This is a genomic window from Nocardioides sp. 503, from assembly GCF_004522095.1.
In the GTDB taxonomy this organism is placed as follows: Bacteria; Actinomycetota; Actinomycetes; order Propionibacteriales; family Nocardioidaceae; genus Nocardioides.
Window position 1 is genome coordinate 1130647 of sequence record NZ_SPUI01000003.1, and the last position, 55643, is coordinate 1186289.

57 protein-coding genes (2 of these 57 only partly in view) are annotated in these 55643 nt (G+C 73.2%); 25 read left to right on the top strand and 32 right to left on the bottom strand.

Going from position 1 to position 55643, the window contains the following annotated elements:
• Both E4622_RS12515 and E4622_RS12520 read left to right on the top strand, forming a co-directional pair.
• Positions 1-696 carry the 3' portion of a histidine kinase gene (locus E4622_RS12515; RefSeq protein WP_134740491.1) on the top strand. Its footprint begins 477 nt before the window's first position, so the window shows 696 of its 1173 coding nt (coding positions 478-1173); its start codon lies off the left edge, out of view; it ends in the stop codon at positions 694-696.
• On the top strand, positions 693-1298 hold the full coding sequence (locus tag E4622_RS12520) for a response regulator transcription factor (protein ID WP_134740492.1): 606 nt from the start codon (positions 693-695) through the stop codon (positions 1296-1298). Before E4622_RS12515 ends, E4622_RS12520 begins: the two co-directional genes overlap by 4 nt.
• Before the next feature lie 3 nt (positions 1299-1301).
• Here E4622_RS12520 and E4622_RS12525 read toward each other — a convergent pair whose 3' ends face one another.
• The 6 genes from E4622_RS12525 to E4622_RS22800 all read right to left on the bottom strand — a co-directional run bounded on the left by E4622_RS12525 (position 1302) and on the right by E4622_RS22800 (position 8016).
• Positions 1302-1943 carry a hypothetical protein gene (locus E4622_RS12525; RefSeq protein ID WP_134740493.1) on the bottom strand — a complete coding sequence of 214 codons (642 nt, stop codon included), beginning with the start codon at positions 1941-1943 and terminating at the stop codon, positions 1302-1304.
• Positions 1940-3154, bottom strand: a complete 1215-nt coding sequence (locus E4622_RS12530; RefSeq protein ID WP_134740494.1) for an acyl-CoA dehydrogenase family protein — start codon at positions 3152-3154, stop codon at positions 1940-1942. The genes E4622_RS12525 and E4622_RS12530 overlap by 4 nt, the downstream gene beginning before the upstream one ends.
• 92 nt (positions 3155-3246) lie before the next feature.
• The gene (locus E4622_RS12535; RefSeq protein ID WP_134740495.1) at positions 3247-3981 is read right to left on the bottom strand and encodes a PadR family transcriptional regulator; all 735 of its coding nucleotides are present in this window, start codon (positions 3979-3981) and stop codon (positions 3247-3249) included.
• 198 nt (positions 3982-4179) lie between these two features.
• Positions 4180-6108 carry a M3 family metallopeptidase gene (locus tag E4622_RS12540; protein WP_134740496.1) on the bottom strand — a complete coding sequence of 643 codons (1929 nt, stop codon included), beginning with the start codon at positions 6106-6108 and terminating at the stop codon, positions 4180-4182.
• A gap of 298 nt (positions 6109-6406) precedes the next feature.
• Positions 6407-7654 (bottom strand): sigma-70 family RNA polymerase sigma factor, encoded by a 1248-nt coding sequence (locus E4622_RS12545; protein WP_134740497.1) that lies wholly within the window; start codon positions 7652-7654, stop codon positions 6407-6409.
• Positions 7651-8016, bottom strand: coding sequence for a YciI family protein (locus tag E4622_RS22800; RefSeq protein WP_167736062.1), 366 nt, complete (start codon positions 8014-8016; stop codon positions 7651-7653). Before E4622_RS22800 ends, E4622_RS12545 begins: the two co-directional genes overlap by 4 nt.
• Before the next feature lie 168 nt (positions 8017-8184).
• On the opposite strand from E4622_RS22800, the gene E4622_RS12550 reads away from it, so the two are divergent.
• Complete coding sequence (locus E4622_RS12550; RefSeq protein ID WP_167736063.1) at positions 8185-9273, top strand: glycoside hydrolase family 6 protein; 1089 nt, start codon at positions 8185-8187, stop codon at positions 9271-9273.
• Between the two features lie 9 nt (positions 9274-9282).
• On the opposite strand, the gene E4622_RS12555 is transcribed toward E4622_RS12550, so the two are convergent.
• Both E4622_RS12555 and E4622_RS12560 read right to left on the bottom strand, forming a co-directional pair.
• Positions 9283-9780 (bottom strand): DUF427 domain-containing protein, encoded by a 498-nt coding sequence (locus E4622_RS12555; RefSeq protein WP_134740499.1) that lies wholly within the window; start codon positions 9778-9780, stop codon positions 9283-9285.
• Between the two features lie 46 nt (positions 9781-9826).
• Positions 9827-10048 (bottom strand): DUF4287 domain-containing protein, encoded by a 222-nt coding sequence (locus E4622_RS12560; RefSeq protein WP_134740500.1) that lies wholly within the window; start codon positions 10046-10048, stop codon positions 9827-9829.
• A gap of 89 nt (positions 10049-10137) precedes the next feature.
• Here E4622_RS12560 and E4622_RS12565 point away from each other — a divergent pair, with 89 nt between their 5' ends.
• On the top strand, positions 10138-10707 hold the full coding sequence (locus E4622_RS12565) for a gamma carbonic anhydrase family protein (protein WP_134740501.1): 570 nt from the start codon (positions 10138-10140) through the stop codon (positions 10705-10707).
• Here the strand turns inward: E4622_RS12565 and E4622_RS22805 are convergent.
• Positions 10704-11114, bottom strand: a complete 411-nt coding sequence (locus tag E4622_RS22805) for a hypothetical protein (RefSeq protein ID WP_167736064.1) — start codon at positions 11112-11114, stop codon at positions 10704-10706. The two genes, E4622_RS12565 and E4622_RS22805, sit on opposite strands and share 4 nt — an antisense overlap.
• Positions 11115-11191: 77 nt before the next feature.
• Between E4622_RS22805 and E4622_RS12575 the strand changes: the two genes are divergently transcribed.
• Positions 11192-12469, top strand: coding sequence for an MFS transporter (locus tag E4622_RS12575; protein ID WP_134740502.1), 1278 nt, complete (start codon positions 11192-11194; stop codon positions 12467-12469).
• On the opposite strand, the gene E4622_RS12580 is transcribed toward E4622_RS12575, so the two are convergent.
• Positions 12447-12950: a DUF664 domain-containing protein gene (locus E4622_RS12580; RefSeq protein ID WP_134740503.1), complete on the bottom strand. Its 504-nt coding sequence runs from the start codon at positions 12948-12950 to the stop codon at positions 12447-12449. The genes E4622_RS12575 and E4622_RS12580 overlap by 23 nt on opposite strands.
• A gap of 42 nt (positions 12951-12992) precedes the next feature.
• Here E4622_RS12580 and E4622_RS12585 point away from each other — a divergent pair, with 42 nt between their 5' ends.
• The 3 genes from E4622_RS12585 to E4622_RS12595 all read left to right on the top strand — a co-directional run bounded on the left by E4622_RS12585 (position 12993) and on the right by E4622_RS12595 (position 15057).
• Positions 12993-13985 carry a TIGR03557 family F420-dependent LLM class oxidoreductase gene (locus E4622_RS12585; RefSeq protein WP_134740504.1) on the top strand — a complete coding sequence of 331 codons (993 nt, stop codon included), beginning with the start codon at positions 12993-12995 and terminating at the stop codon, positions 13983-13985.
• A 127-nt stretch (positions 13986-14112) separates the two neighbouring features.
• Positions 14113-14577, top strand: a complete 465-nt coding sequence (locus tag E4622_RS12590) for a group II truncated hemoglobin (RefSeq protein ID WP_134740505.1) — start codon at positions 14113-14115, stop codon at positions 14575-14577.
• A 75-nt stretch (positions 14578-14652) separates the two neighbouring features.
• The gene (locus tag E4622_RS12595) at positions 14653-15057 is read left to right on the top strand and encodes a hypothetical protein (protein ID WP_134740506.1); all 405 of its coding nucleotides are present in this window, start codon (positions 14653-14655) and stop codon (positions 15055-15057) included.
• Positions 15058-15130: 73 nt separating this feature from the next.
• Here E4622_RS12595 and E4622_RS12600 read toward each other — a convergent pair whose 3' ends face one another.
• The 5 genes from E4622_RS12600 to E4622_RS12620 all read right to left on the bottom strand — a co-directional run bounded on the left by E4622_RS12600 (position 15131) and on the right by E4622_RS12620 (position 20471).
• Positions 15131-16831: a DUF429 domain-containing protein gene (locus E4622_RS12600; RefSeq protein ID WP_134740507.1), complete on the bottom strand. Its 1701-nt coding sequence runs from the start codon at positions 16829-16831 to the stop codon at positions 15131-15133.
• 24 nt (positions 16832-16855) lie between these two features.
• Positions 16856-17770, bottom strand: coding sequence for a pseudouridine-5'-phosphate glycosidase (locus E4622_RS12605; RefSeq protein ID WP_134740508.1), 915 nt, complete (start codon positions 17768-17770; stop codon positions 16856-16858).
• Entirely contained in the window at positions 17767-18642 is an 876-nt protein-coding gene (locus tag E4622_RS12610) for a carbohydrate kinase family protein (RefSeq protein WP_134740509.1), read from the bottom strand. The genes E4622_RS12605 and E4622_RS12610 overlap by 4 nt, the downstream gene beginning before the upstream one ends.
• Positions 18643-18724: 82 nt before the next feature.
• Positions 18725-19075 (bottom strand): DUF1801 domain-containing protein, encoded by a 351-nt coding sequence (locus tag E4622_RS12615; RefSeq protein ID WP_134740510.1) that lies wholly within the window; start codon positions 19073-19075, stop codon positions 18725-18727.
• A 91-nt stretch (positions 19076-19166) separates the two neighbouring features.
• Positions 19167-20471 carry a cytochrome P450 gene (locus E4622_RS12620; RefSeq protein ID WP_134740511.1) on the bottom strand — a complete coding sequence of 435 codons (1305 nt, stop codon included), beginning with the start codon at positions 20469-20471 and terminating at the stop codon, positions 19167-19169.
• 124 nt (positions 20472-20595) lie between these two features.
• On the opposite strand from E4622_RS12620, the gene E4622_RS12625 reads away from it, so the two are divergent.
• The gene (locus E4622_RS12625) at positions 20596-20877 is read left to right on the top strand and encodes a DUF427 domain-containing protein (protein ID WP_134740512.1); all 282 of its coding nucleotides are present in this window, start codon (positions 20596-20598) and stop codon (positions 20875-20877) included.
• Here E4622_RS12625 and E4622_RS12630 read toward each other — a convergent pair.
• The 4 genes from E4622_RS12630 to E4622_RS12645 form a co-directional block, all read right to left on the bottom strand.
• Positions 20861-21361, bottom strand: a complete 501-nt coding sequence (locus E4622_RS12630; protein ID WP_134740513.1) for a hypothetical protein — start codon at positions 21359-21361, stop codon at positions 20861-20863. The genes E4622_RS12625 and E4622_RS12630 overlap by 17 nt on opposite strands.
• A gap of 564 nt (positions 21362-21925) precedes the next feature.
• Positions 21926-22348: an MmcQ/YjbR family DNA-binding protein gene (locus E4622_RS12635; RefSeq protein ID WP_134740514.1), complete on the bottom strand. Its 423-nt coding sequence runs from the start codon at positions 22346-22348 to the stop codon at positions 21926-21928.
• 66 nt (positions 22349-22414) lie between these two features.
• Positions 22415-23299 (bottom strand): aldo/keto reductase, encoded by an 885-nt coding sequence (locus E4622_RS12640; protein ID WP_209021897.1) that lies wholly within the window; start codon positions 23297-23299, stop codon positions 22415-22417.
• A gap of 10 nt (positions 23300-23309) precedes the next feature.
• On the bottom strand, positions 23310-24302 hold the full coding sequence (locus tag E4622_RS12645) for a saccharopine dehydrogenase NADP-binding domain-containing protein (RefSeq protein ID WP_134740515.1): 993 nt from the start codon (positions 24300-24302) through the stop codon (positions 23310-23312).
• 69 nt (positions 24303-24371) lie between these two features.
• Here E4622_RS12645 and E4622_RS12650 point away from each other — a divergent pair, with 69 nt between their 5' ends.
• The 3 genes from E4622_RS12650 (at position 24372) to E4622_RS12660 (ending at position 26159) form a co-directional block, all read left to right on the top strand.
• Positions 24372-25178, top strand: a complete 807-nt coding sequence (locus E4622_RS12650) for an SRPBCC domain-containing protein (protein ID WP_134740516.1) — start codon at positions 24372-24374, stop codon at positions 25176-25178.
• Positions 25175-25696 carry a TIGR03086 family metal-binding protein gene (locus E4622_RS12655; protein WP_134740517.1) on the top strand — a complete coding sequence of 174 codons (522 nt, stop codon included), beginning with the start codon at positions 25175-25177 and terminating at the stop codon, positions 25694-25696. Before E4622_RS12650 ends, E4622_RS12655 begins: the two co-directional genes overlap by 4 nt.
• A gap of 85 nt (positions 25697-25781) precedes the next feature.
• Complete coding sequence (locus E4622_RS12660; protein ID WP_134740518.1) at positions 25782-26159, top strand: hypothetical protein; 378 nt, start codon at positions 25782-25784, stop codon at positions 26157-26159.
• Between the two features lie 9 nt (positions 26160-26168).
• Here the strand turns inward: E4622_RS12660 and E4622_RS12665 are convergent, their stop codons facing one another.
• Together E4622_RS12665 and E4622_RS12670 are read right to left on the bottom strand one after the other, a co-directional pair.
• Positions 26169-26840, bottom strand: a complete 672-nt coding sequence (locus tag E4622_RS12665; RefSeq protein WP_134740813.1) for an alpha/beta hydrolase — start codon at positions 26838-26840, stop codon at positions 26169-26171.
• Positions 26841-26899: 59 nt separating this feature from the next.
• On the bottom strand, positions 26900-27622 hold the full coding sequence (locus E4622_RS12670; RefSeq protein ID WP_134740519.1) for a VOC family protein: 723 nt from the start codon (positions 27620-27622) through the stop codon (positions 26900-26902).
• 195 nt (positions 27623-27817) lie between these two features.
• Here E4622_RS12670 and E4622_RS12675 point away from each other — a divergent pair, with 195 nt between their 5' ends.
• Positions 27818-28732, top strand: coding sequence for an SDR family NAD(P)-dependent oxidoreductase (locus E4622_RS12675; RefSeq protein ID WP_134740520.1), 915 nt, complete (start codon positions 27818-27820; stop codon positions 28730-28732).
• Positions 28733-28749: 17 nt separating this feature from the next.
• Here the strand turns inward: E4622_RS12675 and E4622_RS12680 are convergent, their stop codons facing one another.
• The gene (locus E4622_RS12680) at positions 28750-29592 is read right to left on the bottom strand and encodes a helix-turn-helix transcriptional regulator (RefSeq protein ID WP_134740521.1); all 843 of its coding nucleotides are present in this window, start codon (positions 29590-29592) and stop codon (positions 28750-28752) included.
• A gap of 52 nt (positions 29593-29644) precedes the next feature.
• Complete coding sequence (gene dnaB / locus E4622_RS12685; protein ID WP_280633765.1) at positions 29645-30994, bottom strand: replicative DNA helicase; 1350 nt, start codon at positions 30992-30994, stop codon at positions 29645-29647.
• Positions 30995-31504: 510 nt separating this feature from the next.
• On the opposite strand from dnaB, the gene E4622_RS12690 reads away from it, so the two are divergent.
• From E4622_RS12690 to E4622_RS12700, 3 genes are all read left to right on the top strand, one after another.
• Positions 31505-32848: an MATE family efflux transporter gene (locus E4622_RS12690; RefSeq protein ID WP_245155998.1), complete on the top strand. Its 1344-nt coding sequence runs from the start codon at positions 31505-31507 to the stop codon at positions 32846-32848.
• Positions 32845-33399 (top strand): hypothetical protein, encoded by a 555-nt coding sequence (locus tag E4622_RS22810; RefSeq protein ID WP_167736065.1) that lies wholly within the window; start codon positions 32845-32847, stop codon positions 33397-33399. Before E4622_RS12690 ends, E4622_RS22810 begins: the two co-directional genes overlap by 4 nt.
• Positions 33400-33531: 132 nt before the next feature.
• Entirely contained in the window at positions 33532-33948 is a 417-nt protein-coding gene (locus E4622_RS12700; protein ID WP_134740524.1) for a VOC family protein, read from the top strand.
• A gap of 169 nt (positions 33949-34117) precedes the next feature.
• Here the strand turns inward: E4622_RS12700 and rplI are convergent, their stop codons facing one another.
• The 4 genes from rplI to rpsF all read right to left on the bottom strand — a co-directional run bounded on the left by rplI (position 34118) and on the right by rpsF (position 35885).
• The gene (gene rplI, locus E4622_RS12705) at positions 34118-34564 is read right to left on the bottom strand and encodes a 50S ribosomal protein L9 (protein WP_134740525.1); all 447 of its coding nucleotides are present in this window, start codon (positions 34562-34564) and stop codon (positions 34118-34120) included.
• Between the two features lie 15 nt (positions 34565-34579).
• A complete protein-coding gene (gene rpsR, locus E4622_RS12710) occupies positions 34580-34816 on the bottom strand; it encodes a 30S ribosomal protein S18 (RefSeq protein WP_011758085.1) in 237 nt (78 codons plus the stop codon).
• A gap of 97 nt (positions 34817-34913) precedes the next feature.
• Positions 34914-35471: a single-stranded DNA-binding protein gene (locus E4622_RS12715; protein WP_134740526.1), complete on the bottom strand. Its 558-nt coding sequence runs from the start codon at positions 35469-35471 to the stop codon at positions 34914-34916.
• A 114-nt stretch (positions 35472-35585) separates the two neighbouring features.
• Positions 35586-35885, bottom strand: coding sequence for a 30S ribosomal protein S6 (rpsF, locus tag E4622_RS12720; protein WP_134740527.1), 300 nt, complete (start codon positions 35883-35885; stop codon positions 35586-35588).
• 177 nt (positions 35886-36062) lie between these two features.
• Between rpsF and E4622_RS12725 the strand changes: the two genes are divergently transcribed.
• Positions 36063-36935 (top strand): serine/threonine-protein kinase, encoded by an 873-nt coding sequence (locus tag E4622_RS12725; protein ID WP_209021898.1) that lies wholly within the window; start codon positions 36063-36065, stop codon positions 36933-36935.
• 8 nt (positions 36936-36943) lie between these two features.
• On the opposite strand, the gene E4622_RS12730 is transcribed toward E4622_RS12725, so the two are convergent.
• The gene (locus E4622_RS12730; RefSeq protein WP_167736066.1) at positions 36944-39139 is read right to left on the bottom strand and encodes an FHA domain-containing protein; all 2196 of its coding nucleotides are present in this window, start codon (positions 39137-39139) and stop codon (positions 36944-36946) included.
• A gap of 137 nt (positions 39140-39276) precedes the next feature.
• Here E4622_RS12730 and E4622_RS12735 point away from each other — a divergent pair, with 137 nt between their 5' ends.
• The 3 genes from E4622_RS12735 (at position 39277) to E4622_RS12745 (ending at position 42397) form a co-directional block, all read left to right on the top strand.
• Positions 39277-40071: a deoxyribonuclease IV gene (locus E4622_RS12735; protein WP_134740529.1), complete on the top strand. Its 795-nt coding sequence runs from the start codon at positions 39277-39279 to the stop codon at positions 40069-40071.
• Positions 40072-40083: 12 nt separating this feature from the next.
• Entirely contained in the window at positions 40084-41205 is a 1122-nt protein-coding gene (locus tag E4622_RS12740) for a peptidoglycan bridge formation glycyltransferase FemA/FemB family protein (RefSeq protein WP_209021936.1), read from the top strand.
• A 124-nt stretch (positions 41206-41329) separates the two neighbouring features.
• Positions 41330-42397: an alanine racemase gene (locus E4622_RS12745; protein ID WP_134740531.1), complete on the top strand. Its 1068-nt coding sequence runs from the start codon at positions 41330-41332 to the stop codon at positions 42395-42397.
• Here E4622_RS12745 and E4622_RS12750 read toward each other — a convergent pair.
• Together E4622_RS12750 and E4622_RS12755 are read right to left on the bottom strand one after the other, a co-directional pair.
• Positions 42358-43767 carry a glycosyltransferase 87 family protein gene (locus E4622_RS12750; protein ID WP_134740532.1) on the bottom strand — a complete coding sequence of 470 codons (1410 nt, stop codon included), beginning with the start codon at positions 43765-43767 and terminating at the stop codon, positions 42358-42360. The genes E4622_RS12745 and E4622_RS12750 overlap by 40 nt on opposite strands.
• 4 nt (positions 43768-43771) lie before the next feature.
• Positions 43772-46003: a transglycosylase domain-containing protein gene (locus E4622_RS12755; RefSeq protein WP_245155999.1), complete on the bottom strand. Its 2232-nt coding sequence runs from the start codon at positions 46001-46003 to the stop codon at positions 43772-43774.
• 233 nt (positions 46004-46236) lie between these two features.
• On the opposite strand from E4622_RS12755, the gene E4622_RS12760 reads away from it, so the two are divergent.
• Both E4622_RS12760 and E4622_RS12765 read left to right on the top strand, forming a co-directional pair.
• Positions 46237-46827, top strand: a complete 591-nt coding sequence (locus E4622_RS12760; protein WP_134740534.1) for a helix-turn-helix transcriptional regulator — start codon at positions 46237-46239, stop codon at positions 46825-46827.
• A 91-nt stretch (positions 46828-46918) separates the two neighbouring features.
• Complete coding sequence (locus E4622_RS12765; protein ID WP_134740535.1) at positions 46919-48004, top strand: inositol-3-phosphate synthase; 1086 nt, start codon at positions 46919-46921, stop codon at positions 48002-48004.
• Between the two features lie 161 nt (positions 48005-48165).
• Here the strand turns inward: E4622_RS12765 and E4622_RS12770 are convergent, their stop codons facing one another.
• Both E4622_RS12770 and E4622_RS12775 read right to left on the bottom strand, forming a co-directional pair.
• Entirely contained in the window at positions 48166-49122 is a 957-nt protein-coding gene (locus tag E4622_RS12770; protein ID WP_134740536.1) for a pyridoxal-phosphate dependent enzyme, read from the bottom strand.
• Entirely contained in the window at positions 49119-50492 is a 1374-nt protein-coding gene (locus tag E4622_RS12775; RefSeq protein WP_134740814.1) for a CCA tRNA nucleotidyltransferase, read from the bottom strand. Before E4622_RS12775 ends, E4622_RS12770 begins: the two co-directional genes overlap by 4 nt.
• Before the next feature lie 152 nt (positions 50493-50644).
• Here E4622_RS12775 and E4622_RS12780 point away from each other — a divergent pair, with 152 nt between their 5' ends.
• The 3 genes from E4622_RS12780 to E4622_RS12790 form a co-directional block, all read left to right on the top strand.
• Complete coding sequence (locus tag E4622_RS12780; RefSeq protein WP_134740537.1) at positions 50645-52867, top strand: DUF6049 family protein; 2223 nt, start codon at positions 50645-50647, stop codon at positions 52865-52867.
• Positions 52864-54519, top strand: a complete 1656-nt coding sequence (gene murJ, locus E4622_RS12785) for a murein biosynthesis integral membrane protein MurJ (protein WP_245156000.1) — start codon at positions 52864-52866, stop codon at positions 54517-54519. Before E4622_RS12780 ends, murJ begins: the two co-directional genes overlap by 4 nt.
• An 83-nt stretch (positions 54520-54602) precedes the next feature.
• Positions 54603-55643, top strand: partial view of a protein kinase family protein gene (locus E4622_RS12790; RefSeq protein WP_134740538.1) — the 5' portion only. Its footprint extends 897 nt past the window's final position; 1041 of the gene's 1938 nt are visible here — the first part of the coding sequence; the start codon lies at positions 54603-54605; its stop codon lies off the right edge, out of view.

Genomic DNA, 55643 nt, shown 5'->3' on the forward strand with positions numbered 1-55643 from the left:
GGCCTCGCCTACGGCCTGGTCACGGGCGCCTTCTTCCTCTTCACGTGCCGCGTGTCCCTGTGGCTGCTGGGCGTCGTCACCGAGCTGGACGCCGCCCGCACCGCCCAGAGCGCGCTGGCCGTGGCCGAGGAGCGGCTGCGCTTCTCCCGCGACGTCCACGACGTCCTGGGCCGTCGGCTCTCCACGATCGCGGTGCAGGCCGAGCTCGCCGCCACCCTCGCCCGGCGCAACGACGAGGGCGCCGCGGCGCGCATGCTCGAGGTGCGCGGCATCGCCCACGAGGCCCTGCGCGAGGCGCGCGAGCTGGCCCGCGGCTACCGGCCCACTGACCTGACCCAGGAGCTCGAGGGGGCCCGGTCGCTGCTACGGTCGGCGGGCATCGGCGCCGAGGTCGACGTCGAGGGTCTCGACCTCTCGTGGCACGAGCCCGCCGCCTGGGTCGTGCGCGAGGCCGTCACCAACGTGCTGCGGCACTCCAGCGCCACCACCGTCGCGATCTCGTACGCCGGCGACGTGCTGGAGGTGCGCAACGACGGGGCGGACCGTCCCGCGGCCGGCGCCGACGGCATCGGGCTGTCCGGGCTCCGGGCCCGGCTCGCCCCGCGTGGGGCGACGCTCGAGGTCGAGCACGACGCGCCGTCGTTCGCCGTGCGCGTGCGGATGCCGGCTCCGGCCCTGACGGGAGCGGGCTCGTGATCCGCCTCCTGGTCGCCGACGACGAGCACCTGATCCGGACCGCGCTCGCTCAGCTGCTGGGCCTCGAGGACGACCTCGAGGTCGTCGCCGAGGCGTCGAGCGGCGGCGAGGCGCTGGCCGCGGCCGTCAAGGCGCAGGTGGACGTGGCGATCCTCGACCTCCAGATGCCCGAGCCCGACGGGATCGCGGTCGCCGAGCGGCTGGCCGCCGAGCTGCCCGGCTGCCGGGTGGTGATCGTGACCAGCCACGGGCGGCCCGGCCACCTCAAGCGGGCGCTCGCGGCCGGGGTGCGCGGCTTCCTGCCCAAGACCACCTCCGCGGCGACGCTCGCCGACGTCGTGCGCCAGGTGCACGCCGGGGGCCGGTACGTCGACCCCGAGCTCGCCGCGGAGGCCATCGCGGCCGGCGACAGCCCGCTGACCCCGCGCGAGGCCGACGTCCTGGAGCTGGCCGCGGACGGCGCGAGCGTCGAGGAGATCGCGCAGCGGGCCTCCCTGTCGCCCGGCACCGCCCGCAACTACCTCTCCAACGCGGTCGCCAAGCTGGGCGCCGCCAACCGGCACGAGGCGTTCGTCAAGGCCCGCCGCCTCGGCTGGATCTGAGCCCTAGGAGCATGCGGGCAGCTCGATCGTCGTGGTCACCGCGGTGACCGACGGCCGTCGCGGCGTCGAGGAGAAGCCGAACCGTGGGGGCGGGTCGAGCGGCGCGAGCGCGCCGAGCTCGCGACCGTCGTAGGCGCCGGTGAGCGAGACGACGGCGCGGTTGTCGGTGGCGCCGTACCACTCGCGGCGACCGCCACCGGCCGTGCCGCGAGTGCGGACGCCGCTCAGCGCCACCCGGGCGACCGGGTCGGTGAGCGCGCAGAACCACGGCGCCTGCGCCACCGCACGGGGCACGCACCGGACCAGCAGGCCGAGCCAGGTCCGGTGACCGGCGGACCAGTCGAGGGTGAGCGACGTCGAGCGCAGCCGCCAGTGGTCGCCGTCGCCCTCGACGGTGACGGTGACGTCGACCGGCTCGACCCGGACCTCGTCGAAGACGTAGGTGCCGGCCACGAAGTCCGCCACCTCCTGGCTCGGCGCCACCAGGACCCGGTGCCCCCCGGGCAGCTCGACCATGGCGTCGGCGAACGCGCCGTACGGCGACTCCGGCCATTGACCCACCACGACGCGGATGCCGCTGCTGCTGCCCAGCCCGGCGATGGACCCGCGGAAGCGCCGGCGCTCCCCCGGGCGCCGCCGGCTCATCGGATGGGCGCGCCCGAGACCGTGCGCGCGATGACGAGGCGCTGGATCTCGGAGGTGCCCTCGAAGATCGTGTAGATCTTGGCGTCGCGCGCCATGCGCTCGACGGGGTACTCGCGGGTGAAGCCGTTGCCGCCGAGGATCTGCATCGCCCGCTCGGTGACCCGCACCGCGGTCTCGCCGGCGAAGAGCTTGGACATGGAGCCCTCGGCCTTGTCGAAGCGCCTGCCCTGCCGCGCCATCCACGCCGCGCGCCACACCAGCAGCCGCGACGCCTCGATCGAGGTGGCCATGTCGGCGAGCATGAAGGCGATCGCCTGGTTCTCGATGATCGGCTTGCCGAACTGCTCGCGGGTCCTCGCGTAGTCCAGCGCGACCTCGTACGCCGCCCGCGCGATGCCGATCGCCTGCGCGCCGACCGCGGGGCGGGTGCGCTCGAAGGTCGCCATGGACGCGTTGCCCGACGAGCTCGCTCCCTCGCGCGCCTTGGCCAGGCGGGCGTCGAGCTTCTCCTTGCCGCCGAGCAGGCAGCGGCCCGGCACCCGGACGTCGTCGAGGACGACCTCGGCCGTGTGGGAGGCGCGGATGCCGTGCTTGGCGAACTTCTGGCCCTGGCTGAGCCCCTTCGTGCCCGGGGGCACCACGAAGCTGGCCTGCCCGCGCGTGCGCAGGTCGGGGTCGAGGACGGCGGTCACGACGTGCACGTCGGCCAGGCCGCCGTTGGTGGCCCAGGTCTTGGTGCCGGTGAGGACCCACTCGTCGGTGGCCTCGTCGTAGCGGGCGCGGGTGCGCATGGCGCCGACGTCGCTGCCGGCGTCGGGCTCGGAGGAGCAGAAGGCCCCCAGCTTGAGGTCGCCGGGCTCGCCGAACATCTGCGGCACCCACTCGCCGACCTGCTCGTCGGTGCCGTTGGCGCGCACCCCGGCGGCGGCGAGCGCCGTACCGCAGATGGCCAGACCGATGCCGGCGTCGCCCCAGAACAGCTCCTCCATCGCGACCGGGATGCCGAGGCCGGTCTCGTCGAAGCTCTGGGTGGCGAAGAAGTCGAGGGAGTAGATGCCGGCCGTGGCCGCCTCCTCGAGCACCGGCCAGGGGAACTCCTCCCGCTCGTCCCACTCGTGGGCGGCGGGGCGGATCACGTCGGCGGCGAAGGTGTGGAGCCAGTCGCGCAGCTCCAGGTGGTCGGGGCCGAGCTCGAAGGAGGGAGTCGTCACCCACCCGAGCGTAGCGACGTCGGCCCCGAAGATGTAACTCGGTGTTACAGGTGGTGGGCGGACCGGCGCCGTGGCGCCGGCCCACCCCCACGTCACTCGGTGGGCGCCTCGGGCTCGGAGCCGTCGGCGAGGATGCCGTAGAGCTTGCGGCGGGTGTCGACGAGGACGCCGACCGCCGCGCTGCGCTGGCTCTCGGAGCCGGAGCTGACGATCTGCCACACCGCGCCCATGACCTGCCCGATCTCGGACTTGATGTCGGCCGAGGCGGGCTCGGCGCCGTCGCTCTCCTCGCGGGTGAACGGGGCCCACACCGCGGTGAGCTCGTCGGCGTGCTCGGCGACGTACGTCGCACCTTCGGCGGTCAGCCTCAGGCTGCGGCGGCCGCGCCCGTCGTCGGCCTCGACGAGACCCTCGTCCTCGAGCTGCTGGATAGTCGGGTAGACCGACCCGGGGCTGGGTCGCCAGGCGTCGTTGCTCTTCGCGGCGATGGCCTGGATGACCTGGTAGCCGTTGACCGGCTCCTCGGCCAGGCCGGCCTCGCGCAGCACGTCGAGGATGGCGGAGCGGACGTCGCCGCGGCGTACGCGGGGGCCGCGCCGGCGCTCGTCGGGCTCGCCGAGGCCGAACAGCCCGGCCAGCCAGGGCGGGCCCTGGTGACCGGAGCGGCCACCGCCCCAGCCCCCGCCGGCCCAGCCGCCGCGGTGACCCTCGGGTCCGCCGTGGCCGCGGCCGCGGTGCTGCTCCCAGGGGCTCTGCGGGCCCTCGGCCCACTCGCCGTTGAAGCGGTCGTTGCGTCGTTCGTGTCGGTTGCGTCGTGGGTGTCCCATGTCGCAACTCCTTCCGTCGTAGGTGGATCGCGGTCTGCCGGACGTCCGTGTGACTGTCGGCGACTGTTCGCGATATATCGTTACTGTACGTCGGAAGAAGCGGGCGCGCAAGGGGACGCCGGGATAGTCCCTAACGAATGCGTGCCTAATCCGTCCCCTGGACCACGAATTTGTTAGGGACTACCCCGCGCGAGCGGGTCAGCGCGAGAGCCAGGCGGCGTACGCGTCGAAGGTGTAGGGGCGGCCGAGGAAGTCGGCGACGAGGTCGGCGGCGTCCTTGCTGCCGCCAGGCGCCAGGACGCGGTCGCGGTAGCGGCCGGCGGTCTCGGTGTCGAAGAGGTCGCGGGGGTCGAAGGCGCTGAAGAGGTCCTTGGCGATGACCAGCGACCACATGTAGGTGTAGTAGGCCGAGCTGTAGCCGCCGAGGTGGCCGAAGCTGGCGAACATGTGGGTGTCCTCGATGTAGGGGAACGGCGCGTACCTCGCCTGGAGCTCGCGGGTCTTGGCCGTGAGGTCCTCGGGGCGCTCCTGGTGGAACCAGTAGGACATCGAGGCGTAGAACATCTGCTGGCGCGCCAGGTAGCCCTTGCCGAAGTCGTCGCCGCGGCGCATCCGCTCGACCAGGTCGGCCGGGATCGGCTCGCCGGACTCGTCGGTGGCGAAGGTGCGCAGCACGTCGGCGTCCCAGGCCCACTCCTCCAGCATCTGGCTGGGCGCCTCGACGAAGTCCCACTCGGTGCTGACGCCGGCGAAGCGGGTCCACTGCCCGCGCCCGCCCAGCACGTGGTGGACCAGGTGCCCGAACTCGTGGAACAGCGTCACGACGTGGTCGTGCTCCATCAGCCCGCGCGAGAAGTTGCAGACCAGGACGCCCTCGGAGAGCTGCCGTCCGCCGACGCCCTCGGTCAGCGTGAACTGCGCGGCGTGCTTGTACTTGCCCTCGCGCGGGTGCAGGTCGAGGTAGATGCGGCCGAAGGACTCCGCGTCGTCGCCGTCAGCGACCGAGAAGACGTCGTACGCCGTCACGTCGTCGGCCCACAGCGTGGCGCCGGCGACCTCCTCGTAGCGGAGCCCGAAGAGCCGGCCGGTCACGTCGAGCAGGCCCTGGCGCACCTTCTCGAAGGCGAAGTAGGTGCGCACCTGCTGGGCGTCGACCTGCAGCTGCTCCTTGCGGACCAGCTCCTCGTAGTAGGTCGCGTCGGCGCCGGTGATCGAGGTGGCGTCGGGGTGGTCCTGGCGGAAGCGGTCGAGCAGGATCGTGAGGTCGCGGCGCATCGGCTCCTCCGCGGCGGCGGCGATCCGGTCGATGAACTCCGGGATCGCCGGACCGGTGCCGATCATCTTCACGTCGGCGTCGTAGGAGGCCCAGTCGTCGTAGCCGACGAGCGTCGCGAGCTCGTGGCGCAGCGCGAACATCTCCTTCAGCAGCGCGTCGCTGGCCGGCCAGCCGCGGTTGAGGAAGGCCATCGTCAGCTGGCGGCGTACGTCGGCGTCGTGGGCGAACATCCGCACCGGCACCACGTCGGGGTAGTCGGTCGTGACCGTGACCAGGCCCTCGTCGTCGGCCGGGTGGGCCTCGAGCCAGTCGGCCGGCAGCCCGTCGAGCCGCTCGGGCGTGACCCGGACCGTGCGGACGTCGTCACGCACGACCTTGCCGAACTCCTGGTCCAGCTCGGTGACGCGCTCGTTGATCGCGGTGATCCGGGCGCGGGTCTCGTCGTCGCGGTCGACGCCGGAGCGGCGGAAGTCGTCGAGCACCTTGGTCAGCAGCCGGGCGGCCTGGTCGTCGAGGCCGTCCGCGTCCAGCGCGGCGAAGACGTCGTAGAGCCCGCGGTCCAGGCTGAGCTCGGTCACCAGCCGCTGCACGTCCTGCTCGGCGGTCTCCGCGGCGTCGCGGACGTCCTCGAGCGGGTGCACGTTGGACAGCAGCGAGCCCATCGCGGCGACGTTGCTCAGCTGCAGGCTGACCTCGTCCCACTGGCGCAGCGCGTCGAGGGTGTCGGTCGGGGGCGTGTCGCGCAGCCGCTGCACGAGCTCGCGGGCGCGCGCCAACCCCTCCTCCGCGCGGGTCTGCACCCAGTCGTGGGCGGCGTCGGCAGCGGGCAGGTCCAGGGGGCGAAGGCTCACCCGTCCAGCCTGCCATGCAGGCCGTGCCCTACCGAAGCGCTTTCGCCGTCGTGGGTCGAGGAAGGCGCGCCACTCCTGGGGTTTCGAGACAGGACTTCGTCCTTCCTCAACCCCCGGGCCGGTCCCCACCGGAGGTTGAGGAAGGCGCGCCACTCCTGGGGTTTCGAGACAGGACTTCGTCCTTCCTCAACCCCCGGGCCGGTCCCCACCGGAGGTTGAGGAAGGCGCGCAGCGCCTGTCTCGAAACCCGATGAGCCGCACGCCCGCCTGGGGTTTCGAGACAGGACTTCGTCCTTCCTCAACCCCCGGAGAGCTGGTCGCGGCGGCGGGTGAGGTAGGCGCGCTCGGCGGGGTTGGCGGTGGCGGCCAGCGCGGCGTCGTACGCCGCTCGCGCGTCGGCGGAGCGGCCCAGGCGGCGCAGGAGGTCGGCGCGCGTCGCGTGGAAGGCGTGGTACGTCGCCAGGGCGGCCTGCCGCGCGGGGAGCCGGTCGACCTCGGCGAGGGCCACCTCGGGGCCGTCGAGCTCGGCGAGGACGACCGCGCGGTTGAGGGCGACCAGCGGGCTGGGGTCGAGGGCGTAGAGCTGGTCGTAGAGGCGGGCGATCTGGCCCCAGTCGGTGTCGGCCGCGGTGGGGGCGTCGGTGTGGACGGCGTTGACCGCCGCCAGCAGCTGGTAGCGCCCCGGCCGCCCGATCGCCAGGCACTCGCGCACCAGCGCGTGGCCCTCGGCGACGAGCGCGCGGTCCCAGCCGCCACGGTCCTGCTCGGGCAGCGGCACCAGCTCGCCACCGGCCAGCCGCGAGGGCCGGCGCGCCTCGATGAGCAGCATCAGCGCCAGGAGGCCGGTGACCTCCGGCAGCGACGGCAGCAGCCCGTGCAGCAGCCGGCCGAGCCGGATCGCCTCGCCGGTGAGCTCGTCGCGGATCGGGGTCTCGGCCGAACCGGAGAGGTAGCCCTCGTTGAAGACGAGGTAGACCACGGCCATGACCGCGGAGACCCGCTCCGGCAGGTCGTCGGCCGCCGGCACCCGGAAGGGGATCCCGGCGTCCCTGATCTTGGCCTTGGCGCGGGTGATGCGCTGCGCCATGGTCGTCTCGGGCACCAGGAACGCCTGGGCGATCTCGGCGACGGTGAGCCCGCCGAGCAGGCGCAGCGTGAGGGCCACCCGGGCCTCGGGGGCGAGGGCGGGGTGGCAGCAGGTGAACACCAGCCTCAGCCGGTCGTCCTCCACGACGCCCGTGGGCTCGTGGGGGGTGTCGTCCTGGACCATGAGGGCCGCCTGGTGCTTGGCGTCGCGGCGCTGCTCCCGACGGATCCGGTCGATGCCCTTGCGGGCGGCGGTCGTGGTCAGCCACGCGCCCGGGTTGGGCGGCGTGCCGTCGACCGGCCACCGCTCGAGCGCGACCACGAGCGCCTCGCCCGCAGCCTCCTCGGCGGCGTCGATGCCGCCGAGGCGACGTACGAGAGAAGCCACCACGCGGCCGTACTCCTCGCGGAAGATCCGTTCGATCGCGGCGTGGGCCGTGACGTCGAGCGCCTCGCTCACGCCTCCGGCTCGTCCTGGAAGGGACGGACCTCGACCTTGCCCTGGCACGCCTTCGATCCCTCGACCGCCCACGCGAGCGCGGCGTCGTGGTCGGCCGCCTCGATGACCCAGAAGCCGCCGAGATACTCCTTGCTCTCGATGTACGGGCCGTCGGTCACGATCGGCGCGTCACCGGTGTTGTCGACGGTGGTCGCCCGGTCGATCTGCTGGAGGCCGCCGGCGAAGACCCACGCGCCCTCGCTGCGCAGTCGCTCGTTGAAGCGCTCGACGGCCTCGAAGATCGGCTGGAAGTCCTCCATCGTGCGGGTCTCGGCGGCGTCCTCGTCGCGGTTGCCGTGGACGGAGAGCAGGTACTGCGACATGGGGTTCCTCCTGGGTGCGGCGGCGGCCGTCGGCCGCCTCTCACGGTCTCTACGAACGGGAACGCGCCGCCACGACAGCCGGTCGGACACCTGCTCCTGGGATTCGTGCGGACAGCCTGCCAGAAACGCCGTATCGGTCGATCGCTCCCGCGGCGCTTACCCTGGACCGTGACCTCCTCCCCCTCCCGCCGCGGCGCGTGGCTGCGCCCCGGCACCGCCCTCACCGCGCTCGCGCTCACCGTCGGCCTCCTGGCCGGCACCGGCACCTCGGCCCAGGCCGAGCGGGCGATCCCCGCGGCAGCGGCGTCCCACGGGTCGACCAGCGCGTCGAGCACCACCACGGCGGCGTCCGCCCGGGCCACCGCCGCCCGCGCCCGTGACCCGCGCAAGACGCGCGCCCTCTACCGCGACCCGAAGTCGTCGGCGGCCAAGCAGGGCCCGGCGTACGCCGCCATCGGCCGGCGTCCCGCGGCGAGGTGGTTCACCAACGAGGCCTACCCGCAGCGCAAGGTCACCGCGGCGGTGCGCGGACACCTCACCCGCTCCACCAAGGCCCGCAGGACCGCGACGCTGGTCGTCTACGCGATCCCGCACCGCGACTGCGGCCAGTACTCCTCGGGCGGCCTCGCCAACGGCAAGGCCTACCGCCGCTGGGTGACCGCCTTCGCGCGCGGCATCCGAGCCGTCCGCGGCAGCAAGCCGATCGTGATCCTGGAGCCGGACGCGATCGCCCAGTTCGGCCAGTCCAGCTGCGCCAGCCCGCGCGACCGCCTCTCGCTGCTGCGCTTCGCCACGCGCACCCTGACCCGCGCCGGCGCGTGGGTCTACCTCGACGCCGGCCACTCCAACTACACGCCGTACGACACCCGCCCGGCCATGCTCAAGAGCGCCGGCGTCGCCTACGCGCGCGGCATCAGCACCAACGTCGCCAACTTCCGCACGCTCGCCGACGAGAAGGCCTACGCCACGCTGATGGTGCGCCAGCTGCGCGCGCTCGGCGTCCGCGGCACCCGCTACGTCGTCGACACCTCGCGCAACGGCGCCGCCGACCCCGTCGCGGGCGACGTCATCAACCCGACCTGGGCGCGCCTCGGCGTGCGTCCGCGCCTGGTGTTCCAGGGCGCCTTCGACGGGACGCTCTGGGTGAAGAACCCCGGCGAGTCCGACGGCAACACCAACGGCGGGCCCGCGGCCGGTCGCTGGTGCGACCTGCTGGCCGACCGCCTGCTCGGCCGCGGCGAGGGCAACAACTGCTGAGTCCGCCGGCTACCAGCCGTGGGTGCCCGGGCCGCCCTTGAAGGGCCCGACGACCCGACGCGTGATCCAACCGCCGTAGAAGCCGCCCGGCTGGGGGGTGACGGCCTCGCCGTCCACGGTGCACTGCTCCACGAGCAGCGGCGTCACCGCGACCGCGTCGGCGATGACCTCGAAGCCCTTGCTGGGCTGCGGGTAGGTCCACGCCGCACGCGCGGCCACGGTGCTGCCGACGACCAGGTCGAAGTAGGCGGCCTGCCCCTTCCACTCGCACCACGTGGCGCCCTCGGCCTCGCGCAGCACGCCGGGCGCGAACGCCGTGCGCGGCAGGTAGTACGTCGGAGGGTGGCTGGTCTCCAGCACCCGCCAGGACACGTCGCTGCGCGCGACGACCTGGCCGCCCAGGAGGATCTCGACGTGCTCGGAGCTGGGCTCCACGCGCGGCGGGCGCGGGTAGTCCCAGACGGACTCCTGTCCGGGGCCGGCGGGGTCGGGCTGGGGGTGTCTCATCACCACCAGTCTGGCGCAGGGGTGGTCGCCCGTCGCCCGCTCGCGCTCAGGCCCGGTCCTCGGCGAGGGTGTGGGCCACGATCGCGTTGGCGTGGCCGTGGCCCAGTCCGTGCTGCTCCTTGAGCAGACCGACGAGCTGCATGTGGGTGGCCTCGGCGCCGTAGCCGGGCGCGGAGCGCACGACCTGCTTCCAGTGGGCGACGGGCATGCCGTACGTCGCCTCGATCGACGGGAAGTACGACGCGGGCCCCTTCGGCTTGTCGGTCACGGGGTCTCCTCGGGGTCGGTGGGTGAGCGGTGCGGATGCCGGTCGGACCCGAGAGGGCCGCGGAAGTCATCGCCCCTAGCCTGGCGCCCATGAACCTCTTCGAGTTCGAGGGCAAGCGCCCGCGTGTCCACCCCGAGGCCTTCGTGGCGCCGACCGCGACGCTGATCGGCGACGTCACGGTCGAGCGCGGCGCGAGCGTGTGGTTCGGGGCGGTGCTGCGCGGCGACATCTGCGCGATCGTGGTGCGCGAGGGCGCCAACGTGCAGGACAACTCGGTCGTGCACGCCACCCCCGACCAGACGGTCGAGATCGGCGCCGGCGCGACCGTCGCGCACGGGTGCATCGTCCACGGCGCGACCGTCGGCGAGCGGGCGCTGCTCGGCAACGGCAGCACGATCCTCGACGGTGCCCGGCTGGGCGCCGGGTCGCTCGTCGCCGCGGGCTCGCTGGTGGGTCCCGGCGCGGAGATCCCCGAGGGCGTGCTGGCCGCGGGCACGCCGGCGAAGGTCAAGCGCCCCCTGGCCGGCACCGACGCGGAGTTCTGGGTGCAGTCCAACCCGCCGTACTACGCCGAGCTGGCGCGGCGCCACCTCGCCGGCCTGCGGGTGCTGGGTCCGGACGAGCTCGAGCCCGACAGGGCCGAGTCTGACGGGGTCTAGCAGCGGCCGATGCCGCCGAGGACGGCCGAGTCGCCGAAGCCACCGACGCCGTCGCTCATGCCGGCGCCGACCTGCTGGCCGCTGCCGCGGCGGACGGTGAGGGTGCGGACCTTGGTGGTCGTGCCGGGGCGGGCCACCAGGTTGACGCGCTGGAGCGTCTTGGCGCCCTTCGTCACGGAGTAGCCGGCCTCCCAGCGGGTGTCGTCGCGGTTGACGAGCCGCACGCGGATCTTCCAGTACTTGCCGTCCGCGGTCGGCGCCTTGCACGCCTGCGAGCGGGCGCCACCGGCCTTGAGGACCGTCGTCCAGGACGCGGCCGAGGCCGGGCCCGCGAGACCGAGGGTCAGGGCGAGCAGGACGACGGGGACGAGGAGGCGCGGGAGCGCCGCGAGGGATCGGCGAGACATGACGCCATCATGCCGCAGCCGCGTGCGCGCCCCGGGCGGCGGCGTCGCGGGCGGCGCGGCCTGGGTAGGTTTGGCGCGTGCAACTCCGGGGGCTGGTGGCCGACACGCGACCGCTGCGCATCCCGCACTTCCGGCGGCTGTGGCAGGCCAACATCATCACCGTCGTCGGTGCGCAGCTCACGGTCGTGGCCGTGCCGGCCCAGATCTACGCCGACACCGGCTCCTCGGCGTACGTCGGGCTCACGGGGCTGTTCGGGCTGGTGCCGCTGGTGGTCTTCGGCCTGTGGGGCGGCGCGCTGGCCGACGTGTTCGACCGGCGGATCATGCTGGTCATCACCACGCTCGGGCTGATCGTCACCAGCGGGCTGTTCTACCTCCAGGCGGCGTTCGGCAGCACGAACGTCTGGCTGCTGCTCGGGCTGTTCTCGGTGCAGCAGGCGTTCTTCGCGGTCAACCAGCCCACCCGCAGCGCGGTGCTGCCCAAGCTGGTGCCGGCCGAGCTGCTGCCGGCGGCCAACTCGCTCAACACCACGGTGATGCAGGCCGGCGCGATCGCGGGGCCGCTGGTGGCCGGCGTGCTGATCCCGGTGCTGGGCTTCGAGTGGCTCTACCTGATCGACACCTTCACGCTGCTCGCGACGCTCGGCGCGGTGGTGCGGCTGCCGCCCATGCCGGTGCTCGGGGCGGTGCGCCAGACCCCCGGGCTGCGGTCGGTGGTGGAGGGCTTCACCTACCTGCGCGGGCACCCGGTGCTGATGATGTCGTTCGTCGTCGACATCATCGCCATGGTCTTCGGGATGCCGAGGGCGCTGTTCCCGCAGATCGCGCACGAGAGCTTCCTCGGGCCGGAGGAGGGCGGGCTCGCGTTCGCCGCGCTGTTCGCGGCGATCCCGGCGGGCGCGGTCCTGGGCGGCATCTTCTCGGGCTGGGTCTCGCGGGTGTCCCGCCAGGGGCTGGCGGTCATCGTGTGCATCGTCGTGTGGGGCGCGGCCATGGGCGGCTTCGGGCTCGCCGTGGCACTGTCGAGCCAGTGGCGCACGCCGATGCTCGCGGCGGCCGTCGGGATGCTGGTCGTCGGAGGCGCGGCCGACATGGCGTCGTCGGCGTTCCGCACGACGATGCTGCAGACCTCGGCGTCCGACGCCGTCCGCGGCCGGCTCCAGGGCATCTTCATCGTGGTCGTCGCCGGCGGCCCGCGGGTCGCCGACGTGGCCCACGGCGCCAGCGCGGCCATGGTCGGCACCGCCGCGGCCGCTGCCGGCGGCGGCGTCCTGGTCGTGGTCCTGACCGTGGTCGCCGCGATCGCCGTGCCGTCGTTCGTGCGCTACCGCGTCACGCGCCCAGCAGCCCTCTGACGTACGCCGCCTGGCCGGCGTGCTGGAGGTCGTCGTTGGCGACGCTCGCCAGCCGGACGCCCAGCGTGACCGGCGGGTCCCAGTCCTCGTCGACGACGCGGTCGAGGTCGTCGGCCTCGAGGCCCGCGAGGTAGCCCGTGGTCTGCGCGTGGACGGCGCGGAGGTAGTCGGTCAGCAGCGCGGCGTCGGCGCGCACCCGGCCGACCTCCTCGCTGGACTGGCCGTAGCCGATGGCGGAGACCTCGAACGGCAGGTCGAACCGGGCGGCGTACCCCTGCGCGGTGTAGACCTGCTCGAGGCCGGCGACGGCGGCGACGTGGTCGTCCTGGACGCGCGCGAGGTGCCAGACGAGCCACGCGATGGGATTGGCGTCCTCGCCGGGGCGGGTGGCGAGCTGGTCCTCGGTGAGGCCGTCGACGGCGGCCTCCCCGCTGGTGAGGACGCGCTCGAAGAGCTCGGTCAGCAGGGCTGCGGGAGTCATGCCCCGACGGTAGCCCTCACCCGAAGTGGGTAACGGCCTGCCATGACGAACTTCGGCTACACCCTCATGACCGAGCAGAGCGGCCCGCGCGAGCTGGTCTCGTACGCCGTGGCCGCCGAGGAGGTCGGCTTCGACTTCGAGGTCTCCAGCGACCACTTCTCGCCGTGGCTGACCGAGCAGGGCCATGCGCCGTACGCCTGGACGGTGCTGGGCGCGGTCGCCCAGGCCACCTCGCGCGTGGGCCTGATGACGTACGTGACGTGCCCGACGCAGCGCTACCACCCGGCGATCGTCGCGCAGAAGGCCGCGACGCTGGGGCTGCTGTCGGAGGGGCGCTTCACCCTGGGCCTCGGCTCGGGCGAGAGCCTCAACGAGCACGTCGTCGGCGGCGGCTGGCCGGGCATCCTGACCCGTCAGGAGAAGCTCGTCGAGGCCGTCGAGATCATCCGGGAGCTCTTCACCGGCGAGCTCGTGGACTACCGCGGCAACCACTTCGACGTCGACTCCGCCCGCATCTGGGACCTGCCCGACACCCCGGTGGAGCTCGCCCTGGCCGTCGCGGGCGAGCGCGCCATCAACACCTTCGCCCCGGTCTCGGACCACCTGGTCGCCGTCGAGCCGGACGCCTCGCTCGTCGAGACCTGGAACGGCGTCGACGGCGCGCCGCGCATCGGCGGCGGCGGCAGCGCGAAGGCCATCGGGCAGATCCCGATCTGCTGGGGCCCCGACGCCGAGGAGGCCAAGAAGCTGGCGCACGAGCAGTTCCGGTGGTTCGGCGGCGGCTGGAGCGTCAACGCCGACCTGCCCACCCCGGCCGGCTTCGCCGCCGCCAGCCAGTTCGTGACGCCCGACGACGTCGCCGAGTCGATCCCCTGCGGCCCCGACCTGGACGCGATCGTCGAGGCCGCGTCGGCGTACTGGGAGGCCGGCTTCACCGACGCCGCCCTCGTCCAGGTCGGCGACCAGCACCAGCGCGCCTTCCTCTCCGACGCCGCCGGCCCGCTCCTCGAGAAGCTGCGCGCCGCTGCTCCGTGAGTCGGTCGATCTGCATGTAACACGTTGATATGACCTCTTCCACGTTGATATTTCGACGTGGAAGAGGTCATAACGACGTGTTACATGCACCTGTCGGCGCGGCCCCGACCGTCGTACGCTCCGAGGCATGACCACGCCGACGCTGTTCGAGTGGGCCGGCGGGGCGCCGGCGTACCGCAGGCTCATCGACTGCTTCTACGACCGGGTCGAGGCCGACGAGCTGCTCAGCCCGTTCTTCCCCGGAGGGGTGTCCGAGCACCACCGCGCGCACGTCGCCGCATGGTGGGGCGAGGTGATGGGCGGCCCGGCCGACTACACCGCGGAGCACGGCGGCTACGAGCGCATGCTCGCCCACCACCGCGGCCTGGGGATCACCGCCGAGCAGCGGCTGCGGTTCGCGACGACGATGAGCCTGGCCGCCGACGACGCGGACCTGCCGAGCGACCCGGAGTTCCGCGCGGCGTTCGTCGGGTACGTCGAGTGGGGCACCCGCCTGGCCATGCACAACTCCGCCGAGGACGCGACCGACGTCGTCGAGCAGGCGCCGGTGCCGCGCTGGGGCTGGGGCGTCGCGCCGCCGTACCAGCCCTGACCGTCACCCTGCCGGTCACACCTGCCGGGCCCGGCGCGTCATCCCCGTAGACCCACCCCTACGAGAGGACCCGCCATGCTGAGCCAGAGCTCCTACCCCGCCGCCTACGTCGCCGCCTGCCGCGACACCGTGCACCGCCACCTCGACGACTACCACGCGCTGCCGCTGTCGGACGCCGACCGGGCGGCGTTCGAGCCGGGCTACCTGCGCCAGCTCGTGCTCGCCCTGGACACCTACGCCCTGCACCGCAGCCGCGGCCAGGAGGGCAAGGACGGCAACCCGCTCAACGAGGTCCGCCTCCTGTGCACCTCCCTCCGCGAGCACGAAGGTCTGCTGACCGGCGAGAAGTCCATCAAGTACGCCGCCGACCGCTCGGTCCTCGGCCTCCCCCTGGGCGACCAGATCACCCTCGACGCAGCCGCCTTCCGCCGTCTCGCCGACGCGTTCTTCGCCGAGCTCGAGGCCCGCTTCCCGGGGTAGTCCCTGACGTTTGTGTCATGAAACGGGCTCCGGAGTGACACGAACGTCAGGGACTACCCCGGCGGGGACGACCTCAGTCGCGGAGCTTGGCCAACCTCGAGCGGAGGGCGTCGCGGCGGTGGGCGTTGCCGTGGAGGTCGACGTAGCGGTCGGCGTACGTCGCCAGGAGGGCGTCGTCGAGGCGGCGGACGGCCCCGGGCGGGTAGCGGTAGTCCATGCGGGCGTTGAGGTCGCCGGGGCTCGCGCGCAGGGTGTCGTTGAGCTCCTCGAGGCTGGTGATGCCCAGCTCGAGCAGCAGCCCGGAGATCCACGCGTAGTGGTCGGTGCGCGACCAGCCGGCGTCGTCGTACTGCCCGGCGAGGTAGGCCGCCAGCTCGCGCTGGTCAATGCGCGGGTCGTCCACGACGTCCGACGGGCCGGGCCCGCCGGCACCCGCCGCACCCGCCCCGGTCGAGCGCAGCCGCTCGCGGATCGTGGAGAACTCCTGGTCGGCCAGCTCCAGCAGCCCGGCGGCCAGGGTGAAGCGGCGGTCGAGGTCGCGGGCGTGCTCGTCGGGCACGTCGCCCTTGTAGCGGATGTCGTGCTCGAACTCCGCCCACGCGTGCTGCAGGACCGTGCGCACCTGCACCTGCGCGACCCGGCCGTGCAGCGCCGCGTAGGCGCGCTCGCTCTCGCGCGCGGCGTCGAGCTGGATCAGCAGGTGGCGGCTGGCGTAGCCGAAGCGGCCCTGGCTGGCCGTCTCCTGCCCCATGTCGCGGTCCTCCTTGACGACCACCTGGTCGCCCAGGAGCTCGGCGACCGCGGAGACGTCGCTGTGCACGTAGGTGATGACGCGCACGCCGATCTGGTCGGTGATCTCGCGCAGCGGGTCGGGGAAGACCGGCTTGCCGTCGACCATCCGCGCGGCCTTGGCGGCGAAGGACTGCACGCCCTTGGTGCGACCGGTGACCGAGAGGTAGTTGATGCCGGCCTCGTCGAGGATCGAGGTCACCAGCGCGACGAACTGCGCGCCGGCCTCGACGAGCGCGGGCTGCTGCGCGGCGTACTCCTGCGTCGCGGCGCGCGCGTCGGGCAGCGAAGGGGTGACGATGTAGCCGGTCTCGAGGTCACCGTACGTCGTGGTGCGCTCGGGCCAGCGCTCGCGGAAGTAGGCGACGTAGGCGCACACGACCGCGTCGACCTGGTCCTCGACCACCCGCAGCTCGCTCTTGCGGGTCGCGGTCTCGACGGCGACCCGCAGCGCGGCCCACTCCGCGCCGGTCTGCACGACGTCCTGCACGTGGCCCATCAGCGTGAGCAGCTCGCCGCGCAGCAGCTCCAGGTCGCGGCCGCGCTTGTCCTTGTACTTCAGCGTCTTGGTGAGCCCGAACAGCACCACGGTCGCCGGGTGCGGGTAGACCTCGATGGCGCGGCGGGCCCGGCCCGAGCGGGGGTTGAGGTCGAGGCCGAGCCGCTGGCACACCTTCGCGCCGCGGGTCTCGCCGCCGGCGAACTCCGGCTTGGTGGTGTTGGAGGGGTGCGTGCCGGCCTCGAAGCGCCGGAAGTCCTTGCTGAGCTGCTGCTCGGCGGGCCGGGAGCCGGTCGCGTTGGTGACGATGAGCGGCGCGTCGATGCCGACCAGGCACTCGCCGCCGACGTACGGCGCCAGGGCGTCGGCGATCTCGTCGACGGTGCGCACGGCACGGATCATCAGCAGGCGTGCGTCGTCGTCGAGGACGGCCAGCCCGGTCGGCTGGCGCTCCCCCCACGCGAGGTCGATCCCGATGTGGTGCACGGGGTCAGCCTGCCCTAGTCGCGGCTACCCCCGCGCGAACTCGACCGCGACGTCGGCGCCGAGGCGGGCGTTGCTGCGCACCAGCGCGATGTTGGCGGTCAGGCTGGCGCCGTCGGTGAGCTCGACGATGCGGCCCAGGAGGTACGGCGTGGCGTCCTTGCCGTGGATGCCCAACGAGTCCATGTCGGCCAGCGCGCGGTCGATGATCAGCCCGATCTCCCCGGCCGGGATCTCGTCCTCGGCCGGGATCGGGTTGGCCACGACGATCCCGCCGCCCAGGCCGAGGTCCCACTTGGCGCGCATGACGCCGACGACGTCGGCGGGCGTGTCGACGCGCATCGGGGCGCGGTGGCCGCTCTCGCGGGAGTAGAAGGAGGGGAACTCCTCGGCGCCGTAGCCGAGCACCGGCACGCCGAGGGTCTCCAGCGTCTCCAGGGTCAGGCCGATGTCGAGGATGCTCTTGACCCCGGCGCACACGACGGCGACGTCGGTCTGGCCCAGCTCGGTGAGGTCGGCCGAGACGTCGAAGGACGTCTCCGCGCCGCGGTGCACGCCGCCCAGGCCGCCGGTCACGAAGACCCGGATCCCGGCCAGCGCCGCCAGCCGCATCGTCGAGGCGACGGTGGTCGCGCCGTGGACGCCGCGGGCGACGACGTACGGCAGGTCGCGCACACTCACCTTGGTCACCTCGGGGTGGCTCGCGAGCAGCTCGAGGTCGTCGGGCGACAGCCCGATCCGCGGCCGGCCGTCGAGCACCGCGATCGTGGCCGGGACCGCGCCGTACTCACGAACGATGCCCTCGACCTCGACCGCCATCGCGACGTTCTGCGGGTAGGGCATGCCGTGGCTGATGATCGTGCTCTCCAGCGCGACCACCGGACGGCCCTCCTCGAGCGCCGTGGCGACCTCGTCGGTGACGGTCAGCAGGGGGTGGGTCACAGTCGGCTCCTCACGAGCTCGTCGGTCAGGTCGGCGCGCACGGTGTCGCCGGAGGCCACGGTGAGCGCGGCCGCCGCGTGCCCGTAGGCCGCCGCCTCGCCCGGGGCGGACCCGCCCAGCAGGGCGTGGCAGAACGCCGCCAGCATCGCGTCGCCGGCGCCGGTCACGTCGACGACCTGTCCCGGCACGGTGTCGAGCTCCAGCTCCCCGTCGGGGCCGCTGAGCACCGAGCCCTCGGCGCCGCGGCGCACCCAGACGAGCTCGACGCCGCGGTCGTGCAGGGCCCGGGCGCTGCCGCCGAGCACGGCCAGCTCGGCGCTGTTGGGGGTCACGCACCACAGCGGCCGCTCGCCGACGAGGTGGGCCAGCGCGGCCGCCTTCGGGACGCTCACCGGGTCGAGCACGACGCGCACGCCCGCCTCGGTCGCCAGCGTCCAGGCGGCGGCCAGCGTGTCGGCGCGCAGGTTGCCGTCGAGGACCACCAGGTCGGCGCCGGCGAGCAGCGCGGGGTCGAGGTGCTCGGGGCCGAGGGTGGCGGTGGCGGCCATGTCGGAGACGCCGACCGACAGCTCGCCGGTGGGCTCCAGGACGGCCAGGTAGGTGCCGGTCGCGCCCGCCACCCGGCGTACGGCGGACACGTCGACGCCGGCCGCTGCCGTGGCGCCGAGCAGGTCGTCTCCGAAGAGGTCCTGGCCCACGGCCGCGACGAGGGCGGTCGGGGTGCCGAGGCGGGCGAGGTTCTCGGCGATGTTGCGTCCGACGCCGCCGGGGCTGGTCACGAGTGACCCGGGGTTGCTGGTGCCGGGCACCACCACGGCCGTCGTCCGCGCCTTCAGGTCGAGGTTGGCACCCCCGACCACCACCACCGTCACGGGCGTGAGGCTACCGGCGGCGGGCGCGGCCGTCGGCGGCGGTCCTCGACCGTCCCCGGCGCCGGGCTGGCGCGCCGCGGCGTCAGGCGCGCCCCAGGGCCCGCAGCGTCCGCCGTACGAGCTGCTCGTCGAGGCCGGCCAGCGGGAAGCGCAGCGTGCCCTTGCCCGAGGAGTACGGCGCGAGGTCCAGCACCAGCCCCGGGTCGTCGGGCGGCGCGGGCGGCTCGGGGTAGACCGACACGAACCGCCGCCACCCCGCGACGTGCAGCACCGTCGCCTCGCCCCGCCGGAAGGTCGGCATGTTGTAGGCGATCGTCTCGCTCAGCCCCGGAACCTCCTCGTGCACCCACCTGCGCAGCTGCCGCACCCCGGCGGCCGGGCGCTCGTCGAGGTCGGCGAGGTAGGCGTCCACATCGGCGTACTTCTGGGCCATGTCCGCACGCTAGCCGTCGGCGTTAGTCCCTGACGTTCGTGTCGGTTCAGGCGCCGAAACGTGACACGAACGTCAGGGACTACCCGCGCGGTCAGCCTGCGGGCAGGGACGCGACCTGGTCGTCGAAGAGGCGGACCGGCAGGGCCTCGACGCCGTAGACCGCGGAGAGCTTGCGGAAGTCCAGCTCGGAGGGGTCGGCGGTGATCGCGAGGTCGGGGAAGCGCCGGGACAGGCCGCGCAGGGCGATGCGCAGCTCCATGCGCGCCAGCTCCGCGCCGACGCAGCGGTGGATGCCGTGACCGAAGGCGAGATGGCGCGAGGTGGGGCGGTGGGGGTCGAACCGGTCCGGGTCGGAGACGAAGGCGGGGTCGCGGTTGGCGCCGAGCAGCGAGATGCCGAGCACGTCGCCGGCCTTGATGTGCGCCCCCGCGACCTCCATGTCCTCGCGGGCGAACCGCACGAACGCGAGCTGGACCACCGTGAGGTGGCGCAGCAGCTCCTCGACGACGCGGTCGACGGCCGCGGCGTCGTCGCCGGCCATGATGGCCATGGCCTCGGGGTGCTGGGCGAGCAGGTAGGTGCCGAGGGCGAGCATGCTGGCCGAGGTCTCGTAGCCGCCGAGGAAGACGCCGTCGGCCAGGCCGCCCAGGGTGACGTCGTCCAGCTCGTCGCCGTGGTCGCGCAGCAGCGCGCCGATCAACCCGTCACCGGGGTCCAGCCGCTGCTTGGCGACGGAGTCGATGAGGAACTCCCGGGTGTGGGCCGCGGCGCCGAACACGCCGACGCCCCCCTGCGAGAGGTCGAAGCGGGCGGCGCCCAGGGAGTGGAAGCGCGCGCGGTCGTCGACGGGCAGGTCGAGCAGCTCGCAGATCACCTCGAACGGGATCGGGAACGCGAACTGGTCGACCAGGTCGACGTCGGGGCCCTGCTCGGCCATCGCGTCGAGCCGGGCGGCGACGATCCGCTCGATGACCGGCTCCAGGCGGGCCAGGCGGCGCATGGTGAACTCGGGGGTGAGGTAGCGGCGCAGGGCGGTGTGGGCCGGCGGGTCGGTCATCCCGAGCCCGCCGATCTGCTCGGAGTCGTCGCGGCCCTCCTGGGAGACGAACTGCCCCAGGTCGTTGGACAGCGCGGCGCCGTCGGCGAGCAGCGCACGCGCCTCGTCGTAGCCGCTGACGAGCCAGATCCCCTTGCCGAACATCTCGGCGATCCGCTTGACCGGCGCCTCGGCGCGGACCTGCGCCATCTCGGGCAGCGGGTCGAGCACGTCGCGCTTGAGCGGCATGGTCGTCGAGTCCGGCAGGAACCGCAGCTTGCGCAGGTCGATGCCGTTGCGCGTCGACCGGGCCAGGAGACGCGTCGCCACCCGGCGCTTGACGGTGCTGAGTATCCCCATAGGCACAAGTTCACCAGAAAGTGTGCCCGCCCGTGCATCAGGCATGACCCTGAGCGTGCCCCGGGACCCGGTCGCGCGGCCCGCACGCCGCCTCAGGTCGCCACCTCCGGCGTACCGTGGACGCATGCGAGCCATGTGGAACGACCAGGTCATCGCCGAGAGCGACGACACCGTCGTCGTCGAGGGCAACCACTACTTCCCCGCCGACGCGGTGGACGCCGCGGTGCTGCGACCGTCGGAGACCCACAGCCACTGCCCGTGGAAGGGCGACGCCTCCTACTACAGCCTCGAGGTCGACGGGTTGGTCAACGCCGACGCGGCGTGGTACTACCCCACGCCCTCGGAGGCCGCCGCCGAGATCAAGGACCGCGTCGCCTTCTGGAAGGGCGTCACCGTCTCCGAGTGACCCGCTCGCCCAGGTCGGGCAGGGCCTCGAGCAGCGCCACGTCGGCCGCCGCGCGGCCCGCGACCCAGCCCTCGGGGTCGGCCTCGGGCAGCGGTTCGTCGTCGGAGGACGACTCCGGCATGAGGCCCAGGCGTTGCTCGATCCGGTAGGAGTACGACGCCAGGAACGACCGGTCGAACAACGCGGTCCGCGCGATGTTGCCGCCGCGATACCTCAGCGCCGTGGTCGCCTGCACCAACAGCGACGACGCGAGGTGCTCGGCCACGTCGAGGTCGGACCGATCCCCGACCGCCACGCAGCAGCCGAGGGTCTCCCCCTCAGCGACACGGCCACCCACAGACCTGACCACGGCATAGACGAGCTCGGCCTTGATGTCGACGTGAGGCGGGTCGATCCAGAGCAGGCGGGACACCGACCCGTCCGATGGCTCGGTCAGGACCGGTACGCACGCGAGCAGCACCGCCACCTCCAGCACCACCGCCATCGCGTCGACCTCGTCGGACAGCGGGGGCCTCGGCAGGGCTGGGTCCGCTTCCGCGACCGGGTCCAGGACCTCGCCCAGTCGGATCAGACCCGCAGGAGCACGACGACACAGGAGCTCGAGGAGGTCTTCGTCTCGCCAACCGCGGTCGACGGCCCTCGCCACCACGAGCGTGAGCACGGCGTTTCCGGCTCGGGTGACGACGTGCGCCGGGGCCGCGCCCAGACCGGCGACCACGGCTCGAGCGCGGCGGTGCACTCCGTCGGCATCCACCCTCCGGCCCACGATCGCCAGCACTGCCTCGAGGATCAGGAGCGATGCCCGCGAGATGTGCTCGTCGTCCCACGTGGGCTGATCGAGAGGCGGGCTCGTGGGCCGATCGCGCGGAGGACCGGCCGGTCCTGTGGACCGTGGCGGACGCCTCCGGGACGGTCCCTGCGGTGGCCGCCGGCGCTCGCGGGCCTGGCGTCGACGTCTGCTGTTGGCTCCCATGGACCCAGGATGCGCGGGTCGGCGCCGTCGTGGGATCTCTCTCCACAGGCCGTGCCGGGAGGGCCGTGAAGGGCCTCAGCCGCGGTCGGCCCCGGGCCGGTCGACGAGGGCGACCAGCCGCCGCGGCGCCTGGACGCAGTAGCTGTCGGTGAGCAGCTCGGCGACCTCGTCCCAGTCGGTCGCCTCGTCGATGAGCAGGCCGGCGGCGGTGGGCCACCACTCGGGCTGGAAGTACGGCGGACCCAGGTGCCCCAGCGTCGCCGCCTCGTCGGACTCCGCGCGGAACACCAGCACCAGCCCGGGTCCGTCGGTGCCCGCGGCGCGGGCGTAGCCCTCCGGCCGGCCGTCACGCACCAGGCACACGTGGGCGAAGGTGCGCCGTCGCACCCGCCACCGGACGCCCACCCAGGCGTCCTCCTCGCGAGCCTCCGGGAGGGCGAGGCAGATCTCGCCGAGCCGCCGGACCGCGGCGGCGAGCGCGTCGTCGTACTCGCTCATCCGGCGACGGTAGCCCTCCCCGCCGACGCTCCGGAAGCACCGGAGTCGCCGGCGGGGGGACCGGCGTCAGTCGGCGTCGAGGCGGGCGAGCTCCTCGGGCGTGAGCTGAAGGTCGGCGGCGGCCGCGGAGTCGGTGATCGACTGCGGACGCTTGGCGCCGGGGATCGGGATCACGACCGGGGACTGCGCGAGCTCCCAGGCCAGCGCCACCTGCTGGGCGCTGACGCCGTGGGCCTGGGCGATCTCGGCGAAGGCGGGGTGCTTGTCGGCCAGCTCCTTGGCGTCACCCAGGCCGCCCAGCGGGCTCCAGGGCAGGAAGGCCAGGCCGAGCTCCTCGCAGACGTCGATCTCGGGACGGCTGCTGCGGAAGGCCGGGGAGAACTGGTTCTGCACGCTCGCCAGCGCGTCACCGAGGACGGCGTGCGCCGCACGGATCTGCTCCGGGTCGGCGTTGGACAGCCCGACCCAGCGGACCTTGCCGGAGTCGGCGATCTCCTTGAGCGTGCCGATGACCTCCTCGTAGGGGACCTTCGGGTCGGGCCGGTGGTGCTGCCACAGGGCGATCTGCTCCACGCCGAGCCGCTCGAGGCTCGCGTCGACGGCCTCGTGGAGGTGGGCGGCGGAGCTGTCGGTGTCCCAGCCGCCGCCGTCGGTGCGGACGTGTCCGCCCTTGGTGGCCAGGACGACGTGGTCACGGACGCCGAGCTCGTCCAGCAGGCCGGCGATGAGCCGTTCGTTGGCGCCCTGGGCGCCCGCGCCGAGCTCGTCGCCGTTGCCGTAGGCGTCGGCGGTGTCGAAGAGGGTCACGCCCGCGTCGAGGGCCGCGCGCACGGTGGCGGCGAGCTGCTCGCGCGGCTGGGTGCCGCTCTGGTCGAAGGTCATGAGGCCGAGGCCGATGGCGCCGACCTCGAGGGGTCCGGTGGTCTGGGTTCCGAGGTGTCGTGTCTGCACCCCTCCGACCCTACGGAACGGGCCCGAACGTCGCCGACGGCTTCACCCGCGACAGCGGGAGACGGCCCAGCAGGCCGGCCGGGTCGGGCAGCTCGCCGGGGGCGCGGGCGCCGGGCGGGAGTCCGCCGGACAGCAGGGCGAGCGCCACCTCGGCCACCAGTGGCCCGGTGACGGCGTAGAAGTCCTCGCCCGCGACCTCGGCCGTGCGCTCCTCGTCGCCGCGGCGGGCGATGACGCGCACGGAGTAGGGGTCGCCCGCCTCCCGGGCGCGCAGCCTCTCGTCGGGCGTCAGGTCGCGAGCCGCCTCGAGGTCCTCGATCGCGGAGGCGTTGACGGTGGTCTGCAGGGTGCGCACCGGCAGGTGGCGCGGGACGAGCAGATGCTCGGACAGCCGGAGCTCGACGCGACCCGGCGCGGTCGTGGCCGGGGTCGTCACCAGCAGCCCCTCGTGCAGGCGGAGGCGGTCGCCGGGGTTGCGGTCGCCGGTGGCGAGGGTGCCGTCGGTGGGGTGCCAGCCGGCCAGCTCGACCTCGACGTCGACGCGGTCCCAGGGGGCGCCGTCGTCGGCCTGGCCGACCAGGGAGGTGAGCACCAGGTCGCCCAGGGCGCCGAAGAACCCGACGCCGGGCATCACCACGACCCCGGCGCGCTCCGCCCGCCCGGCCCACGAGTGCAGCAGCGCGAGCGTGCTGGGCTGCTCGGCCGCGATGTCGACGTAGTGGGCGCCGGCCGCCAGGGCGGCGCGGGCCAGGGGCAGCGCCGTGTCGGCGAAGGGACCCGCGCAGTTGACCACCAGCCCGACCCCGGCCAGGTCGGGCACCGCGTCGACGCCGAACGCCCGGGACTCCACGCCGAGCTCACCCGCGAGGGCGCCGAGCCGGTCGGGGTCACGGCCGGCCAGCACGGCCACCAGGCCGCGCTCGGTCAGGGCCCCCACGACCGCCTGCCCGGTGTGGCCGGTGGCGCCGTAGACCAGCACGGGCCGCGATCCGTCGTTCGTCATGACCGATGTCTACCGGAGGCCACCGACGGACCCTTGCCATATGCAGGTATTTACCTGCAGGATGCATCCATGAGCGACGACGCCAGGTTGGACGAGGTGTTCAAGGCTCTCGCCGATCCCACCCGGCGGCTGCTGCTCGACCGGCTCCGGGTGCGCGACGGCCAGGCCCTGGGCGAGCTCTGCGGCAGCCTCGACATGTCGCGCCAGTCGGCCACCCAGCACCTCGACCAGCTGGTGCGCGTCGGCCTCGTGACCGTCGTGCGCCGCGGCCGAGAGCGCCTGCACTACCTGAACCCCGTCCCGATCCACGACATCGGCGAGCGGTGGGTCGCGGCGTACGCCGCTCCGCGGCTGGCCGCGATCAGCGCCATCAAGACCCGAGCAGAGGAGCAGTCCATGACCAGCCCGATCCCGACCTACGTCTACGTCACCTACATCCGCGCCACCAGCGGGGCCGTGTGGCACGCCCTCACCGACGCGGACACCACCGCGCGCTACTGGGCTCACGCCAACGTCTCCGACTGGCAGCCGGGGTCCACCTGGGAGCACCGCCGCACCGACGGCTCGGAGGCCGTCGACGTGGTCGGCACCGTGCTGGAGGCCGAGCCGCCGACACGCCTGGTCGTCACCTTCGAGGACTCCGACGAGGTGCGCGAGCACGGGCCGTCGGTGGTGACGTTCCTGGTGGAGCCGCACGAGGACATCGTCCGGCTCACCGTCACCCACGAGAACCTCCCCAATCCCGAGATGCTCCAGGGCATCTCGAGCGGCTGGCCGGCCGTCCTCGCGAACCTCAAGTCGCTGCTCGAGACCGGCGACGTCCTGCCCACCGACCCGTGGGCGGTCCCGTCGGCGGCACCGGCGGCGCACGCATGAGCGACGAGCTCGACCTGGCCCGCGACCACGTACGTCGGGTGCTGGACCGGGTCGGCCCCGAGGACCTCGGACGGGCGACGCCGTGCGCCGGCTGGGACGTCGGCCGCGTCGTCCTCCACCTGGCCGACAGCGCCGACGCGGTCACCCGGCTCCTGGAGACGGGCGAGCTGACGTTCACCGAGGCCTCGCGCCGTGAGGTGGACGACCCGGTGGGCGTCGCGCGGGAGCGGCTGGCCGCGATGGACTCCGCCCTGGCCGCGGCCAACCCCGAGCGGGCCGCCGGTGCGCTGCTGCCGACGCTGGTCGAGCTGACGGTGCACGGCTGGGACGTCGGCGTCGCCCTCGACCCGGCCCACCGCCTTCCCGACACGCTCGCCGCCCACGTCCTGTCCCTGGTGGAGCCGGTGCTCGTCGGCGAGGCGCGAGGCGACCGCTTCGCCGCACCGCTCGCCGTACCTCACGACGCGCCGGCCTCCGACCGGCTCGTGGCCTTCCTCGGGCGTACGCCGCCGGCGTGACCGCGCCCAGGTTTTGTCCTCGCCCGGCGTGGACACAAGCCTGGTGCCGACCGGCCCCGGGACGGGTCGACCCGGAGGTGACGCGATGAGCGCCTGGTCCCGCTTCGCCACGCTCGACGCCGTGCTGCTCGGCGTCCTCGCCCTCGGCACCTGCCTGCCGTTCGGCGATGACGGCGGTGAGGGGTTGTGGTCGGCCGACCTGAGCAGCAAGTCCGTCAGCACGACGATGGCGGTCCTCCTGCTGTTCGTCGTGCTGCTCTGGGGTGCCCTCGCGACGGCGGGCGCCCACGCGCCGAGCGTCGCGCAGCTCCTCGTGGGTCTCCTGACCGCCCTCTCTGTCGGCACCCAGCGTGACCTCGGCCCGGGAGGCTCGCTGATCGTGACGACCGCCCTGCTCTCGGCTGCCGCCGGCGCGGTCGCCGAGCTGACGGCCTGGCGGGAGCACGGTCGGCGCGCTGCCTGACGTCCGCCCTCAGCCGGGGCTCTCGGTGCGGACGAGCCGCGCGAGCAGCCCGGCCAGCTCCTCGGGCCGGCTCAGGTGCGGGCAGTGCCCGGTCGCGATCGCGTCGGGCCGGTCGATGCCCAGGCGCTCGACGGCCACCCGGCGCTGGACGGCCTCGGGGAGGAAGCGGTCCCGCGTGGTGACCACGTAGCGCGCCGGCCCGGACGGCAGGCTCGCCATCGGCCAGGGCGCCGCGCCCAGCCGCGCGCTGGTCGGTCGCTCGCGGGCCGTGGCCTGCGCGACGAGCTCCGGCGGGACGTCCTCGTAGAACGCCCGCACGGGATCCGGGTCCGCCATCTCGCCGTGCCACCCCACGGCGTCGAACCACTCGCCGGCGCTCTCCCCGGGCCTCGGCACCATGCCGGCGACGTACACGGTCAGCCGTGCGCCGAGCCGCTCCGCGACCAGCGGGGCGACGAAGCCGCCGGCCGAGTGCCCCACGACCACCAGGTCCGAGGCGTCCCCGACGTCCTCGACCGCTTCGGCGACCGTGTCGACGCAGTCGTCCCAGGTCGCGTCGTCGCGGTCGGTGGGCAGGTCCGGCGCGACCGCCTCGTGGCCGCGCTCGCGCAGGGCCCGCTGGACCAGGTGCCAGGCCCAGCCGCCGTCGCCGGAGCCGTGGACCAGCGCGTACGTCGTCATGCTGGTCAGACGCCCGCGGGCGCCCGGAGTCATCGCCGGTCGGTCCGCCGGTCAGCCGGTCAGCCGCGCGCGGGCAGCACGCAGAGCTCGTTGCCCGACGGGTCGAGGTAGGTGCGCCACGGCACCTCGGGGTTGTCGGGCAGCTCCTGCCCGCCGCGGGCGAGGATCGACTGCGCCACCGTCTCGGGCTCGTCGTCGCCGGGCTCGAGCCGGAGGTCGAGGTGGAGGTGGTTCTTCGTCGACCCGCGCTTCGGCTCGTCCTCGGGCACCAGCTCGAGCAGCGGCCCGCGTCCCGACGGGTGCCGCAGCGCCAGCACGCCCCCCTCGTCGACGGGCTCCCAGCCGCTGAGCCACTGCCAGAAGTCGCGGTCGCGCTCGGGGTCCGCCGACCACAGCACCAACGCCGCGACCGGCCCGGTGCCGACGTACGCCGCGCGCTCCTCCATCACGCAGAACGCGTTGCCCTCGGGGTCGGCCAGCACCACCCACGGCACGTCGCCCTGCCCGATGTCGGCGCGGGTGGCCCCGAGCTCGAGGAGCCGGTCGACCACCTGCTGCTGCTCGGCCCCGCCCCGCAGGTCCAGGTGCAGCCGCCGGGGGCCGTGCGCCGGCTGCGCGACCGGCTGGAAGCACAGGTCGAGGTCGGGCCCGTCGGGCACCGCCAGCCGGGTCTCGTAGCCCCCGGGGTCGTCGGTCAGGGTCTCGGTGCCGAGCGCGGCCTCCCAGAAGCGTCCGAGGGTCCACGGGTCGCGCGCGTCGAAGACGAGGTTCTCCAGGTACACGGATCCAGCCTAGGTCCGGACCCGGTCGACGGCGAGCGGTTGCCGGCGCACCGGCGTCCCAGGGTGGACCTGGCGTTCCTAGGCAGCACCGGGCGACCACGAACGGGACGGAGGCGGGCCACGGCCGACGTTGGGACGGACGACACCGCTCCGGCCGCCGGCCGCTGCGGGTCACCCTCCACGAAAGGCCAGACCATGGACCGCATCACCACCCCGTTCGGGTTCACCTCCACCACGACCGACGTGACGGCCGGCGTCGACCTGACCGGCAGGCGGGTCGTCGTCACCGGCGGCGCGTCGGGCATCGGCATCGAGACCGTCCGCGCGTTCGCCGCCCTGGGCGCCGAGGTCACCCTGGCCGTGCGCGACACGGGTGCCGGTCAGGACGTGGCCGACGCGATCACCCGCACGACCGGCAACGACCGGCTCGCGGTCGCCCACCTCGACCTGGCCGACCGCGGCACGATCCACGACTTCACCGCGTCGTGGGCAGGTCCGCTCGACGTCCTGGTGAACAACGCGGGCGTCATGGCGCTGCCCGAGCTGCGGCGCACCGCCGACGGCTGGGAGATGCAGCTCGCGACCAACCACCTGGGGCACTTCGAGCTGGCGCTCGGTCTACACGCCGCCCTCGCCGCCGCCGGTGCGGCCCGCGTGGTCTCGGTGAGCTCGAGCGGCCACCTCTTCTCCCCGGTCCTCTTCGACGACCCGCACTTCGACTTCACCCCCTACGACCCGGTCGTCGCCTACGGGCAGTCCAAGACTGCGTCGACCCTGTTCGCCGTGGGCGCGACCCGCCGGTGGGCGGCCGACGGCATCACCGCCAACGCCGTGATGCCGGGCGCGATCGCGACCAACCTGCAGCGACACACCGGTGGTCTCCGCACGCCGGTCGAACGGCGCAAGACCCCCGAGCAGGGTGCCTCCACGACCCTGCTCGCCGCCACGTCCCCGCTCCTCGAGGGCGTCGGCGGTCGCTACCTGGAGGACAACAACGAGGCGGCCGTGGTGACGCGACGCGGTCCGGACCTGACCGGCGTGGCGCCGTACGCGCTCGACGCGGGCAACGCCGACCGGCTCTGGGAGCTCTCGCTGGCTCTGCTCGGCTGAGGTCTGCCGCGCGCCCGCTAGGCCGTCGGGGCGGTCGGTGCCTCCGCGCCCACGGAGGCGGCCAGCCTCGCGAACGCCGCGGCCGACGGCGTGCCCGGCTCGGCGTGGTGGACCACCAGCAGCTGGCCGCCGGCCCCGCTGACCGCCAGCTTCTCGTGGCGCAGCTCCATCGGACCGACGAGGGGGTGGCGGAGGCGACGTACGCCACCGACCTTGGGCAGCACGTCGCGCCGCGCCCACAGCGCCGCGAACTCCTCGCTCGCGGAGGAGAGGTGGTCGACGAGCTCGCCCAGCCGGGGGTCGGCGACCCGGGCACCGACCGAGGCCCTCAGCCCGGCCACGGCCTCGGCGGCGACCTGGTCCCAGTCCTCGTAGAGCAGCCGGGTCGCGGGGTCCAGGAAGGCGCTCTCGAGCAGGTTGACGCCGGTGGCGAAGGCCGGCGACAGCGCCCCGGCCAGCCGGTTGGCGGCGAGCACGTCCATGAACCGGTCCTGTACGAACGCCGAGACGGTGGTGTCGAGGGTCAGGAGCAGGTCACGGATGCCCGGCTGGAGGCGCGCCTCGGGCCGTCGCCCCGGCGCCGGAGCCGCCGCGAGCCGGTGCAGGTGCGAGCGCGAGGGCCGGTCCAGCCGCAGGGCGCCGGCGATCGCGTCGAGGACCTCCTTCGAGGGCCGGTGCCCGCGGCCCTGCTCGAGGCGGACGTAGTAGTCCGGGCTGATGCCCGCCAGCGAGGCGACCTCCTCGCGGCGCAGCCCCGGGACCCGGCGCCGAGGTCCCGGCGGAAGGCCCACGTCCTCCGGGCGCGTCAGCGAGCGTCGGGCCCGCAGGAAGCCGCTCAGCGCCTCCTCCTCCGGGTCCACGTCGGCCACCGTAGCCGCTGCCGGACCCGCCCGTGGGCCGGAGCTCGACCCGTCAGTGGGCCATGTCGACGAAGCGGGAGTAGTGGCCCTGGAAGGCCACGGTGATGTCGCGGGTGGCGCCGTTGCGGTGCTTGGCGACGATCAGGTCGGCCTCGCCGGGGCGGGTCGACTCCTTCTCGTAGGCGTCGTCGCGGTGCAGCAGGATGACCATGTCGGCGTCCTGCTCCAGGGAGCCGGACTCACGCAGGTCGCTCATCATCGGGCGCTTGTCGCTGCGCTGCTCGGGACCACGGTTGAGCTGGGACAGGGCGATGATCGGGAGCTCGAGCTCCTTGGCGAGGAGCTTGATCTGGCGGGAGAACTCCGAGACCTCGAGCTGGCGGGACTCGACCTTGCGGCCCGACGACATCAGCTGCATGTAGTCGATGACGATGAGGCGCAGGTCGTGGCGCTGCTTGAGCCGTCGGGCCTTGGCCCGGATCTCCATCATCGTCATGTTGGGCGAGTCGTCGATGAACATCGGCGCCGAGGACACCTTGCCCATGTGGCGGGCCAGCTTGTCCCAGTCCTCGCTGCCCATCTTGCCGTTGCGGATGTGGTTGAGGGGGACCTTCGCCTCGGCCGAGAGCAGCCGCATCGTGATCTCCGAGCGCGTCATCTCGAGGCTGAAGAAGACGCTGGCGAGGTTGTTGTTGATCGAGGCCGCGCGGCAGAAGTCGAGCGCCAGCGTCGACTTCCCCATGGCGGGACGGGCGGCGACGATGATCATCTGGCCGGAGTGGAGGCCGTTGGTGAGGTCGTCGAGGTCGGCGAAGCCGGTGGGTACGCCGTAGAGGCCGGACTCGCGGTTCTCGATGGCCTCGATCTCGTCGAGGACCTTGTCCATGATGTCGGACAGTGGCGCGTAGTCCTCGGCGCTGCGGCGGTCGGCCACCTGGTAGATCTCGGCCTGCGCGCGGTCGACGATGTCGTCGACCTGGCCCTCGCCGGCGTAGCCGATCTGCACGATCTTGGTGCCGGCGTCGACGAGGCGGCGCAGGACGGCCTTCTCGCGGACGATCTCGGCGTAGAAGGCGGCGTTGGCGGCGATCGGGACGTTGGCGGCGAGGGTGTGGAGGTAGGGAGCGCCGCCGATGCGGGCCAGCTCGCCCTTGCGCTGGAGCTCGGAGGCGACCGTGATCATGTCGACGGGCTCGCCGCGTCCGAAGAGGTCGATGATCGCGTCGTGGATCGTCTCGTGGGAGGGGCGGTAGAAGTCGACGCCGCGGAGCACCTCGGACACCTCGGCGACGGCGTCCTTGGAGATCAGCATCGAGCCGAGCACCGACTGCTCGGCCGCCATGTCCTGCGGCGGGGTCCGGTCGCCGGGGCGGCTGGGCCGCTCGCCGGGCGCGTAGGACACCGGGCCGTCGCCCCAGTCCTCGAACGGGGGCTCGGAGGCCCCTCGTGTGTCGGACTCGGTGACGCTCAACGCTGGCTCCCTGTCGTCCGGTGACCGGTCGGAGAGGTGGTCGGGGGTGGTGCGGGCAGGCCCGGGTGGTGAGTCGACACGCTAGGAGAGGGCACCGACAGCGGGTGGGTCAGCCGCGAACCTACGGGTCCCGAGGGCCTCGGCGGTAGGAGCCTGTCCACAGGGCCTGGGGATAACTCTGGACACGCCGTGGACGACACGCACGCTGCTTGTGCACAGCATGGGGAGGAGCCTGTGGAGACAGGTCCGCGGCCACCCCGGAACAGCCCTCTGACCTGCGCAGACGCTCTGCGCGGCATGTGCACGGAAAATACTTCGCCGCGATCTCGGTTCACCGCCCGTCCACCCGCCCGTCGAGTGCCGGTATGTCGACAAAGAGCCCGTACGTCCACGGTTTCCACACGTTATCCACCGGCCGGGCGTTTACCAGAGAATGTCCTGGTGCGCCGGGAAATCGACCGAGAGATCTGGAGACTGGCGGTCCCGGCCTTCCTCGCCCTGGTCTCCGAGCCGCTGTTCCTGCTCAGCGACGCCGCCATCGTCGGCCACCTCGGGACCCCGGAGCTGGCCGGCCTCGGCATCGCGGCCGTGGTGCTGCAGACCGCGGTCGGCCTGTGCGTCTTCCTGGCCTACGGCACCACCGCCAGCGTGGCGCGCCACCTGGGTGCCGGCGACCGCTCCCGCGCCCTCGCGCAGGGCGTCGACGGGGTGTGGCTGGCGGTCCTGATCGGGGTCGTGACGACCGTGGCGGGCGTCGCGCTGACCGGCCCGCTGGTCGCCGCCTTCGGGGCCGAGGCAGAGGTCTCGGACCACGCGGCGACGTACCTGCGGATCGCCTTCCTTGGCACCGTCCCGCTCCTGGTGATGCTCGCCGCGACCGGCGTGCTGCGCGGCCTGCAGGACACCCGTACCCCGCTCGTCGTGGCCGTGGCGGGCAACGCGCTCAACATCGTGCTCAACCTGCTGCTCGTGTACGGCGCCGGCCCGGTCGCCGGGATGGGGCTGGCCGGCTCCGCGGTCGGCTCGGTGCTCGCCCAGCTGGCGAGCGCCGCGGCGCTGGTCGCGGTGGTGGCCCGCGGCGCGCGGCGCGAGGGCACGTCGCTGCGCCCGGACCTGCGCGGCGTGCGGGCCGCCGCCCGCGCGGCGGTGGCCCTCGTGGTGCGCACGCTGACCCTGCGGGCCGCCCTGCTCGTCACGACGTACGCCGTGACGCTGGGGGCCGGCGCCGGCTCCGCGGTCGACCTGGCCACACACCAGCTGGCGATGACGCTGTGGACGTTCCTCGCGTTCGCGCTGGACGCCATCGCCATCGCCGCGCAGGCCATCACCGGACGCCACCTCGGGGCGGGCGACGTCGCGGCCGCGCGGGCGGTGACCCGGCGGATGGTGCAGTGGGGCGTCGTCAGCGGGGTGGCCACCGGCGTGGGCCTGGCCGCCCTGAGCCCGCTGCTCGGCCCACTCTTCAGCTCCGACCCCGACGTGCAGCGGCTGCTGGTGCCGGTGCTCGTCGTCGCGGCGGTCGGGCAGCCGGTCGCCGGGGTCGTCTTCGTGCTCGACGGCGTGCTGATCGGGGCCGGCGACGGCACCTACCTCGCGTGGGGCGGGCTGGCCACGCTGGCGGTCTACGCGCCGCTGGCGATCCTGGCGGCGCAGCTCCTGGGCGGGCTCGTCGCCGTCTGGGTGGTCTTCTCCGCGGTCTTCATGGGCATGCGGTTCGTGGTCCTCACCCGTCGCGCCCGGACCGACGCCTGGCTGGTCACCGGCGCCCCTACAGTGACGACATGAAGCCCCTGCAGTCGGCCGCGATGGGCTTCGTGTTCGTCGCGCTCTACGCACGCTTCCACGGCTACGACGCCTACGCGGACCCCTTCGGCTGGCTGCTGGTCCTGCTCGGCGTACGCCGCCTGCCGCGCGCGACCCCGCTGCGCGCCGCCATGCTGGCGACCGGCGCGCTGACGCTGGCCGTGTCCGTGCCGCTGTGGTTCCCCGACGTGCGCGACCGGCTCGCCGACCTGGACGCGTCGGTCGGCTGGAGCGCCGACCTGCCGGCGTTCGCCCTCGTGACGCTGCTGTGCCACGGCCTGGCCGAGGCCGCCGGGGCCGCGGGCGACGAGCGCGCGGCCCGCCGGTTGCGGCTGCTGCGGACGGTGGTCGTCGTCGTGGCGCTGCTGCCGGTCGTGGTCTTCGGCGCCGGCGTCGACTCGCTGTCCTCGACCGCGGCGCTGGCCGCCCAGCTGCTCTACGTCGCCCTGGTGTGGCTGATGTTCAGCTGCTCCGGCCGCGTCTGGGCCGGCGGCCCCGGGCCGCGGGTCGCGAGCGCCGCCGAGCCCATGTAACACGTCGATATGACCTCTTCCACGTTGATATTTCGACGTGGAAGAGGTCACAACGACGTGTTACATGTCCGGACAGCGACCCGAGCGGGCGAGGCTTCTAGGCTGTCGCCGACGACGAGCGCGGGAGTGCTGATGACGACGGGAGCCGCGACACCGGCGTTGCCGGTGCGGGACATCGAGGCAGCGGTGCAGCACTACGCCGACCGGTTCGGCTTCGCCTGCCCCCACCGGGACGACGGCTTCGCGATCCTCACCCGTGACGAGACCTTCCTGCACCTGTGGGCGGCCGGCGACGACGGCTGGCGGCTGCGACCCGAGCAGGACCTGCGCGACTCGCCCGTCTCGACCGGCGCCGAGACCTTCATCGCGGGCACGGCCAGCTGCCGCATCCACGTCACCGACGTGGACGCGCTCCACGCCGAGCTCGCCGCTCGAGGGGTGCTGCACCCCACCGACCCCGGCGCGCCGACCGACACCGACTGGGGCACCCGGGAGCTCGCCGCCCTCGACCTCGACGGCAACCTGCTGACCTTCTTCCAGCAGCGCTGAGGCCGCCGAGCCCATGTAACACGTCGTCGTCGGTACTTCCATCCCGCTGCAACGGGCTGAAAGAGTCGTGGACGACGTGTTACATCATCGTCGGCCGACCCCCACACATGCGACGAGGCCGCCCTCCCCGAAGGGAGGACGGCCTCGTCGTGGTGCGGGTGGGGCTGGGTCAGGCGGGGATCACGTTGAGGGCCACGTCCGCGGACACCTCGTCGTGCAGCTTGACCGAGACCTGGTGGCTGCCGAGCGCCTTGATCGGGTTCTTGACGACGATCGTGCGCTTGTCGACGGCCTCGCCGGACACCGTGGTGATGGCGTCGGCGATGTCGGCGACCGTGACGGAGCCGAACAGGCGGCCGCCGTCACCGGCGCGGACCTTGACGTCGACGGGCGACGACTCGAGCTTGGTCTTGATCTGCTCGGCGTGGTCGTGGTCGCGGACCGAGCGCGAGGCGCGGGCGGCCTTGATGGAGGTCACCTGCTTCTCACCGCCACGGGTCCAACGGATCGCGACGTTGCGCGGGATGAGGTAGTTACGGCCGTAGCCGTCCTTGACCTCGACCACGTCGCCGGGCGCGCCGAGACCGGTCACTTCCTGGGTCAGGATGAGCTTCATGTTGGTCAAGCCCCCTTATCGACCGGTGGACGTGTAGGGCAGCAGGGCGACCTCGCGGGCGTTCTTGACCGCGATCGCGACGTCCCGCTGGTGCTGGACGCAGTTGCCGGTGACCCGACGCGCGCGGATCTTGCCGCGGTCGGAGATGAACTTGCGGAGCAGGGCGGTGTCCTTGTAGTCGACACCGGTCGCCTTCTCCTTGCAGAACTGGCAAACCTTCTTCTTGGGCTTGCGAATCACTGCCTTGGCCATTGTGGTGCTTCCTCTCTAGAAGCCCGGCCCCGAGTGGGTACGGCGCCGGAATGGTTCGGGTTGATTGCGTGGATGTGGTGCGTGGAGCCGGATCGGCTCAGAACGGAGGCTCCTCCGAGCCCACGCCCGGGGCGCCCCAGGGGTCGGACGCCGGAGCGCCGCCACCCTGGCCGCCGGCCGGACGCGACGGCGCCGCGGTCGCCCACGGGTCGTCGCCACCACCGGACGGCTGGCCGCCGCCGGAGGACTGGCCGCCGCCGTAGCCGCCGCCACCGCCGCCACCGCCGGAGCGCTGGGCGCGGGCGACCTTGGCCGTGGCGTACTTCAGGGAGGGGCCGACCTCTTCGACGTCGATCTCGAAGACGGTGCGCTTCTCGCCCTCACGCGTCTCGTACTGGCGCGACTTGAGCCGCCCCTGCACGACGACGCGCATGCCCTTCTGCAGCGACTCGGCGACGTTCTCCGCCGCCTGGCGCCACACGGCACACGAGAGGAAGAGGGCGTCGCCGTCCTTCCACTCGTTGGACTGCCGGTCGAAGGTGCGCGGCGTCGACGCGATCCGGAAGTTGGCCACTGCCGCCCCCGAGGGGGTGAAGCGGAGCTCCGGGTCGTCGACGAGGTTGCCGACCACGGTGATGACGGTCTCGCCTGCCATGAAACGTCTCCCTAGCTGAGTTGATCCGGGGTGGTGCGTGTCTGCGTCTCAGCTCATCAAAGCCTGAGCCGTCGACAGTGGAAAGTGCGTGTCCACAGGACGCGCGTGCGGACCTCAGGTCAGCGAGCGCGCTCCGGGCCGGATCACCTTGGTGCGCAGGATCGCCTCGTTGAGCGTGAGCTGGCGGTCGAACTCCTTGACCGTGGCCGGCTCGGCGCTCAGCTTGATGACGGCGTAGATGCCCTCGGCGTTCTTCTTGACCTCGTAGGCGAGCCGGCGACGTCCCCAGACGTCGACGTTCTCGACGGTGCCGCCGTCCTTGCGGATGACGTTGAGGTACTTGTCGAGCGAGTCGGGAACGGTGCGCTCCTCGATGCTGGGATCGAGGATGACCATCACTTCATAGTTGCGCAAAGCGGTACTACCTCCTTTGGACTCGGCGGCCACGGTCTCTCCGTGGCAGGAGGGCCTTGCAGTTCATCTCGGGGCACGCCCGTCGGTGGGCGTGACAAAGACAGGCAAGGTTAACAGCGCGCGCGGACCCTGTGGAAATCCCGGCCCCGGTGGTCCGCACCGGCCTAGCGTCCAGGGATGCGCACGACCGAGCCGCCCCTCGCCGGACGCTACGTCCTGCTCGACCCGATCGGCGTCGGTGGCATGGGGTCGGTGTGGCGCGCCTGGGACCTGCGCGAGCGCCGGCTGGTCGCGGCCAAGCTGCTGGGGAGGTACGACGACGCGCTGCTGCAGCGGTTCGTGCGCGAGCAGGCGGTGCGGGTGCGCCACCCCCACGTCGTCGCGCCGACCGACTGGGCGGCCGACGGGCGGCGGGTCGTGCTGAGCATGGACCTGGTCACCGGCGGCTCGGTGGCCGAGCTGCGCGCCGAGCACGGGCCGCTGCCCGAGCCGGTGGTGGCGCGGCTGCTCGACCAGCTGCTCCAGGCGCTGGCGGCCGTGCACGCCGCCGGGATCGTGCACCGCGACGTCAAGCCGGCCAACCTGCTCCTCGACCCGGGACCGCTGCACCTGCGGCTGGCCGACTTCGGCGTCGCCGCCGTGCTCGGCGAGCAGCGCCTGACCGGCGCCGGCCCGGTCGGCACCCGCGGCTACGCCGCCCCCGAGCAGGAGCGGGGCGCGGCACCGCACCCCGCCCAGGACCTGTACGCCGCCGGCGTGGTCGGCCGCGAGCTGACCGGCCGGCGGCCCGGCGTGCTGGACCCCCTGCTCGCCGCGCTCACGGACCCCGACCCCGCGCGGCGGCCGCCGTCCGCGACCGAAGCGCTCGCCCGGCTGCGCCGCCTGCCGGTCGCCGAGCTGGCGCCGACCGCCGCGGGCGTCGTCGTGCCCGACCGGCTCGGCCCGGCGGCGTACCCCCCGCGTGCCGGACGGCTCGCCGTCGTCCTGGCCTGCGTGTGCCTGGCGCTCGCGACCGTCGTCGGCGTGGCGGCGGTGCTCCGCGCCACCTGACCCCGCGCCTACTGGAACTGGAGCGGGTTCTCCGCGACGACCCGTCCCTCGTCGCCGACGACGAAGGCGCCGTTGACGCCCGCGATGCCCTCGGGCGCCTCGAACGGCACGTAGATGCACGTCGAGCCGGCCCCGAACGTCCAGGTGTCCTGCAGCGAGCTGAGCTGGTCGTCCTCGTCACCCAGGGCGTAGTAGGTCACCCCGATCGGGACGCCGTCGGGCAGCCCCTCGACGACGTACTCGGCGTAGAGCATCTCGCCGGCCTCCACGCTCAGGGTCTGCGGGCTGGCGGGGCTGCTCGTGCCCTCGCACTCGCCCTGCTCGCCGTCGCGCACCCAGCCGGCGGGACGGAACGTCGCCTCCGCCGGGACGTCGGTCGACTCCGGAAGCTCCTCGGCGTACGGCGAGACGTAGGAGGGGTCGCCGCCGTCGCGGGCGATCTTGAGCACCTCGTCGGCCAGGGCCACCGGGCGGATCAGCGCGGAGCCCGACGTGATGGCCCCGGCGTCCTCGGAGCCGGCGGTGATGACGGCGGTGTTGACGCCGATCACCTCGCCGGCGTCGTTGATGGAGGGGCCGCCGGAGTTGCCCGAGCCGAGCCGGACGTCGCTGTCGATGAGGCCGCGCTCGGTGTCGACGATCTCGTCGGCCTGGAACGTCGAGACCACGCCGCGCGTGACCGTGAGCGGCCGGTCGAGCGTGGCGCGGACGTTGCCGATGGAGGGGTAGCCCAGCGCGGTGATCTCGTCGCCGGTGTGCAGCTCGTCGCTGTCGCCGACCGGCAGCGGCTCGGGCAGGTCGATCTCGGAGTCCTCGAGCTCGTTGCCGTCGGCGTCGGCGTTGATCTTGAGGACCGACAGGTCGAGGTAGCCGTCCGTCACGATCGGCTCGGCGCGGTAGGCGGCCGTGGCCGGCTTGTCGTCCTCGCTCGAGGTGAGCGAGACCAGCAGGTAGGCCGGGTCGGGCGTCTCGCTGGCGCCCTGGCCGGGCGCCGAGGGCTGGGCGACGTGGGCGTTGGTGAGGATCAGCCCGTCCTCGCTGATGATGCTGCCGGACCCCGAGTGGGTCGGCGTCCCGCTCTCGTCGACGGCGATCAGGTAGACCGCCGCGGCCTTGGCGCGGGCGAGGTTCTCGGGGCTCAGCCCACCGGCGCTGGGGGTGTCGCCGCCGTTGTCGTCACCGCCGAGCAGGACCGCGGTGGTGATGCCTCCGCCGATGACGAGCAGCAGCGCGAGCGCCGCGCCGACCAGCGTGAGGGTGCGGCGGCGCTTCTTGCGGTGGATCGCCGCGGCCGCCTGGCCGGCGCCGACGACCGGCACCAGCTCGAGCTCGAAGCCCGCGGTGGGGTGGCCGAGCAGGACCTCGACCGGCTCCTCGATCTTGTACGCCGTCAGGCGCTCGCCGTCGACGTACGAGCCGCTCGTGGACCGGTCGACCCACCACCAGCCGTCGGGTCGCGGCTCGATCACCGCGTGCCAGCGCGAGACCGCGGCGTCCTCGACCACGACCTCGAGCGCGGGGTCGCGGCCCACGCGCACCGGGGCGTTGGCCTGGAAGCGCAGGTCGCCGCCGTCACGACGGCGCACGAGCAGGCTCGGCCCACTCGTCGCGCCGGGGAAGCCCGGGAGCCCGGGGATCGGGGTGCCCGTCACGACGGTCTGGGCCAGCAGTCCCGACGGCGGGGCCGGGGCCGGCCCGCCCATCGGGCGGTCGGCCGGGCTGGATGGCGAGGCCGGGGGGACCGGCGGGCCCTGCGGGAGCGGCGGAGCGGGGGCGGCCTGCGGGACCGGCGGCACCTGAGGGCTCGGCGGCATCGGCGGGCCGGCCGGGCTCGCCGGGCTCGGCGGCGGGAAGCCGACGGCCGGGGTCCCGACGGGCCCGACGGGCGGCGGGGGAGGCGGCGCCACGGCGCCGGTGACGGTCACCCGCAGCGTCAGGGCCTCGTCGTCGGCGCCGAAGGACAGGGTGGAGGTGCCGCTCAGCAGGGCCTGGCGCACCGGCCGACCGTCGACGCGGGTGCCGTGGGTGCTGCCGAGGTCGACGACCTCCCAGCCGTCGCCGGCGGCCCGGATCTCCGCGTGCCGGCGCGAGACCGTCGGCTCCACCGCCACGATGTCGTTGTCCGACTCGCGCCCGACGCGGAACGTGCGTGGCTGCTCCGAGGCCCACGTCCCGGTGGGCGACTGGATGCTGATCGTGCTCATGGCGGCCTCTTCTTCGGTGCCCGGGCGGGTGGACAGGAGCCTAAGCCCGCGCCGCGCCGTTCTGGTCGTTGCTCGCATCTGTGCCCCCCACGACGTCGCGGGAAACGAGGGGGGCGCCGGCTCCTACGATGAACGGCATGAGCATCGCCATCGGAGCCCACGTCGACCAGACCGACCCCGTCGCCGAGGCGAGGGCCCGCAACGCGCCGCTGGTGCAGTTCTTCCTGGGCGACCCGCAGAGCTACGGCGGTCCGGAGATCGCCTACGCCGGCGGCGCGGAGGGGCTGAAGGCCGACGCCGAGGCCGCGGGCGTCGACCTCTACGTCCACGCGCCGTACCTCATCAACGTCGCGACGACCAACAACCGGATCCGGATCCCGAGCCGCAAGCTGCTCCAGCAGCACGTCGACGCGGCCGCCTCCGTCGGCGCCAAGGGGCTGATCGTGCACGGCGGCCACGTCAACAAGACCGACGACCCCGAGAAGGGGTTCGACAACTGGCGCAAGGCCATCGAGGCGACCGACCTGAAGCTGCCGCTGCTGATCGAGAACACCGCGGGCGGCGACAACGCGATGACCCGCTACCTCGAGCGGATCGGCCGCGTGTGGGACGCGATCTCGGGCGCCGAGGGCTTCGAGCAGGTGGGCTTCTGCCTGGACACCTGCCACGCCCACGCGGGTGGCAACCCGCTGGAGACGGTGGTCGAGGACGTCCGCCGGATCACCGGCCGGATCGACCTCGTGCACTGCAACGACAGCCGCGACGAGTTCGACACCGGGGCCGACCGGCACGCCAACTTCGGCGCCGGGCGCATCGACCCCGAGCTGCTCGCCTCCGTCGTGCGCGACGCGGGCGCGCCGGTCGTCTGCGAGACGCCGGGCGGGGCCGAGGAGCACGTCGCCGACTTCGAGTGGCTCCGCGAGCGGCTGTAGCCTCGACCTGTGCTGAGCGTCCGAACCATCCCCGAGTCCCAGCACCTCGACCTCCTGGCGTCGCGCGAGTCCGCGAGCTTCCTGCAGACCCCCGCGTGGGGCCGGGTCAAGAGCGAGTGGCGGCGCGAGTCGCTGGGGTGGTTCCGCGACGAGGAGCTCGTCGGCGCGGCGCTGGTGCTCTACCGCCAGCTGCCCCGGCTCAAGCGCTACCTCGCCTACCTGCCCGAGGGTCCGGTCATCGACTGGGAGACCGACGAGCTCGACCAGTGGCTGGCCCCGATGACCGCGCACCTGAAGTCCCAGGGCGCCTTCGGCGTGCGCATGGGTCCGCCGGTGGTGACCCGCCGCTGGTCGGCGGCCCAGGTCAAGGACGGCATCGCCGACCCCGCCGTACGCCGCCTCGACGACCTCGCCCCGACCGAGCGCGACACCGTGGGCGCGCGCGTGGTGAGCCAGCTCGACGAGCTCGGCTGGCGGCGACAGGTGGCGGAGGGCGGCTTCGCGGCCGGGCAGCCGCAGTACGTCTTCCAGGTGCCGCTCACCGCCGACGGCGCCCCGCGCTCCGAGGACGACGTGCTCAAGGGCATGAACCAGCTCTGGCGCCGCAACATCAAGAAGGCTGCCAAGCTGGGCGTCGAGGTGACCTCCTCCGGCGGCACCGAGGACCTCAAGGCCTTCCACGACCTCTACGTCCACACCGCGCAGCGCGACCACTTCACGCCCCGCCCGCTGGCGTACTTCCAGACCATGGCCGACGCCCTGAGCGCGGAGAGCCCCGACCGGATCCGGCTGTGGTTCGCGCGTCACGAGGGCGACCTGGTGGCCTCGACGATCGCGATCCGCGTCGGCACCCACGCCTGGTACTCCTACGGCGCCTCCTCCACCGAGAAGCGCGAGGTCCGCGGCTCCAACGCGATCCAGTGGGCGATGCTGCGCGACGCGCTCGCCGCGGGCGCCCGGGTCTACGACCTGCGCGGCATCACCGACACGCTCGACCCCGACGACTCCCACGCCGGCCTGATCCAGTTCAAGGTCGGCACCGGCGGCGAGGCCGTCGAGTACGCCGGCGAGTGGGACCTCCCCCTCAACCGCCCGCTCTACGCGGCGTTCGACCTCTACATGAGGCGGCGCTGATGCGCGCGACGACCGGTCCGGCCGGGAGCCTCTGGGCATTTGCTGTCGCTTCTGGGGTGGAGTTCTGGCCCAGAACGTCAGGTTTTTCAGCAGCTGCTGAAAAACCTGCGACCGGAGCCACCCCATGAGCCTCACGCTGACCGTCGACGGCGAGCGGTGGCGCGCCCACCTGCGACAGGTGGCCGACACGCACCCGGGGCTGGCGCCGGTGGTCAAGGGCAACGGCTACGGGTTCACGCTGGGGCGGCTGGCGCGCAAGGCGCAGTGGCTCGGCGTCGACACGATCGCGATCGGGACCTACGACGAGATCGGCCACGTCGCGCAGCGCTTCGACGGCAGCCTGCTGGTGCTCACCCCGTGGCGCCCCTTCGGCGCCGCGCTCGACGCCGACGGCGTGCAGGACCCCGCGCTGGCGCGGCGGCTCGTCCACACCGTGAGCCGCGTCGAGGACCTCGAGGCGCTGCTCACCCGCCAGCCCGACGCCCGCTTCGTGCTCGAGCGGATGACGTCGATGCAGCGCCACGGGATGACCGCCCGCGAGCTGTGGGCCGCCGCCCGGGTGCTGGCCGACCGCCCGCACGCCCGCCTCGAGGGCATCGCCATGCACCTGCCGCTGGCGCAGGGCTCGCACCTGTCGGAGGTGACGCGCCTGATGAACGACGTGGTCGCCGCCGGGCTGCGCACGACGACGGTGTGGGTCAGCCACCTCACCGACGGCGAGCTGACCGCGCTCGGCGCGTCGTACGCCGACTACACGATCCGCCCGCGCATCGGCACCTCGCTGTGGCTCGGCGACCGCGAGGCGCTCAGCGTCACCGCGACGGTCCTGGACGTCCACGACCTCGAGCGCGGCGACGCCTTCGGCTACCGCGCCCGGACCGCCCCCAAGAGCGGGCACCTGCTGATCGTCAGCGGCGGCACCGCGCACGGCATCGGCCTCGAGGCGCCCACGGGCGAGTCCTCGATCAAGGCGCGGGCGGCGACCCTGGCCCGCGGCGGCCTGGACGCGGTGGGCTTCGTGCGCTCGCCGTTCTCGATCGACGGCAAGCAGCGGCTCTTCGCCGAGCCGCCCCACATGCAGGCCTCGATGCTGTTCCTGCCCTCGGGCGCGCGGGTGCCGGCGGTCGGCGACCGGATCGACGTCCGGGTCCGCTACACCGCGACGGCGTTCGACCGCGTCGTCGTCAGCTGAGGCTCGCGCTCCACCGGGTCGCGCTCGGGGCGCCACACGTCGCGCACGACGACCGCGACCAGGTAGAGCTCGCACACCATCCGCACCGCGATCGCCACCCAGTAGAAGCCGACGTCGCCACCGCCGGCCGGCTCCAGGTAGCCGCCGAGGTACCACCACACCGAGGCGAAGTAGAAGACCTCGCCGGCCTGCCAGATCAGCTGGTCGCGCCAGCGCGGCCGCGCGAGCACGGCCAGCGGCAGCAGCCACAGGACGTACTGCGGCGAGTAGACCTTGTTGACCAGCAGGAAGCCCGCGACGATCAGGAAGCCGAGCTGGGTGAAGCGCGGCGTCTGCGGCGCCAGCATGCCCAGCGCGAACACCGCGCCGCACCAGATCGCGAAGACCGCCCACGACCAGGCGTTGATCGTCGACGCGCTCAGCGCGAGGTCGCCGGCCTGGTCGATGACCAGCCAGACGGAGCCGAGGTCGGCGGTCCGCTCGGAGTTGAACGACCAGAAGACCTTCCACTCCGTCGGGCTCGCGAGGTACGCCGGCGCGTTGACCAGCAGCCAGGTGGCGAGCCCCGCGAAGACGACCGCCCCCAGCTGGTCGAGGCGGCGCCGGCGCAGGCAGATCACCAGGACCGCGCCCAGCAGGAACAGCGGGAAGAGCTTGACCGCCGTACCGAGCCCGATGAGCGCGCCGGTCAGCAGCGGGCGATCGCGCGCCCATGCCCACAGGGCTCCTGCGACGGTGGCCACGGCGAGCAGGTCCCAGTTGATCAGCCCGGTGAGGGCAAGCGTCGGTGAGAGGGCGAAGATCGCGGCGTCCCACGGGCGACGGGGGTCGACCTTGGCCAGCAGCCAGGCGCTCAGGATCGTCAGCAGCGCCAGTCCCAGGGCGTTGACGGCGACGTAGAGCCGCGTCTCCCGCTTGATCTCGGGGTCGGCCTGCAGCTCGCCGACGGTGCGGGAGTAGCGGTCCTCGAGGTCCGGGGAGCCGTTGAGCCAGTGGGTGACGCGCGAGGTGGCCCAGGCCCAGTAGGAGATCCCGACGGGGTACTCCATCGACTCGTAGCGGTCACGGGTCTGCGCGTCGTCGGTGTAGGGATAGGTGTGCTCGGCGAAGCCGCGCAGCGTGTAGAGGAACGGCAGGTCGGAGTAGCACATCGCCGAGTAGCGGGTGTCGCCCTCGCTCCAGGTGCCGTCGACGCACGGCGCCTTCTGCACCATCCCCAGCGCGAAGCCGACCGCGGCCATCAGCACCACGACCCGCAGCGGCGTCCACCACCGGCTCGGCCCGATGCGGTCGCCGGCAGGCCCGCCGACGCTCTCGCTCAGGCCGGCGACGACCGGGTCGTCGTGGGTCGGGTGGACGTGACCGCTCACGCGGTCACCAGTATCGGTACGACTCGCGGTACGCCCGGGCCCGCGGCGTCGCGCCGCCCGCGGGGGTGGTCTCCGGCGGACCGGTCGGCAGCGTCGGGGTGGGCGCGGTCGGCGAGGGCGGCGTGGGGGTGGGCGTCGGGGTCGGCGTCGGCGTCGGGGTGGGCGTCGGCTTCGGCGTCGGCTTGTCCGAGGGCTTGTCCGACGGCTTCGGCTTCGGCTTGTTGGTCGGCTTCGGCGGCGGGGGCGGCGTCGGCGAGTGGCCGTCGTCGGGCGCGTCGCCGTCGACGTAGACGGGGTCGGGCAGGTCGAGGACCTCGGTGCCCTCCAGCGCGCGCTCCATCACCGCGGTCCAGGTGGCCGTCGGGTAGTCGCCGCCGTAGAAGCTGGGTAGCCAGCCGTCGAGCGGCTCGGCGCCCTTGCCCCGCACGTAGACCACCGAGGTGGCCAGCTGGGGGGTGAACCCGGTGAACCACGACGAGACCACCCGGCCCTCGTCGTTGGTGGACGTCCCGGTCTTGCCGCCGGCCGGGCGACCCAGCGCCTGGGCGTCGGCGCCGGTGCCGCCGGGCGCGTCGATCACCTGCTCGAGCGCGTAGGAGACGTCGGCCGCGATGTCCTTGTCGAGGACCCGCTTGGTGTTGTTCTTGTGGGTGTAGAGGACGTCGCCGTCCTTGGCCACGACCTTCTGGATGACGTACGGCGCCGCCGCCTCGCCGCCGTTGGCGATGGTGGCGTAGGCGTTGGCCATGTTGATCGGGCTCACCGTCGCGCTGCCCAGCGCGACACCCACGTTGGGCTCGAGGCCCGGCGTCCGCGTGGGGATGCCCTTGGGGTTCTTGCCGCGCGGCTTCTCCGGCGGGATGCCGAGGGCGTTGGCGGTCTCGACGACCTTCTCGGGGCCGCCGGGGATGGAGTCGGTGAGGTCGATGAAGGCGGTGTTGATGGAGTCCTCGGTGGCCTTGAGCAGGCTCACCGGGCCGAAGGACTCGTTGCCCTGGTTCTCGAAGTCGGTGTCGCCGATCTCGATCGGGCTGTTGCCGTCGAAGGTGTCCTTGAGCGAGAAGCCCGCCTTGATGCCGGCCGCCAGCGCGAACGGCTTGAGGATCGAGCCGGCCTGGCCGCCGGCGACGGCCCAGTTGAGCTGCGACTGCAGGTAGTCCTGGCCGCCGTAGAAGCCGCGGACCGCGCCGGTGCCGGGCTCCACGCTGGCCACCCCGACGTGCAGCTGCTTGTCCTTGAAGCCCTCGGGCCGGGCCGCGACCACGCCCTCCTTGGCCGCGCGCATGGCCTTCTCGGTGAACGTGGTGGTGATGCGCAGGCCCTTGCCGTCGATCTGCTCGTCGTCGAAGCCGAGCTTGTTCAGCTCGTTGCGGACCAGCGTGAGCATGTGGCCCTTCTGGTCGCCGTAGGCGCTGCGGGCCTTGATCTTGGGGAACTTGGGGAGCCGCTCGCGCGCCGCGGCGGCGGGATCGGCGTACTTGTCGTCCATGTCGGCCATGCCGTCGAGCACGAACTGGAAGCGGCCGAGCAGCGCCTCGCGCGCGGACGCGCCGTTGGCGGGGTCCAGGCGCGTGGGGTTGTTGAGCACGCTGGCGAGCACCGCCGACTGGCGCAGGTTGAGCGCCTTGGCCGGCTTGTCGAAGTAGGCGCGGGCGGCCGCCTGCACGCCGTAGGCGCCGCGGCCGAAGTAGATGGTGTTGAGGTAGCCGGCCAGGATCTCGGACTTGGTCATCTGACGACGGATCTTCAGCGACAGGATCGCTTCCTTCGTCTTGCGCGTCAGCGAGCGCTCCTGCGTGAGGTAGAGGATCTTGACGTACTGCTGGGTGATCGTGGACGCGCCCTGGGTGCTGTTGCCCGACGCGTTGCTGAACGACGCGCGCAGGATGCCCTTGGGGTCGATGCCCGGGTCGCTCCAGAACGTGCGGTTCTCCGCCGCGATCACGGCGTTCTGCAGGTCCTCGGGGATCTCCTCGAGCGGGATCGACTCGCGGTCCTGCACCGCGTAGCTGCCCAGCTCCTCCTTGCCGCCGTCGTAGTAGACGAACGACGTCTCGGTCTGGAAGTCCTCGTTGGCCTCGGGGATGTCGATGGTGTTGTAGAGGAACACGAAGCCCGCGACCGCGACCAGGGCACCGACCAGGCCGACGATGAGCAGCCACTTGGCGACCTTCTTGACCCGCTGGCGAGGAGTCCGGGGCGTCTTGGCGCCCTTCTTCTTCCTGACCTTCGTCACGGGGGGTCCGTCGGCCCTGCGCTTGGCACTCAAGTTCACTGCTCCGGGGGTCGGGGACGTGGGCCGCCACCGCCACCGCACGTCGTACGGCGGGCGACAGCTCCTCAGGGTACGCAACCGGGCCTCGCCCACCCCATTCCACTCGCCATGTCCCGGGGACGTGACACGCGGCCGCAACGCGATGGATATGTCGCCGATTCGTAATCGCCGGATATATCGCTACGATAGGTCTCGTGGCACGTCGCGGAGAGACCATCGAGCTCGCAGTCCTCGGACTGCTGCACGAGGGACCCATGCACGGCTACGAGCTGCGCAAGCGGCTCAACCTGATGCTGGGCTGGAGCCGGGTGCTGAGCTACGGCTCGCTGTACCCGGCGCTGAAGAAGATGCTGCGCGGCGCGCTCATCGAGGAGCACACCACCTCCCCGGTGCCGGGCGTCCCGGTCACCCGTCGTCCGCGCATCGTCTACCAGGTCACCGAGGCCGGCACCCGCGAGTTCCAGCGGTTGATGTCGGAGGTCGGCCCGACCGCCTGGGAGGACGACAACTTCGACATCCGGTTCGCGTTCTTCGGCAGCACCGACATGGAGATCCGCCTGCGGGTCCTCGAAGGTCGGCGCACCCGGCTGCAGGAGCGGCTCGACCGCGTGCAGTCGCAGCTGTCGCTCACGCAGGCCGAGGTCGACCGCTACGCCCAGGAGCTCCAGCGCCACGGCGTCGAGTCCGTGGAGCGCGAGGTCCGCTGGCTCTCCGACCTGATCAACGCCGAGCGCAGCCTCGACCAGATCGAGCTGCGCCGGCCCCCGACCGAGCAGCCCCAGTAGCTCCCGGGCTCGCCGACCAGGCCAAGCACCACCGCACCACCCGCACCACCGCACGATCTCCAGAGAAGTCACACGACGAAGGGAAGCCCCCATGGGTTCGGTACGAGTAGCAATCGTGGGCGTGGGCAACTGCGCCACGTCACTGATCCAGGGCGTCGAGTACTACCGCAACGCCGACCCGGACGCGACGGTCCCCGGACTCATGCACGTCATGTTCGGTGACTACCACGTCAAGGACGTGGAGTTCGTGGCGGCATTCGACGTCGACGCCAAGAAGGTCGGTTTCGACCTCTCCGAGGCCACGCAGGCCTCCGAGAACAACACCATCAAGATCGCCGACGTCCCGCCGCTCGGCGTGACCGTCCAGAAGGGCCCCACCCTCGACGGGCTCGGCAAGTACTACCGCGAGACCATCGAGGAGTCCGACATCGACTCCGTCGACGTCGTGCAGGTCCTCAAGGACACCGGCGCCGACGTGATGGTGTCCTACCTCCCGGTGGGCTCCGAGGAGGCCGACAAGTTCTACGCGCAGTGCGCGATCGACGCGGGCGTCGCCTTCGTCAACGCCCTGCCCGTCTTCATCGCCTCCGACCCGGTCTGGGCCAAGAAGTTCGAGGACGCCGGCGTCCCGATCGTCGGTGACGACATCAAGTCGCAGGTCGGCGCGACCATCACGCACCGCGTGATGGCCAAGCTGTTCGAGGACCGCGGCGTGGCGCTGGACCGCACCTACCAGCTCAACGTCGGCGGCAACATGGACTTCAAGAACATGCTCGAGCGCGACCGCCTGGAGTCCAAGAAGGTCTCCAAGACCCAGGCCGTGACGTCCAACCTCGCGGGCTCGCTCTCGGGCAAGATCCACGACCGCAACGTCCACATCGGCCCCTCGGACTACGTCCAGTGGCTCGACGACCGCAAGTGGGCCTACGTCCGCCTCGAGGGTCGCGCGTTCGGCGACGTCCCGCTCAACCTCGAGTACAAGCTCGAGGTCTGGGACTCCCCCAACTCCGCCGGCATCATCATCGACGCGATCCGCGCCGCCAAGATCGCCAAGGACCGCGGCATCGGGGGCCCGATCATCTCGGCGTCGTCGTACCTCATGAAGTCCCCGCCGGTCCAGCTCAACGACGACGAGGGCCGCCGCCGCGTCGAGGCCTTCATCGCCGGCGAGGAGTGACCTTTTCGTCACCCTGCACAACGTGAACGCCCGCCGACCCGCCAGAGATCCTCTGGCGGGTCGGTGTCATTTCGGCGGCTCCTCGGGATAGTCCCTCACAAATTCGTGGCTGAGAGCCTTCTCGAACCACGCTGAGGTGAGGGACTATCCCGACGGACGGCTCAGCGCGGGCCGTGGGTGTTGAGCCAGAGGACGGGACCCTCGAGGGCGTTCCCCAGCTCGCGGATGGCGGCGAGGGACTTGCCGGTGTAGACGGGCTCCAGGGTGAGGCCGGCCTCGCGGGCGGCGGCCACCTCCGCGAGCGACGCCGGCGTCGGGTCGCCGTAGGTCTCGCCGAGCCAGTCGGGGCGCAGGTCGAAGTCGGCCGCGCCCAGGTCGGGTACGTCGGACAGCCCGCGGTCGCGCAGGAGGTCGGCCGTGCGGCGGCTCAGCCGGGCCATCGAGGCGGCGTCGAGGCGGAGCATGTCGTTGACGACCGCGCCGAGCACGCGGGTGCGCAGGCCGGCGATCCGCAGGCCCAGCGTCAGCCCCGTGACCGTGCCGCCGGAGCCGACGGGCACCACCACGGTCGCCGGCTCGGGCAGGTCGCCCGAGGCGACCTGGGCGGCGATCTCGGGGGCGACGTCGACGTAGGCAAGGGTGCCGAAGGCGTTGGAGCCGCCGGCGGGGAGGTACCACGGGCGGTGGCGCAGCAGCAGCCACGGCGCGGCCAGCTTGAGGCGGCGGGTGGAGGGGTAGCGGTGCAGCTCGGCCCCGGACGCCGACAGCCGCGCCAGCTGGTCGCGCACGTGGTCGTCCTCGGGCTGGTCGACCAGCCCGAGCACCGTCCGCAGCCCGTGCTCGCGGCCGTAGAGCGCGCACGCGAGGCCCCAGTGGGTGCCGATGCCGCCGACGGTGAAGAGCGTGCGCACCCCGCGCCGCTGCGCCTCGGGGATGATCCACTCCAGCTTGCGGACCTTGTTGCCGCCCCATGCGCCGTCGCCGAAGACCGACTCGTCCTTGAGCCAGACCTCGGGCGCGAAGCCGAGGTCGAGCGGGCGCACCGGGGTCGGCGCCCGGCCGAGCGAGACGTGCCCGAGTCCGGGCACGAGCTCCGCCAGCCGGGCGCCGGGGCTCACCGCGAGGCCCACCACGCCAGCAGGGCCGCTCGTGCCTCGTCCTCGCCCATCGGGCCGCGGTCCATGCGCAGCTCGAGCAGGTGGTGGTAGGCCTCGCCGACCTCGCGCCCGGGGGCGATGCCGAGGATCTCCATGATCTGGTTGCCGTCGAGGTCGGGCCGGATCGAGCCGAGCTCCTCCTCCTCCGAGAGCCGCGCGATGCGCTCCTCGAGGGCGTCGTAGGTGCGCCGCAGCCGCTCGGCCTTGCGCTGGTTGCGCGTGGTGCAGTCGGCGCGGGTCAGCACGTGCAGCCGCTCGAGCTGGTCGCCGGCGTCGCGCACGTAGCGACGTACGGCGGAGTCGGTCCACTCGCCGTTGCCGTAGCCGTGGAAGCGCAGGTGCAGCTCCACGAGCTTGCTGACGGCCTCGACCTCGTCGTTGCTGAACTTGAGCGCCTTCATCCGCTTGCGGGTCAGCTTGGCGCCGACCACGTCGTGGTGGTGGAAGGTGACGGTGCCGTCGTCGACGAAGCGGCGGGTGCGCGGCTTGCCGACGTCGTGCATGAGCGCGGCGAAGCGCGAGACGAAGTCGGGCTCGCCGCCGAGGCGGTCCTCGAGGTCGATGGCCTGCTCGAGCACGGTGAGGGTGTGCTCGTAGACGTCCTTGTGCCGGTGGTGCTCGTCGCGCTCCAGCGCCAGCGCCGGCAGCTCGGGCAGCACGCGGGCGGCCAGGCCGGTCTCGACGAGCAGGGTCAGCCCCAGGCGGGGGTACGGCGCACAGACGAGCTTGACCAGCTCGTCGCGCACGCGCTCGGCGGAGATGATGTCGATCCGCTCGGCCATGGCCGTCATGGCGGCCACGACCTCCGGGGCGACGGTGAAGCCGAGCTGGGCGGCGAAGCGGGCCGCGCGCATCATCCGCAGCGGGTCGTCGGAGAAGGAGTCCTCGGGCCGCCCCGGGGTGCGCAGCACGCGGTGGGCCAGGTCGACGACGCCGCCGTAGGGGTCCTCGAGCTCGCGCCCGGGGACCTGCACGGCCATCGCGTTGACGGTGAAGTCGCGCCGGCCGAGGTCGCCGTCGAGGGAGTCGCCGAAGTCGACCGTGGGCTTGCGCGAGGTGGGGTCGTAGACCTCCGAGCGGTACGTCGTCACCTCGACGACCCACTCGCCCTTGCGGCAGCCGATCGTCCCGAACGCCCGGCCCATGTCCCACAGCGCGTCGCCCCAGCCCTTGAGCAGCCGCTCGGTCTCCTCGGGGCGGGCCGAGGTGGCGAAGTCCAGGTCGTGGTGGGCGCGGCCCAGCATCGCGTCGCGCACGGGGCCGCCGACCAGGGCCAGCTCGTGCCCGGCGTCGGTGAAGAGCCGTCCGAGGTCGTCGATGACCGGTGACATCCGGTCGAGCTCGTCGGCGACGGCGCGCTGGACGTCGGCCAGGCGCAGGGTCGGGAGCGGGGCTTCGGGCACGACCCACGAGTCTAGTGCGTGCCGACGGGGCCCGGCCCCGTCGGTCGGACGGGACGACCGGCGGCCGATAGGCTCGCCCGGTGGTCCGGTCTTCCCTGCGTGTGCGCGCCCTCGGGGCCACGCTGGGGGCGGCGGCGTGCCTGGCGCCCACCCTGGCGGCCGCGCCGGCCGTCGCGTCGGCGACCGCAGGACCGACGGCCGCGAGCCTGAGGGCGCGGCCGCTGTCGAGCGCGACCGCGGCGCCGTCGCGCGCCGAGGAGACCGAGCCGCTCAGCATCGTCCTCGACGACGTCAGCCCCTCGGCCGTGCCGCGGCAGGGCCCGATCGTGGTCACCGGCACGGTCACCAACGTCGACACCGAGACCTGGTCCGCGGTCAACCTCTACCCCTTCTTCGGCCGCGAGCCGATGCGTACCGCCGCCGCCCTGGAGGCCGCGACGAGGGTGCCGGTCGACCAGGCCGTCGGCGAGCGGCTCACCGACCGCGGCCCCCTGGACAGCGTCGCGGAGCTGGCGCCGGGGCAGTCCTACGACTTCACGATCACCGTGCGCCGCAGCGACTACGAGCTGCCGGCGCGCGGGGTCTACTGGTTCGGCGTGCACGCCCTCGCCGAGGGCCCGCTGCCCCGCGACGACGTCGCCGAGGGCCGCGCCCGCACCCTGCTCCCCTACGTGCCCGAGCGCCTCGAGGGGTCCGTCGAGACCGCCGTCGTGGTGCCCCTGCGGCGCTTCATCGACTACGCCGCCGACGGGTCCCTGGCCGACGTGGAGTCCTGGCGCGAGACCCTCGACGACGGCGGGCGGCTGCGCGGGCGGCTCGACCTGGGCGCCGCCTCCGGCGCGACGCCGATCACCTGGCTGATCGACCCCGCGCTGCTGGACGCCGTACGCCGGCTCTCGCTCGGCAACCCGCCCCGCTCGCTGGAGCCGACGCAGCCGCCCGGCGAGGGCGAGGAGCCCGAGGACGGCGAGCCCACGCCGTCGGAGACGATCAGCCCCGAGGAGCAGGAGCCCGAGGCCGACGACGAGGAGCTCACCCCGCAGGCCGCCCAGCTGGCCCGAGTGGCGACCGACTGGCTCTCCGACCTGCGCGAGGCGGTCGCGGGCGACCAGGTCCTCACGCTGCCCTACGGCGACATCGACGTCGCCGGCGCCGCCCGCCACGACCCCGAGCTCGTCGACCTCGCCGTGCGCCGCGAGGGGGTGGTCCTCCCGTCGTGGGGCGTCTCCGGCTCCCCGGCCATGGGCTCCCCGGGCGGCTACCTCGACACCGACGGCATCGCCCTCGCGGCGCCCGGCACCACGGTGCTGGTCTCCGACCGGATGTTCGCCACCGACCCGCCCGCGGTCGTCACCACCGGCGAGCAGCGCCTCGTGGTCACCTCCAGCGGCGCCGCGGCCGGGGGCCCGCTCCCGGGACCGCGCCTGTCGTCGGTGGCCGTCCGCCAGCGCCTGCTCAGCGAGGCCGCCGTCCGGTTCCTCTCGCGCGCGCCCCGGCCCCTGGTGATGGTGCTCCCGCCGCAGTGGAACCCCGACGACGCCGACGGCTTCTTCGACGCCCTCGACGCCGACTGGCTCGACCTCACCACGGTCGCCGACGTGGCCGACGGCCCCGCCGGCACCGTCGAGGCCGACCGCCTCTCCTACCCCCGGCGCGAGGTCGAGAGCGAGCTCGACGGCGCCGCCTTCAGCGCCGTACGCCGCCTGGCACGCGACGGCGAGACCCTGCAGAACCTGCTCACGCGCAACGACCAGGTGGCCGGGGTCGTGCTCAACCAGGCCCTCGCCGGCGCGTCCTACAGCGCCCGGCTGGCGCCCAGCACCGCGCTCTCCTCGATGACCTCGTCCCGGCGGTGGATCGACGACCAGCTCGGCGCCGTGCACGTCGACGGCCCCACCGGCGTCACGCTCTCCGGCGGCAGCGGCAACTTCGCCGCCACCGTCACCAACACCCTCGACGAGCCCGTCACCGTCGTGGTGAGCGCGACCAGCGACGCCCAGGTCGACCTGGGCGACTCCGAGCCGCAGCTGCTCGGGGCCGGCAGCAGCGCCACGGTCCTGCTCCCGGTGCACCGGCTGCGCCAGGGCGTGCACCAGGTGACGCTGCGCGCCGTCGACGCCGAGGGCAACCCGCTCGGCTCGGCCGACTCCTTCCCGATGCGCTCTGCCCAGGTCAGCACGGTCATCTGGGTGATCCTGGCGACCGGGTCCTCGATCCTGTTCCTCGCCATCGCCGTGCGCCTCGTGCGGCGCTTCCGCCACCGTCACGACCCCGTGGCGGCCGACGCGGCGGAGCCGGCGTGAGCACCGCCGACGACCAGAAGGTGCTGGCCTCCAGCGCGGTGATGGCAGCCGGCACGATCGTGTCGCGCCTGAGCGGCTTCGTGCGGCTCAGCCTGCTGGCCGCGGCGCTCGGCGTCTCGGTGCACGCCGACCTGTTCACGATCGCCAACACGATCCCCAACATGCTCTACATCCTGCTGGCCGGCGGCGTGTTCAACGCCGTCCTCGTGCCCCAGCTGGTCCGGGCCATGAAGAACGACGCCGACGGCGGCGAGGCCTACACCAACCGGGTCATCACCCTGGCCGGGCTCTTCCTCGGCGTCGTGACCGTGCTGCTCGTCGCGGTGGCGCCCTGGGTGACCTCGCTGGTGCTCAGCTCGGAGTACGACGCACCGGCGCTCGCCGAGCAGCGGCAGTCGGCGATCGACTTCGCCCGCTTCTGCCTGCCGCAGGTCTTCTTCTACGGGATGTTCGTGCTCGTCGGGCAGGTCCTCAACTCACGCGGCCGGTTCGGCCCGATGATGTGGGCGCCCATCGCCAACAACGTGATCTCCGTGGCGGTGCTGGCGGTCTACCTCGTGGCGTTCGGGCCGGCCCGCGGGTCCGAGGTCTTCGGTGCCTTCACCCCCGGGCAGGAGGCGCTGCTCGGCATCGGCTCCACCCTCGGCATCGTCGCCCAGCTGCTGATCCTGGTGCCCTACCTCGCCAAGGCCGGCTTCCACTACCGGCCCCGCTTCGACTTCCGCAACGCCGGCCTGGGCCACACGCTGCGGCTGGGCATCTGGACGCTGCTGTTCGTGGTGGTCAACCAGGCGGCGTACGTCGTGGTCGTCAAGCTCGCCAGCTCCGGCCCGGCCGAGGGCGGCCAGGGCACCGGCATCACGATCTACTCCTCGGCGTTCCTGATCATGATGGTCCCGCACTCGATCATCACCGTCTCGCTGGCGACCGCGATCCTGCCCCGGCTGTCCGCGCGGGCCGCCGAGGCCGACCTGCCGGGCCTGGCGTCGTCGCTGTCGAGCACGCTGCGCTCGGCGATGGCCGTCGTGCTGCCCTTCGCCGCGCTGCTGCCGGTCATCGCGCACGACATCGCCCAGGTCGTGTGGGGGCACGGGGCGGCCGCCGACGACTTCCCGCGCTACGTGCCCACGCTCGGGCTGTTCGGGGCCGGCCTGGTCTTCTTCACCGTCCACTACCTGATGCTGCGCGGCTTCTACGCGCTCGAGGAGACCCGCACGGTCTTCTTCATCCAGTGCTCCGTGGCGCTGACCAACATCGTGGTCGCCGTCGTGCTGGTCGGGCGCACCGACCCCGAGCACACGGCGCCCTCGCTGGTGCTGGCCTACACGGCGGCGTACGTCGTGGGCTCGGCGGTGTCCTTCGCCGTGCTGCGCCGGCGGCTCGGCGGCCTGGAGACGCCGCGCCTGCTGCGCTTCCTGGCCCAGCTGGTGCTCGCCGTGGCCGTCTCGACGGGGATCGCGCTCGCGGTGACCCTGGTCCTGCGCGGGCTGTCGGACACCCCGCCGTGGCCGGTGGCGGCCGCCCAGGCCGCGCTGGTCACAGGCATCGACGTCGTGCTCTTCGTGGTCCTGGCGCGGGTGCTGGGGCTGCGCGAGGTCACGTCGGTCATCGAAACGGTGACGCGCCGCCTGAGGCGCTCCCCGGCGGCGTGAACCGCCCTACGATGACGGGGACGTCAGCGACAGCAGGCCGAGCACCCGGGTCGACCGGGTCCGAGGGAGGTGGGGCAACCGCAGTGCCGCACACCATCCGGCCCGGCGACGTCCTCGCGGGCCGCTACCGGCTGGTCGACCTGCTCACCGAGAGCGGTGGCGGGCGGTTCTGGCGTGCCCACGACCGGGTGCTGCAGCGTCACGTCGCCCTGCACGTCATCCCCGCCGACGACCCCCGCGCCGAGGGCCTGCTCGAGGCCGCGCGGAGCTCGGCGGTGCTGCTGGACCGCCGCGTCCTGCGCGTGCTCGACGCCGAGACCCACGACGGGCTCTGCTACGTCGTCAACGAGTGGGGCTCGGGCACCTCGCTCGACATCCTGGTCACCAGCTCGGGCCCGATGGAGCCGCGCCGCGCCGCCTGGCTGGTCGCCGAGGTGGCCGACTCCATCGCGATGGCGCACGACGCCGGCGTCTCCCACGGGCGGCTGGTCCCCGAGAACGTCCTGGTCGACCGCACCGGCGAGATCCGGGTGATCGGGCTCTCGGTCGACGCCGCGATGCACGGCCTGACCGGCTCGCGCGCCTCGACCGACGTCGCCGACCTCGCCGGCCTGCTCTACTGCGCGCTCACCGGCAAGTGGGCCGGGGTCTCCGCGTCGAGCGTGCCGCGCGCGCCGGCGGAAAGCGGCGAGGTGCTGCGCCCGCGGCAGGTCCGCGCGGGCATCCCCCGACCGCTCGACGCCCTGTGCGACGCGGTGCTGCACGTGCCCGGCTCGGCCGGCTCGCGCACCCGGGAGCTGGTGTCGGTGACGACGGCCCGCGAGATCAGCGCCTACCTCAGCGACTTCGTGGGCGACCCGGCCGGCATCGCCGAGGAGCTGCTGGCCACGCTGCCGCGCCGCCGCGACGTCCCCGTGGTGCTGCCGGCCATGCCGGACGTGCCGGTGCGCGACAGCGGCGAGCAGCCCGCCGTACCGCGCGCTGAGGCGGAGGAGGCGGCGGAGGCTCCCGCGGCCGACGAGGAGGAGCCGGCGACGAGCACCGGCCTGGACGCTCCCACCGCACCGCGCGTCGAGGCGCCGGAGCTGCCCACGCAGGCCGGCATGCCGATCTTCGACGACCAG

Bases quoted from the DNA above. Each gene is read 5' to 3' on its own strand.
- E4622_RS12635 (WP_134740514.1), bottom strand. From the start codon at position 22,348: ATGAGCGAGTACGACGACGCGCTCGCCGCCGCGGTCCGGCGGCTCGGC.
- E4622_RS12525 (WP_134740493.1), bottom strand. From the start codon at position 1,943: ATGAGCCGGCGGCGCCCGGGGGAGCGCCGGCGCTTCCGCGGGTCCATC.
- E4622_RS12775 (WP_134740814.1), bottom strand. From the start codon at position 50,492: ATGTCACCGGTCATCGACGACCTCGGACGGCTCTTCACCGACGCCGGG.
- E4622_RS12745 (WP_134740531.1), top strand. From the start codon at position 41,330: ATGAGCCTCACGCTGACCGTCGACGGCGAGCGGTGGCGCGCCCACCTG.
- E4622_RS12765 (WP_134740535.1), top strand. From the start codon at position 46,919: ATGGGTTCGGTACGAGTAGCAATCGTGGGCGTGGGCAACTGCGCCACG.
- E4622_RS12625 (WP_134740512.1), top strand. From the start codon at position 20,596: ATGCGAGCCATGTGGAACGACCAGGTCATCGCCGAGAGCGACGACACC.
- E4622_RS12665 (WP_134740813.1), bottom strand. From the start codon at position 26,840: ATGACGACGTACGCGCTGGTCCACGGCTCCGGCGACGGCGGCTGGGCC.
- E4622_RS22805 (WP_167736064.1), bottom strand. From the start codon at position 11,114: ATGTCTCGCCGATCCCTCGCGGCGCTCCCGCGCCTCCTCGTCCCCGTC.
- E4622_RS12630 (WP_134740513.1), bottom strand. From the start codon at position 21,361: ATGGCGGTGGTGCTGGAGGTGGCGGTGCTGCTCGCGTGCGTACCGGTC.
- E4622_RS12730 (WP_167736066.1), bottom strand. From the start codon at position 39,139: ATGAGCACGATCAGCATCCAGTCGCCCACCGGGACGTGGGCCTCGGAG.
- E4622_RS12590 (WP_134740505.1), top strand. From the start codon at position 14,113: ATGACCACGCCGACGCTGTTCGAGTGGGCCGGCGGGGCGCCGGCGTAC.
- E4622_RS12725 (WP_209021898.1), top strand. From the start codon at position 36,063: ATGCGCACGACCGAGCCGCCCCTCGCCGGACGCTACGTCCTGCTCGAC.
- E4622_RS12660 (WP_134740518.1), top strand. From the start codon at position 25,782: ATGAGCGCCTGGTCCCGCTTCGCCACGCTCGACGCCGTGCTGCTCGGC.
- E4622_RS12735 (WP_134740529.1), top strand. From the start codon at position 39,277: ATGAGCATCGCCATCGGAGCCCACGTCGACCAGACCGACCCCGTCGCC.
- E4622_RS22800 (WP_167736062.1), bottom strand. From the start codon at position 8,016: ATGTCGCAGTACCTGCTCTCCGTCCACGGCAACCGCGACGAGGACGCC.
- E4622_RS12595 (WP_134740506.1), top strand. From the start codon at position 14,653: ATGCTGAGCCAGAGCTCCTACCCCGCCGCCTACGTCGCCGCCTGCCGC.
- E4622_RS12585 (WP_134740504.1), top strand. From the start codon at position 12,993: ATGACGAACTTCGGCTACACCCTCATGACCGAGCAGAGCGGCCCGCGC.
- E4622_RS12615 (WP_134740510.1), bottom strand. From the start codon at position 19,075: ATGGCCCAGAAGTACGCCGATGTGGACGCCTACCTCGCCGACCTCGAC.
- E4622_RS12620 (WP_134740511.1), bottom strand. From the start codon at position 20,471: ATGGGGATACTCAGCACCGTCAAGCGCCGGGTGGCGACGCGTCTCCTG.
- E4622_RS12535 (WP_134740495.1), bottom strand. From the start codon at position 3,981: ATGGGACACCCACGACGCAACCGACACGAACGACGCAACGACCGCTTC.
- rplI (WP_134740525.1), bottom strand. From the start codon at position 34,564: ATGAAGCTCATCCTGACCCAGGAAGTGACCGGTCTCGGCGCGCCCGGC.
- E4622_RS12565 (WP_134740501.1), top strand. From the start codon at position 10,138: ATGAACCTCTTCGAGTTCGAGGGCAAGCGCCCGCGTGTCCACCCCGAG.
- E4622_RS12645 (WP_134740515.1), bottom strand. From the start codon at position 24,302: ATGACGAACGACGGATCGCGGCCCGTGCTGGTCTACGGCGCCACCGGC.
- E4622_RS12555 (WP_134740499.1), bottom strand. From the start codon at position 9,780: ATGAGACACCCCCAGCCCGACCCCGCCGGCCCCGGACAGGAGTCCGTC.
- rpsR (WP_011758085.1), bottom strand. From the start codon at position 34,816: ATGGCCAAGGCAGTGATTCGCAAGCCCAAGAAGAAGGTTTGCCAGTTC.
- E4622_RS12580 (WP_134740503.1), bottom strand. From the start codon at position 12,950: ATGACTCCCGCAGCCCTGCTGACCGAGCTCTTCGAGCGCGTCCTCACC.
- E4622_RS12700 (WP_134740524.1), top strand. From the start codon at position 33,532: ATGACGACGGGAGCCGCGACACCGGCGTTGCCGGTGCGGGACATCGAG.
- E4622_RS12715 (WP_134740526.1), bottom strand. From the start codon at position 35,471: ATGGCAGGCGAGACCGTCATCACCGTGGTCGGCAACCTCGTCGACGAC.
- E4622_RS22810 (WP_167736065.1), top strand. From the start codon at position 32,845: ATGAAGCCCCTGCAGTCGGCCGCGATGGGCTTCGTGTTCGTCGCGCTC.
- E4622_RS12675 (WP_134740520.1), top strand. From the start codon at position 27,818: ATGGACCGCATCACCACCCCGTTCGGGTTCACCTCCACCACGACCGAC.
- E4622_RS12650 (WP_134740516.1), top strand. From the start codon at position 24,372: ATGAGCGACGACGCCAGGTTGGACGAGGTGTTCAAGGCTCTCGCCGAT.
- E4622_RS12655 (WP_134740517.1), top strand. From the start codon at position 25,175: ATGAGCGACGAGCTCGACCTGGCCCGCGACCACGTACGTCGGGTGCTG.